Annotated in this window: 38 protein-coding genes and 2 pseudogenes; 15 read left to right on the top strand and 25 right to left on the bottom strand. The window is 67.4% G+C overall.

Annotation, left to right across the window (positions count from 1 at the left end; translation table 11 throughout):
• Positions 1 to 414 precede the first annotated feature (414 nt).
• Both groL and NM2_RS41470 read right to left on the bottom strand, forming a co-directional pair.
• Positions 415 to 2,040 (bottom strand): chaperonin GroEL, encoded by a 1,626-nt coding sequence (gene groL, locus NM2_RS41475; protein ID WP_067681762.1) that lies wholly within the window; start codon positions 2,038 to 2,040, stop codon positions 415 to 417.
• Between the two features lie 188 nt (positions 2,041 to 2,228).
• Complete coding sequence (locus NM2_RS41470) at positions 2,229 to 2,519, bottom strand: hypothetical protein (protein ID WP_067681759.1); 291 nt, start codon at positions 2,517 to 2,519, stop codon at positions 2,229 to 2,231.
• Positions 2,520 to 2,632: 113 nt separating this feature from the next.
• On the opposite strand from NM2_RS41470, the gene NM2_RS41465 reads away from it, so the two are divergent.
• Positions 2,633 to 3,400: a trans-aconitate 2-methyltransferase gene (locus NM2_RS41465; RefSeq protein ID WP_067681756.1), complete on the top strand. Its 768-nt coding sequence runs from the start codon at positions 2,633 to 2,635 to the stop codon at positions 3,398 to 3,400.
• Between the two features lie 526 nt (positions 3,401 to 3,926).
• Here NM2_RS41465 and NM2_RS41455 read toward each other — a convergent pair.
• Positions 3,927 to 4,619: pseudogene (locus tag NM2_RS41455) on the bottom strand (Clp protease N-terminal domain-containing protein); the annotation flags it as partial.
• A gap of 150 nt (positions 4,620 to 4,769) precedes the next feature.
• Here NM2_RS41455 and NM2_RS41450 point away from each other — a divergent pair.
• Positions 4,770 to 5,585, top strand: coding sequence for a serine hydrolase (locus tag NM2_RS41450; RefSeq protein WP_067681777.1), 816 nt, complete (start codon positions 4,770 to 4,772; stop codon positions 5,583 to 5,585).
• A gap of 99 nt (positions 5,586 to 5,684) precedes the next feature.
• Here NM2_RS41450 and NM2_RS41445 read toward each other — a convergent pair whose 3' ends face one another.
• The 5 genes from NM2_RS41445 to NM2_RS41425 form a co-directional block, all read right to left on the bottom strand.
• Positions 5,685 to 6,125: a hypothetical protein gene (locus tag NM2_RS41445; protein WP_067681745.1), complete on the bottom strand. Its 441-nt coding sequence runs from the start codon at positions 6,123 to 6,125 to the stop codon at positions 5,685 to 5,687.
• A gap of 408 nt (positions 6,126 to 6,533) precedes the next feature.
• Positions 6,534 to 6,887 (bottom strand): UBP-type zinc finger domain-containing protein, encoded by a 354-nt coding sequence (locus NM2_RS41440; protein WP_067681742.1) that lies wholly within the window; start codon positions 6,885 to 6,887, stop codon positions 6,534 to 6,536.
• A complete protein-coding gene (locus NM2_RS41435) occupies positions 6,887 to 8,269 on the bottom strand; it encodes an ATP-binding protein (protein WP_245718490.1) in 1,383 nt (460 codons plus the stop codon). The genes NM2_RS41440 and NM2_RS41435 overlap by 1 nt, the downstream gene beginning before the upstream one ends.
• 131 nt (positions 8,270 to 8,400) lie before the next feature.
• On the bottom strand, positions 8,401 to 10,074 hold the full coding sequence (locus NM2_RS41430) for an NAD(P)/FAD-dependent oxidoreductase (protein ID WP_067681739.1): 1,674 nt from the start codon (positions 10,072 to 10,074) through the stop codon (positions 8,401 to 8,403).
• Positions 10,075 to 10,177: 103 nt separating this feature from the next.
• Entirely contained in the window at positions 10,178 to 10,369 is a 192-nt protein-coding gene (locus NM2_RS41425) for a hypothetical protein (protein ID WP_067681737.1), read from the bottom strand.
• A 235-nt stretch (positions 10,370 to 10,604) separates the two neighbouring features.
• Between NM2_RS41425 and NM2_RS41420 the strand changes: the two genes are divergently transcribed.
• Positions 10,605 to 11,051 carry an SRPBCC family protein gene (locus NM2_RS41420; protein ID WP_067681734.1) on the top strand — a complete coding sequence of 149 codons (447 nt, stop codon included), beginning with the start codon at positions 10,605 to 10,607 and terminating at the stop codon, positions 11,049 to 11,051.
• Positions 11,052 to 11,218: 167 nt separating this feature from the next.
• Positions 11,219 to 11,917 (top strand): SIMPL domain-containing protein, encoded by a 699-nt coding sequence (locus NM2_RS41415; RefSeq protein ID WP_067681731.1) that lies wholly within the window; start codon positions 11,219 to 11,221, stop codon positions 11,915 to 11,917.
• A 108-nt stretch (positions 11,918 to 12,025) separates the two neighbouring features.
• Here NM2_RS41415 and NM2_RS41410 read toward each other — a convergent pair whose 3' ends face one another.
• Complete coding sequence (locus NM2_RS41410) at positions 12,026 to 13,054, bottom strand: beta-ketoacyl-ACP synthase III (RefSeq protein ID WP_067681728.1); 1,029 nt, start codon at positions 13,052 to 13,054, stop codon at positions 12,026 to 12,028.
• A 271-nt stretch (positions 13,055 to 13,325) separates the two neighbouring features.
• Here NM2_RS41410 and NM2_RS41405 point away from each other — a divergent pair, with 271 nt between their 5' ends.
• Positions 13,326 to 14,042 carry a phosphatidylserine decarboxylase gene (locus NM2_RS41405; RefSeq protein ID WP_067681725.1) on the top strand — a complete coding sequence of 239 codons (717 nt, stop codon included), beginning with the start codon at positions 13,326 to 13,328 and terminating at the stop codon, positions 14,040 to 14,042.
• Entirely contained in the window at positions 14,039 to 14,938 is a 900-nt protein-coding gene (locus NM2_RS41400) for a CDP-alcohol phosphatidyltransferase family protein (RefSeq protein WP_067681722.1), read from the top strand. The genes NM2_RS41405 and NM2_RS41400 overlap by 4 nt, the downstream gene beginning before the upstream one ends.
• Before the next feature lie 346 nt (positions 14,939 to 15,284).
• Here NM2_RS41400 and mnhG read toward each other — a convergent pair whose 3' ends face one another.
• The 13 genes from mnhG to napA form a co-directional block, all read right to left on the bottom strand.
• Positions 15,285 to 15,641 carry a monovalent cation/H(+) antiporter subunit G gene (gene mnhG / locus NM2_RS41395; RefSeq protein ID WP_245718488.1) on the bottom strand — a complete coding sequence of 119 codons (357 nt, stop codon included), beginning with the start codon at positions 15,639 to 15,641 and terminating at the stop codon, positions 15,285 to 15,287.
• Positions 15,638 to 15,898: a monovalent cation/H+ antiporter complex subunit F gene (locus NM2_RS41390; protein WP_067681718.1), complete on the bottom strand. Its 261-nt coding sequence runs from the start codon at positions 15,896 to 15,898 to the stop codon at positions 15,638 to 15,640. Before NM2_RS41390 ends, mnhG begins: the two co-directional genes overlap by 4 nt.
• A gap of 40 nt (positions 15,899 to 15,938) precedes the next feature.
• Positions 15,939 to 16,490 (bottom strand): Na+/H+ antiporter subunit E, encoded by a 552-nt coding sequence (locus tag NM2_RS41385; RefSeq protein WP_067681771.1) that lies wholly within the window; start codon positions 16,488 to 16,490, stop codon positions 15,939 to 15,941.
• Positions 16,491 to 16,504: 14 nt separating this feature from the next.
• Positions 16,505 to 18,121 (bottom strand): Na+/H+ antiporter subunit D, encoded by a 1,617-nt coding sequence (locus tag NM2_RS41380; protein WP_067681715.1) that lies wholly within the window; start codon positions 18,119 to 18,121, stop codon positions 16,505 to 16,507.
• 73 nt (positions 18,122 to 18,194) lie between these two features.
• Complete coding sequence (locus tag NM2_RS41375; RefSeq protein WP_067681713.1) at positions 18,195 to 18,578, bottom strand: Na(+)/H(+) antiporter subunit C; 384 nt, start codon at positions 18,576 to 18,578, stop codon at positions 18,195 to 18,197.
• Positions 18,575 to 21,466, bottom strand: a complete 2,892-nt coding sequence (locus NM2_RS41370) for a Na+/H+ antiporter subunit A (protein ID WP_084532076.1) — start codon at positions 21,464 to 21,466, stop codon at positions 18,575 to 18,577. Before NM2_RS41370 ends, NM2_RS41375 begins: the two co-directional genes overlap by 4 nt.
• Before the next feature lie 104 nt (positions 21,467 to 21,570).
• Positions 21,571 to 22,896: a hypothetical protein gene (locus NM2_RS41365; protein ID WP_067681706.1), complete on the bottom strand. Its 1,326-nt coding sequence runs from the start codon at positions 22,894 to 22,896 to the stop codon at positions 21,571 to 21,573.
• A 99-nt stretch (positions 22,897 to 22,995) separates the two neighbouring features.
• Positions 22,996 to 25,203 (bottom strand): AAA family ATPase, encoded by a 2,208-nt coding sequence (locus NM2_RS41360; RefSeq protein WP_067681703.1) that lies wholly within the window; start codon positions 25,201 to 25,203, stop codon positions 22,996 to 22,998.
• A 286-nt stretch (positions 25,204 to 25,489) separates the two neighbouring features.
• Entirely contained in the window at positions 25,490 to 26,866 is a 1,377-nt protein-coding gene (locus tag NM2_RS41355; RefSeq protein WP_067681700.1) for a phosphatase PAP2 family protein, read from the bottom strand.
• Between the two features lie 85 nt (positions 26,867 to 26,951).
• Complete coding sequence (locus NM2_RS41350) at positions 26,952 to 28,097, bottom strand: glutamate--cysteine ligase (RefSeq protein WP_067681698.1); 1,146 nt, start codon at positions 28,095 to 28,097, stop codon at positions 26,952 to 26,954.
• An 11-nt stretch (positions 28,098 to 28,108) separates the two neighbouring features.
• Complete coding sequence (gene sodC, locus NM2_RS41345) at positions 28,109 to 28,777, bottom strand: superoxide dismutase[Cu-Zn] (RefSeq protein ID WP_067681696.1); 669 nt, start codon at positions 28,775 to 28,777, stop codon at positions 28,109 to 28,111.
• Between the two features lie 143 nt (positions 28,778 to 28,920).
• Positions 28,921 to 29,475 carry a LytR C-terminal domain-containing protein gene (locus NM2_RS41340; protein WP_245718487.1) on the bottom strand — a complete coding sequence of 185 codons (555 nt, stop codon included), beginning with the start codon at positions 29,473 to 29,475 and terminating at the stop codon, positions 28,921 to 28,923.
• Positions 29,476 to 29,514: 39 nt separating this feature from the next.
• Positions 29,515 to 29,859, bottom strand: coding sequence for a nucleoid-associated protein NapA (gene napA, locus NM2_RS41335; protein ID WP_067681693.1), 345 nt, complete (start codon positions 29,857 to 29,859; stop codon positions 29,515 to 29,517).
• A 126-nt stretch (positions 29,860 to 29,985) separates the two neighbouring features.
• Between napA and NM2_RS41330 the strand changes: the two genes are divergently transcribed.
• From NM2_RS41330 to NM2_RS41320, 3 genes are read left to right on the top strand one after another with little or no spacing between them, the layout of a single operon-like run.
• A complete protein-coding gene (locus tag NM2_RS41330; RefSeq protein ID WP_067681690.1) occupies positions 29,986 to 30,576 on the top strand; it encodes a peptide deformylase in 591 nt (196 codons plus the stop codon).
• Complete coding sequence (locus NM2_RS41325; RefSeq protein ID WP_067681687.1) at positions 30,566 to 31,528, top strand: N-acetylglutamate synthase, CG3035 family; 963 nt, start codon at positions 30,566 to 30,568, stop codon at positions 31,526 to 31,528. Before NM2_RS41330 ends, NM2_RS41325 begins: the two co-directional genes overlap by 11 nt.
• Positions 31,529 to 31,578: 50 nt before the next feature.
• A complete protein-coding gene (locus tag NM2_RS41320) occupies positions 31,579 to 32,421 on the top strand; it encodes an exodeoxyribonuclease III (RefSeq protein ID WP_067681683.1) in 843 nt (280 codons plus the stop codon).
• 10 nt (positions 32,422 to 32,431) lie between these two features.
• Here the strand turns inward: NM2_RS41320 and NM2_RS41315 are convergent, their stop codons facing one another.
• Positions 32,432 to 33,070: a hypothetical protein gene (locus NM2_RS41315; protein WP_067681681.1), complete on the bottom strand. Its 639-nt coding sequence runs from the start codon at positions 33,068 to 33,070 to the stop codon at positions 32,432 to 32,434.
• Positions 33,071 to 33,233: 163 nt separating this feature from the next.
• Positions 33,234 to 35,060: an acyl-CoA dehydrogenase gene (locus NM2_RS41310; RefSeq protein WP_067681765.1), complete on the bottom strand. Its 1,827-nt coding sequence runs from the start codon at positions 35,058 to 35,060 to the stop codon at positions 33,234 to 33,236.
• A 476-nt stretch (positions 35,061 to 35,536) separates the two neighbouring features.
• On the opposite strand from NM2_RS41310, the gene thiC reads away from it, so the two are divergent.
• From thiC to NM2_RS41290, 4 genes are all read left to right on the top strand, one after another.
• Positions 35,537 to 37,177 carry a phosphomethylpyrimidine synthase ThiC gene (gene thiC / locus NM2_RS41305; RefSeq protein ID WP_067681678.1) on the top strand — a complete coding sequence of 547 codons (1,641 nt, stop codon included), beginning with the start codon at positions 35,537 to 35,539 and terminating at the stop codon, positions 37,175 to 37,177.
• A 427-nt stretch (positions 37,178 to 37,604) separates the two neighbouring features.
• Entirely contained in the window at positions 37,605 to 38,378 is a 774-nt protein-coding gene (locus tag NM2_RS41300; protein WP_245718486.1) for a DUF5995 family protein, read from the top strand.
• A gap of 124 nt (positions 38,379 to 38,502) precedes the next feature.
• Positions 38,503 to 38,718, top strand: coding sequence for a DUF1918 domain-containing protein (locus NM2_RS41295; protein ID WP_369690363.1), 216 nt, complete (start codon positions 38,503 to 38,505; stop codon positions 38,716 to 38,718).
• Positions 38,719 to 38,862: 144 nt separating this feature from the next.
• Positions 38,863 to 39,939, top strand: a complete 1,077-nt coding sequence (locus tag NM2_RS41290) for a lytic polysaccharide monooxygenase auxiliary activity family 9 protein (protein WP_084532075.1) — start codon at positions 38,863 to 38,865, stop codon at positions 39,937 to 39,939.
• 42 nt (positions 39,940 to 39,981) lie between these two features.
• On the opposite strand, the pseudogene NM2_RS41285 reads toward NM2_RS41290, so the two are convergent.
• A pseudogene (locus NM2_RS41285) lies at positions 39,982 to 41,138 on the bottom strand (GTP-binding protein).
• A gap of 73 nt (positions 41,139 to 41,211) precedes the next feature.
• Between NM2_RS41285 and thiD the strand changes: the two are divergent.
• Both thiD and NM2_RS41275 read left to right on the top strand, forming a co-directional pair.
• On the top strand, positions 41,212 to 42,069 hold the full coding sequence (gene thiD / locus NM2_RS41280) for a bifunctional hydroxymethylpyrimidine kinase/phosphomethylpyrimidine kinase (RefSeq protein WP_067681664.1): 858 nt from the start codon (positions 41,212 to 41,214) through the stop codon (positions 42,067 to 42,069).
• A 104-nt stretch (positions 42,070 to 42,173) separates the two neighbouring features.
• The coding region (locus tag NM2_RS41275; RefSeq protein WP_157121740.1) for a glycosyltransferase at positions 42,174 to 42,450 on the top strand (277 nt) is incomplete at its 3' end.

Here is a 42,450-nt window from a genome sequence, read left to right as displayed (position 1 = left end):
ACACCATCTTGCGGAAGTTAATCCGGTTGATCGGTGAGGCAACTTTTCAAGCTTAGCTCAGACGTAGATCCCGAACCAAATCGGGGTCTCGGTCTTGCTAGTGTGAGCGTCAGGCGCTCCTCGTCCAACCTCGTGTCCCGGGCCTTTCGGCTCCGGGTCGGTGTCCGTGTCGCTCTGACCTGGATTAAGTTACGCGGCAGCGAGTTTCAATGTCAAATCGCCTGGTCATACGGCCAAACCGCACATGGCGTCCAAGTGAATACTCCGGCGGACCACATCCGCGACGAGCCTGCGGAACCGCGAGACTCGGCCGTCCCCGGGCAGCACAGTCGAATCGTCTTCGAAACGCCGGTAGCCGGCCCACCCGAAGGCGGACCGGCTACCGGTTCGAAATGTGTTGCCGGGAGGCTGGACTCAGAAGTCCATGCCGCCCATGCCGCCGGTCGGGTCGCCCGCGGGAGCGGCGGCCTTCTCCGGCTTGTCGGCCACGACGGCCTCGGTGGTGAGGAACAGGGCCGCGATCGAGGCCGCGTTCTGCAGCGCCGAACGAGTCACCTTGACCGGGTCGGCAACGCCGGCCGCCAGCAGGTCCTCGTAGACGCCGGAGTCGGCGTTGAGGCCCTGGCCGGTGGGCAGGTTGGAGACCTTCTCGGCCACCACGCCGGGCTCGAGGCCCGCGTTGAACGCGATCTGCTTCAGCGGCGCGGCCAGCGCCACCCGCACGATGTTCGCGCCGGTGGCCTCGTCACCCTCGAGCTTCAGGTCGTCCAGAGCCGGAGCGGACTGCAGCAGGGCCACACCACCACCGGGGACGATGCCCTCCTCGACGGCGGCCTTGGCGTTGCGCACGGCATCTTCGATGCGGTGCTTGCGCTCCTTGAGCTCCACCTCGGTGGCGGCGCCGGCCTTGATCACCGCAACACCGCCGGCCAGCTTGGCCAGACGCTCCTGCAGCTTCTCGCGGTCGTAATCCGAATCCGAGTTCTCGATCTCGGTGCGGATCTGCGCGACGCGGCCCTGGATGGCGTCGGCATCGCCGGCGCCGTCCACGATCGTGGTCTCGTCCTTGGTGATCACGACCTTGCGGGCGGTGCCAAGCAGGTCGACGGTCGCGGTCTCCAGCGAGAGGCCGACCTCTTCGCTGATGACCTCGCCACCGGTCAGGATGGCGATGTCGGCCAGCTGCGCCTTGCGGCGGTCGCCGAAGCCCGGGGCCTTCACGGCGACGGACTTGAAGGTGCCGCGGATCTTGTTCACGACCAGGGTCGACAGGGCCTCGCCCTCGACGTCCTCGGCGATGATCAGCAGCGGCTTACCGGCCTGGATGACCTTCTCCAGCAGCGGCAGCAGGTCCTTGACGGTCGAGATCTTCGAGCCGACCAGCAGGATGTACGGGTCCTCGAGGACCGCTTCCTGACGCTCCGGGTCGGTGACGAAGTAGCCCGAGATGTAGCCCTTGTCGAAGCGCATACCCTCGGTCAGCTCCAGCTGGAGGCCGAAGGTGTTGCTCTCCTCGACGGTGATGACGCCTTCCTTGCCGACCTTGTCCATGGCCTCGGCGATCAGCTCGCCGATGGACGCGTCGCCGGCGGAGATGGCGGCGGTGGCAGCGATCTGCTCCTTGGTCTCGACCTCCTTGGCCGAACCCAGCAGACGGTTGGTGACGGCCTCGACGGCCTTCTCGATGCCGCGCTTCAGACCCAGCGGGTTCGCACCGGCCGCGACGTTGCGCAGGCCCTCGCGCACCAGCGCCTGAGCCAGCACGGTCGCGGTGGTGGTGCCGTCACCCGCGACGTCGTCGGTCTTCTTGGCGACTTCCTTGACCAGCTCGGCGCCGATCTTCTCGTACGGGTCCTCGAGCTCGATCTCCTTGGCGATGGAAACACCATCGTTGGTGATCGTCGGGGCGCCCCACTTCTTCTCCAGGACAACGTTGCGGCCCTTGGGGCCCAGCGTCACCTTGACGGCGTCGGCGAGGCTGTTCAGGCCCCGCTCGAGGCCACGGCGGGCCTCTTCGTCATACGCAATTGTCTTGGCCATGGCGTTGTTGAGATCCTCCAGATCAGGGATTGACACGATCTGGCCAGGTTCGGTGCCCGCGACGGACGACCGAGTTTCTCGGCCTCACCATCCCGACCTGGCACTCGTTGGTTTGGAGTGCCAGATCCCTTTTTAGCACTCGAGGGTACCGAGTGCAAGGTTGCATAGGGCCGCTCGAAGAGGCGGAATCAGGTGTCGGTGACGCGTAGCGCCAGGGCCAGGAAGGCATCGGCGCGACGCTCCTCCGGCGTGCGTGGTTCGCCGTGGTCGACGGTGACCTGCCGGGCGTCGTGCAACAGGAGTTCGGCCTCGATACGCATGATGGCGCGGATGAACGGTGGCGCCACGTCGGGCGGGAGATCTCCGTTGACGATGTAACTGCCGTCCGGGCCCGACTCGGTCTCCACATAGGAGAGCGCTCGCAGCAGGTCAACCCGTAGTTCCCCGGCGATCAGGTCGGAATCGGTCTCATCCGCCATAGCGACATCCTATCCGGAGGCCCGTTGCGCAAGGACACTTCGGCTTATAAAGTACGGACATACGGTTTGGTAAGCGATATCATTCTCGACGAATGCGACGTCAGGAGCCGCCCATGTGGGATCCCCAGCAGTATCTGGCCTTCGACGACCACCGCTCCCGCCCCTTCCACGAACTGCTCGGCCGGATCGGCGCCGACCGGCCCCGGCGTGTCACCGACCTCGGCTGCGGTCCCGGCCATCTGACCTCGGTGTTGTCCCAGCGCTGGCCCGAGGCGATCATCGAGGCGTCGGACGCCTCACCCGAGATGGTCGCCGCGGCCCGTGCCCGCGGAGTGCACGCGACCCTGCTCGACGTCCGCGACTGGACCCCCGAACCCGATACCGACGTGGTGGTCTCCAACGCCGTGCTGCAGTGGGTGCCCGGCCATCCGACCCTGCTGGACGAATGGGCCCGCAAACTGCCGCCCGGCGCATGGCTGGCCATCCAGGTCCCCGGCAACTTCGACGCGCCCTCACATCGGTGCATCCGGGAACTGGCCGGCCGCGAGCAGTGGCAGGACGCACTCGAGCCCGCGGGTCTGCTGCAACCACGCAACGTTCTGGATCCGACCGGGTACGCGACCCTGCTCGCCGACGCCGGATGTGCCGTAGATGCTTGGGAGACAACGTATCTGCAGCGTCTCACCGGTGACGATCCGGTGTTGAAGTGGGTATCGGGCACCGCTCTGCGCCCGGTGCGCGACACCCTCGACGACGTCGGCTGGGATCGTTTCGTCGCCGAACTCGCGCCGATGTTGCGCGAGGCGTACCCCAAGCAGCCCGACGGTACGACCTGGCTGCCGTTCCGCCGGGTGTTCGCCGTCGCCCGCACGCCCAGCTGATCCTCTCCGGACATGAGGAGGGGCCCGTTCGATCGGAACGGGCCCCTCGTCATATTCGTCAGGATCGATCGTTCATCGGAATGCTCGGCGATCCGATGCGCACACTGCCCGAGCGCACATCGGGTCCGTTCCGGATTCCGGCTGCCGTGCCCGGCCGATCCGGTAGGCGATCGTCTCCGGCGTCGCCGACTTGAATCCGACCGCCACCGGATCGTCGCCCGATCCGCCACACCGTTGGGAGTGCCGGCGGCCAAGGAGGTGCGGCCAGGGTTGTTTCGCATGCACCGGGTCGAACCGCGGCGGCATTCACGATGCGAGACGCCCGTCAGAGCTGCGGAGGCGCAGGCGGTTGCGGGGGCACGATCGGCTGCGGGGATCCGGGCGGCTGGGGCGGCATGGGCGGCTGCGGCGGCGCCGGGGGGTGCGGTCCCCGGGGATGCTCGGGGGGCGGGGGCGGCTGGTGACCGGGAGGAGGGAGGTGTCCCGGCGGGACGTGGTGACCGAGCGGGGACGGCGGGGTGAACTCGGCCAGTTGGGTGGCGATGTCCTTCTCCACCCCGGCCTTGGCCAGGCCCAGGCCCGAGAGCAGGCCGGTGCCGTCCTCGTTTTCCAGCAGGGCCAGCAGAATGTGTTCGGTGCCGATGTAGTTGTGCCCCAGGCGCAGCGCTTCCCGGTAGGTCAGCTCGAGCGCCTTGCGGGCCTGGGCGTTGAACGGAATGAGCGCGGGGACATCCTCGGGCCTTCCCTCCGCCAGCGCGGCCGTGGCCACCCGGCGCACCGCGTCCAGACTGATCCCATTCGCGATGATCGCATGTGCGGCAAGGGAATCAGGCTGACTCACCAGCCCGAGAACCAGATGCTCCGGCTGGATCTCGGTATTGTCGGCCCGCCGCGCCTCTTCCTGCGAGGCGACCACGACCTTGCGCGCTTTCGGCGTGAACCGGGCGAAACCGGCGTTGGGGTCCATCGCGGCCGCATCGCCCTTGGGCACGAACCGCTTCTGGGCGGCCTGTTTGGTGACGCCCATGCTCTGACCGATATCGGTCCACGACGCGCCCGCGCGGCGAGCCTGATCCACGAAATGCCCGATCAGGTGATCGGCCACCTCGCTCATATGTCCGGCGGTCACGACCGCGTCGGAGAGTTGTTCCAGAACGTTGTCCGGACGTGCGCGCTTTATGCCCTCGATCAGATCGTCGAGGCGTATTCTTTCCGTCATGCGTCAACTCTAGGTTGACCAATACGTTTTCGTCAACCACAAGTTGACGATGGCGCACAGGTGACCCGCGGCCCCTGATGGATGCAATTCCCGGGCCCGGCCAATACCCTGCAGAAGGCAGAAGCAACTACAACCCGTCGACAGGTGGATATGTCCGCATTCCGACGCTCGGCCGCCGTAGCCGCGGCCGTGGTGGCAACTTTCGCGCTGCACATGCCGACGGCACCGGCCAAGGCGCCGGCCCTCGATCCGGGCCTGGTGACCCGGGCGACCGCGGCCGACGCCTACGCCAAGTCCCGGCCGGGCAGCACCGGAATCGTCGTCTACGACCGCCAGACGGGCGCGATCTGGCAGAACGGCAATGCGAACAACCAGGTGTGGGCCGAGTCCACCGAAAAGCTGGAGATGGTCGTGAGCCTGTTGCTGCGCAACGAATCCCACGCCATCACCCTGTCCGCGTCGGACCGCGACCTGATGCACCGCATGCTCAACGTCAGCGACGACAATGCGGCCGATGCGCTGTGGAAGCGTTACGGCGGTGCGAGTTTCGCCCGGGACCTGGGCCGTTTCGGCATGACCACGTCGAAATTCCGTGACCCGCAACCATATTGGGGCTGGATGCGAACCACCGCCGCCGACCTCGATCGCCTGATGAATTCCGCGCTGGCCCAGCTCAACCCGGCGGACCGCACCTACCTGGTGAACGAGATGCGGTCGGTGGGACCGGTTCAGCAGTGGGGCGTCTGGGGCGCGGGACCGGCCGCGCAACCCGGCAACAAGGACGGCTGGTCACCCGACAATCCGGACGGCTCCTGGCTGGACAACTCCGTCGGCTTCGTCGGCCCGAACGAGCGCTATACCGTGGCCATCACCGGCAACACCATGACGGTCAAGAACGGCGACCAGGTCGGGCGGGAGACCGCGACGCATGTCGCGAGCATCCTGTTCCAGGGCTATTTCCACTGATCCGGGGCAGCGACGCCGGAACGCCGCTGCTCCCGCGATCACGGTGCGGCGCAGCGCTTGTCGGACCCTGATCGATCGGTAGACGCGGGAGAGCGGCTACTACTGGGCGACACCGATGGCGACGGCGATCGGCTTGCTCTGCTCACTGGAGGCCAGGCAGACCAGTTTGGCCGTGCCCAGCGCGACGTTGGGGCTGCCGTCGAGCCGCGAACCGGGGTTCTCCGCGAGCACCTTCTTCACCAGCGACGTCTCGTCGTCGATGGTCATATTCTTGAAGGTGGCGCACGTCGTGCGCGAAGCCGGGCCGAGCTTCGAGTTCACCGGCGCGCTCGACGCGGCCGCGCTGCTGGTCGCGGCGCTGCTCGGAGCAGCCGCGGCGCTGCTCGCGACCGCCGACGCGGATGCGCTCGTCGCCTGCGCGCCTGGGGCCGAACCAGCCGAATCGTCCTCGTGCCCACCGCATGCGGCGAGCCCCGTCGTCATCACGCCGAGGGCCGCGATCGTCGCCCCACGAGCGACGATCACCGAAAGTCGTTTCATCTACACGTATTCCCAGATGGTCGGTAACGCCGGGTCCCCCGGCGCGCTCGCAACTGTATCTGCTCTGTCCGACTGCCTCCGCTTCGCTCCGGCGGGGCTGTATTTTTGGCCTCCGCTTCGCTCCGGCGGGGCCGCGGCCCCTGAGGGCCGCGGCCTTTGGGGTTGGCGTTACCCGAGGTGGGCGGAACTGGGTTATCCCTGGACTCCTCCGCTACAGCTCAGTGGCCGCGCTTGGCCGGCTCTATCAGCCGAAATCGACCCGGGCCACGGCCTTTGGCGTTATCAGCGGCTGGCGGAAAACCGGTGAGCTTGTTTCGTTGCCACTGATTCGGTTGGTGCAGAATCGCTTCCGGGCCGCGGAGTCGGCGTAGCCAAGGTGGGCAGGAATCGGATGACCTGGGGTGCGGATCAGTGGACGTGATCCTGCCAATCGCGCGGGACTCGTTCGCGCGGTCCGGGCACGGTCTGGCTGGTGGGATGGTGGTCCGGGGGCGCGAGAGCGGGTCCCTCGGAGAACATTTCGCTACTGCGGAAATCCCAGAACCAGTCCTCGCCGGGCTCGAAACTCTGGATGTACGGATGTCCGGTCTCGGCGAAGTGTTTACTGGCGTGCTGCGACGGAGAGCTGTCGCAGCAGCCGACGTGCCCGCACGCGGCACAGCGGCGCAGATGCACCCACCAGCCTTGTGCCGCTTCACATTCCGCGCATCCCGTACCGCTGGGCGGTGCACTGGGATCGATACCCTCGATGGGTTCCGCCATCACTCACCTCCGAGATTCGATTGCACGACAGCCTCACCGACCGCATCGGCGGAACGGCTCGGCGGATCCAGCGGCAGCCGGACGATGAACCGGGTGTCGCCCGGCACCGACTCCACCCGGATGTCGCCGCCGTGTTTCTTGGCGACGATGCGGAACGAAATGTCAAGCCCCAGACCAGTTCCCTCGCCTACCGGTTTGGTGGTGAAGAACGGTTCGAAGATCCGGTGCCGGAGTTCAGCGGGCACACCCGGGCCGGTGTCGCCGATTTCCACTACGGCACAGTCGTTCTCGCGATAGGTGCGGACGGTGAGGGTGCCGCGGCCCTGCATCGCGCCGACCGCGTTGTCGATCAGATTCGTCCACACCTGATTCAATTCCGCCGCGTAACAAGGCACTTGCGGCAGGGTTCGGTCGAAGTCCTTGACCACGGTGATGTCGTCGCCGATCTTGCGGGCCAGCATCACCAGCGTGCTCTTGAGCAGCTCGTGGATGTCGACCACCTGGAAGGGCGCGCGATCCATCTGCGAATACTGTTTGGCCGCGTTCACCAGCGAGGACACCCGCGTGGTCGAATCGGTGATCTCGTTCATCAGCAATTCGGTCTCGACCGTGTAGTTCAGCCAGCGGATCGCGCCCTCGAACACATTGCTGCCGCAACCCTCCAGCGTCCCGGCCACCCGCTCGAGCCAGTCGACGTCGAATCCGGCCTGCACGAACGTCGGGGCGATATCCCAGCCGTTGGTGATGCCGTGCTCGTCGAGCCAGTCGCCGAGTTCGTCCTCGCGGTCGGCGGTTTCCAGCGGGGTGAGCGTCGGAGCCTTGGCGACCTGCGTCGCGGCCTCCTCCTGCAGCTGGACCAGGGCCTCCAAGCTGTGCGGAGTGAATCTGCCGCCCGCCATCATCTTCAGCTTGTGCCGCATACCCGCGACGCGGTCGCGCAGCGCCGAGGTGGCCCGCACGGCCGCGGAGGCGGGATTGTTCAGCTCGTGGGTCAGGCCCGCCGACAGCGAACCCAGCGCGAGCAGACGCTCGCGTTGGCCGATGATCTCGTTGCTGTTGCGGTTGCCGAAGAACACGCCCTCGAGCAGGTGCAGGGCCATCGGGAACCATTCCTGCATCATCTGCGCGAATATCGCCGCGTCGAGCACGTAGAAACGCGACGGCTCGGTGACGTAGAACGACCCGGAGTAACTCTGATCCACCTTGTCCTGCATATAGGCGGTCCACGCACCGGCATACGATCCGCGATGGCTGGTGCGCACCAGCTCGATCTCCTCGCCACCGGACTGCTTGGTCAGCACGACCTCGCCCTCCATCAGCACATAGAAGCAGGTCGCCGGCTCGCCCTCACGGAAGACCAGTCCGGGTTCGAAGGTTTCCATCCGGCCGTCGCGGCACAGCCAGGCCAGCTGTTCGTCGTCGAGCTTCTCGAACAGGAACAGCGTGCGCAATTCGCTGGGATCGCAGACCAAATCGGCGCTCTCGGCATTGTCGGTCACGAAGCACACCTTCCTTACTGCTTGGCGATGTATCGGTGGACGAGCATGACCGCCATCGCGCCCTCGCCCACGGCCGACGCGACCCGCTTGGCCGATTCGGAACGCACGTCACCGGCGACGAAGACACCGGGAACGCTGGTCTCGAGATGATGCGGCGGCCGCGGCAGCTCCCAGCCGGACGGGCGGTTGCCGTCCACCATCAGGTCCGGACCGGCGAGCACGTATCCGGCGGCGTCCCGGGTGACGATCTCGTCGAGCCAGTCGGTCTCCGGTGCGGCCCCGATGAACAGGAACAACCGCTCGGCCTCCACTTTTTCTTCCGTGCCGGTGGCATTGTTGCGCAGCACGAGCAGTTCCAGATGGCCGTCGCCGTCGGCCGCGACCACCTCGGTGCAGGGGTGCACGACGATATTGCCGATCTGCTCGATCTGCTGAATCAGATAGTGCGACATGGATTTCTCCAGCGAGTCCGCACGAATCAGGATGTGCACGGTGCAGGCGTGCCGGGACAGGAATACCGCGGCCTGCCCCGCCGAATTCGCGCCGCCCACGATGTAGACGTCGCGATCGGCGCAGTCGGCGGCCTCGGTCATCGCCGAACCGTAATAGACTCCGCGCCCGGTGAATTCGTCCACGCCCGGCGCGGGATGATGCCGGTAGTTGACCCCGGTGGCGATCAGGACCGAATGCGCCGAAATCGAACTGCCGTCGTCGAAACGCACCACCCGGGCCGAACCGCACACCTCGAGCCCGACCACTTCGCGCGCGGTGATCAGCTCCGCCCCGAATTTGACGGCTTGCCGCCGCGCGCGGTCGGCCAATTGCGCGCCCGACAGACCGTCCGGGAATCCGAGGTAGTTCTCGATCCGCGAGCTCTGCCCCGCCTGACCGCCGGTCGCGGTGCGCTCGACCAGGACCGTGCGCAAACCCTCGGACGCCCCGTAGACGGCCGCGCCGAGTCCGGCCGGCCCGCCGCCGATGACGATCAGATCGTAGAACTCGCCGGTCGGATCGGTATTGAGCCCGACGCTCGCGGCCAGTTCACTGTCCGAGGGGGCCAGCAGCGCCTTTCCCGCGGCATCGATGACCACCGGGCAGCTGTCCATGGACGCGCCCGCCGCCTGCAGCAGTCGCGAGCCTTCCGGTTCGTCGGCCAGATACCAGCGGTACGGCAACTGATTGCGGGCCAGGAATTCGCGCACCTGCGAACTGCGCGCGGACCAGCGGTGACCGATCACCTTGGTCTCGTGCACCGGGCGATGCTCATCGCCGCGCCACGCCTCGAGCAACGCGTCGACCACCGGATACAGCTTCTCCTCCGGCGGATCCCACGGCTTGAGCAGATAGTGGTCCAGATCCACGACATTGATCGCCTCGATGGCGGCATTGGTGTCGGCGTAGGCGGTCAACAGCACGCGCCGGGCGTACGGATGCAGGTCCATGGCCTGCTCGAGGAATTCGATGCCGTCCATTCCCGGCATCCGATAATCGGCGATCAGCACGGCGACCGGCTGACCGCGCAGCTTCAGCTCACGAAGCGCGTCGAGGGCCGAGGCGCCTGATTCCGCGCGCAGAATCCGGTAGTCCCCGCCGTACCGTCGCCGCAGATCACGCACGACCGCGCGGGAGACGCCCGGATCGTCGTCGACGCTGAGGATTGCCGGTTTGGCGGCAGCTGGTGATGTCACCTCAAAAGTATGGATGGTGTGCGCAAGTGCCGTATATCGCTTTCGCTGTCAGCAGGACCACGCCCGCTGCCTGCCACTCCGCTGCACCCGGACATGCGCGGAATCACGATCCGCCCGGCGGGCGATGTTCGACGATATCGCGCTCGGTCGGGGTGAGCAGTCGTTCGAGTCGTTCTTCCAGATCTGCCCGCGCTCGTTTGCCGTGCTTGCGGGGGAGATGGATGTGCTCGGTCTCGGAAACCGGTAGCAGGGGAAGTGAATCCGCCTGCCGGTGCAGGAGCGTACGCAAATTCACGGCCGATCACCTCACATGGGACGGGACATACTCCAGTCGGTTGCTTCGTTGCCTGCCGTTATCTCTATCTGCCATTGTGCGTCGTTTATTACCGACTGGGACACCCTTCACATCGGAATGTGACCTAGTTGATCTTCATTCGACGAGTGACCCGGCTCACCGATTGCGAGGGACGCCGCTCCCAGTACGATTTCCTGGTACCGACAGTCACACCGTCACACGCCCGGAGGCGACGTTGCCGAAACCCCTGGAAGCCACCATCGAGATCGCCGCGTCGCCGGAGCGGGTCTGGGCGGTGCTGACCGATCTGAAGCGGATGCCGGAGTTCAGCCCGAACACCGTCCGGATGATCCCGCTCGGCACCGTGCGCGCCGGTACCTGGACGGTCAACCTCAATCACGACACGTACTACTACCCCACCACGTCCCGGATCGTGCGCTTCGAACCCGACCGCGCCTTCGCGTTCCGGATGAACGAGAACAGCACGATCTGGAGCTACACCCTCGAGCCCACCGATTCGGGCACCCGCGTCACCGAGCGCCGCGACGTCCCGAACGGCGTCCGCAAACCGGTCCGGATCATGATCGACGCCCTCCTCGGCGGCGAGGAGAAGTTCGAAACCCGCCTGATCTCCGGCATGAACGAAACCCTGAACAAGATCAAAACCGCGGTGGAGCGCTGAACCGCCCGGACCAGCAACGAAGGCCGGAGACAACCACCTCGCAACGCGCCCAGCGGCGAAAAGTCCCCGTGTACCGGAACAGTCCGGCAAAATACGCCAACCACAAAGTTTTCGGCGCGGCTCGGGCGCCGAAAACACGCCGGAGCGAAGCGGAGGCCAAAGATACTGTGCGACGATTTTGTGGCTCTGTTGCCGCTCTCGCCGGGACCGTTGCCCTGCTGTCCGGGTGCGGGAGTTCGGATTCCACTCCCGCACCCGGCCGGGACGTCACCGTGATCGGCTCGGGCGAGGTGCAGGGGACCCCGGACACGCTGAACTCCGATCTCGGTGTCGAGGTGACCGCGCCGGACGTGTCCACGGCCATCTCGACGGCGAGCGCCAAGGCCCGGGCGGTCGTCGATGCCATGGTCGCCGCGGGAGCCAAGCGGGAGGACATCCGCACCACCGACGTCTCGGTGCAGCCGCAGTACGGCCCCGACCAGACGGTCACCGGTTATCGGTCCGGCAACACCGTGCACGTCGCGGTCCGCGATCTGACCAAGGCCTCGGCCATCCTCGGTGCGGCGACGCAGGCCGGCGGTAACGACACCCGGGTCGACTCGGTCTCGTTCGCGCTGGACGACAATTCCAAACTGCTCGCCGACGCCCGCGCCCGCGCCTTCGCCGACGCGAAATCACGGGCCGAGCAGTACGCGGTGCTGTCCGGGCTGAAGCTGGGGACGGTGAAGACCATCAACGAGACCAGCAGCGGTGACACGTCCCCCTCCCCGTCGCTGCACAAGCAGGCGGCGGTGCCGGACATTCCGCTGGAGCCGGGCACGCAGACGGTGACGTTCACCGTCACCGTGACCTGGAACCTCGACTGATAGCCGAAAGCCCCACCGACAGCACGCTGTTCCACCCACCCCTGGCAACGTCAACACCAAAGGCCGCGGCCCGGGTCGATTCTGGACTGACCGGAGCGGAGGCCAAAATTACTGCCAGTTGGGGAGTTTCACGACCTGCGCGGCATAGGAGAGCCCGGCGCCGAATGCGACCAGCAGTGCGTCCGCGCCGGGTTTGGTCTCCCCCGACCGCAGCAGCGCCTCCATGGCCAGCGGAATCGAGGCGGCCGAGGTGTTCCCGGTGTGCTCGATGTCGTTCGCCAGCGCGGTGTCCTGGGACAGCTTCAGCTCGCGGGCCATGATCTCGATGATGCGGCCGTTGGCCTGATGCGGAACCATCGCGTCGATATCGGTGGGGGTGAGCCCGGCGCGCTCGATGGCGTCCAGGCAGACCGCCTTCAAAGAGTGTGCGGCCCAGCGGAATACCGCCGTGCCCTCCATCGCCAGATACGGCCGCACCGCATCGGGCCCCTTCTCGTCGATCTCGGTGAAGAACTCCATCCAGTCCTTGTCCTGCCGGATCGCGCGATGCTGGGTGCCGTCCGAACCCCAGACCGTCGGGCCGATGCCCGGCTCGTCGGACGGGCCGATCACTACCGCGCCCGCGCCGTCGGCGAACAGGAAGGCCGTGCCGCGATCGGCCGGATTCACCGCATCGGTCAGCCGCTCCACCCCGATCACCAGCGCATGCCGGGCGGTACCCCCCTTGACCAGGTCGGAGGCAACCGCGATGGCGTGACAGAACCCGGCGCATCCGGCGGAGATGTCGAAGGCGGCGGGGTGGTTCATGCCCAGTTCGGTGGCGATCTGCGGGGCGGCGGCGGGAGTCAGCAGCAGCCACGTCGAGGTGGCCACGATGACGCAGTCGACCTGCTCGGGCGAGATCCCGGCGGCGCCGAGCGCATCGCGGCCGGCCGCGGCGCTCATGCCGACTATGGTCTCCGCATCCGAGGCGAACCGCCTGGTCCGGATGCCCGAACGGCTGTAGATCCATTCGTCGCTGGAATCGATCGGCCCGGCGACCTCGTCATTGGTGACGACCCGGGCTGGGCGGTACACGCCGAGCCCGAGCATCGCGGTGTGCTCTGCCCCTTCGACCTGGGCGAGTCGAGCAGCCATCGTGCTTCTCCTCTTGTGTACCTACGCTGGCATCCTTCATCGGGCCTCGAACGACCGGTTGCAAAACGGTAGACATGAGGCCCCCTCATATTATCCCGAACTGTAGCGTCAGGTTGAGGAAAGTCACAATCGATTCCACTATGTCCCGTTCGCCGCCTGTTCGCGGCCCTGCCCCGGGACGGTCTTGTTCCCGTAAGGTGTGAGCGCGGTCCGAGACCGAATGCGTCACGGATACCCGCGATACCCCTGTCCATGCACGAAAGAGGAGCCCGTGGCCCGCCGCCCCACCCCGCCCGGCACGCCCGAACAATCCGGACTCGGCCATCTCGCCGACCTGGTTCGCGCCGCGATTCCGCCGCTGCACCCCGCCGGTCTGCCGTTCGTGGCGACGCCGCTGGCGGTGGCGCTGGTGGCGCGGCGGCGCAAATGGGTACGCCGCGCGGGGATCACCGTGGCCGCGGCCTCGGCCGCCTTCTTCCGGCATCCGCACCGCGTCCCGCCGAACCGGCCCGGCGTCGTGGTCGCACCGGCCGACGGTGAGGTCGCCCTGGTCGACACGGCCGCGCCGCCCGCCGAACTGCACCTGGGCGAGGGCGAGGTGCCGCGGGTGAGCATCTTCCTTTCGGTGCTGGACGTGCATGTGCAGCGCATGCCGGTCTCCGGCATCGTGCGCGAGATCGCTTATCGGCGTGGACAATTCCGCTCGGCGGACCTGCCCGAGGCGAGTTCGGTGAACGAGCGCAACACGGTGGTCGTCGAGACCGCGGCCGGGCAACTGATCACGGTCGTGCAGATCGCCGGACTGCTGGCCCGCCGGATCGTGTGCGACGCCAAGGCCGGTGACAAGCTCACCATCGGCGAGACCTACGGGCTGATCCGCTTCGGTTCCCGCGTCGACACCTACTTCCCGGCCGGAACCCGGCTGCTCGTCGAACCCGGGCAGCGCACGATCGGCGGGGAGACGGTGCTGGCAGAACTGGTCTCATGATCGAGAAGGCTGTGATCGTCCAGGGACGGCGCCGCACGGTTCGGCTGCTGCCCAGCATCGTCACGATCCTGGCGCTGTGCGCCGGACTGTCCGCGGTGAAATTCGCCCTGGACGGCTCTCGCGGGGTCGCGCTGGCGATGATCGGCGCGGCCGCGGTCCTGGACGCGCTCGACGGGCGGCTCGCGCGGCTGCTCGACGCCACCACGCGGATAGGCGCGGAACTCGACTCGCTGGCCGACGCGATCTCCTTCGGCGTCGCGCCCGCGCTGGTGCTGTACGTGTCGTTCCTGCAGAAGAACAGCGTCGGGTGGATCATCGCGCTGATCTACACGGTCAGCCTGGTGCTGCGGCTGGCCAGGTTCAACACCCTGCTGGACGACGACACCCGCCCGGACTGGCAGCGCGAATACTTCACCGGCGTGCCCGCGCCCGCGGCCGCGCTGACCGCGCTGCTGCCGGTCGCGGTGCACGAACAGTTCGGCAGCGGCTGGTGGAATTCGCTCCCGGCCATCGCGGTCTGGACCGTCTTCACCGCGCTGCTGGCCGTGAGCACCATCCCGACGCTGGCGATGAAGTCGGTGTCGGTCGCACCGCAGGCCGCGGCAATGCTGCTGGTCCTGGTCGCGCTGATCGCCGCCGCGCTGGTCACCTATCCGCTGATCCTGCTGATGGTGCTGGTCGTGGTGTACCTCGGGCACATCCCGTTCGCCTGGCGTTCGGCCCGCTGGGTCGCCGCCCGCCCGGAGACCTGGCACCACAAACCGGCCGAACGCCGCGCTCAGCGCCGCGCCACCCGACGTCGCCCGGCTCTGCCGCCGCTGCGCGGTTCGACCGCGCGCCTGCGCCTGCGCCGACCGGGCGGCCGGAACTTCCCGGAGGACACCCCACCTCGCTGAGCGAGCGGTTCGCATCGTCCGGTCCGCGCGGACTCGCGGCGGGCCGCTCGATGCGACATCGCCGCGTGATCGCGGCCGCCATGTTCCGGACTACCCCATCGGTCCGGGCAGGTCGATGTGTGCGGAGGGCCTTGACCGAAACATCCTGCGTGACTGCGTGATCGGGCCCAGCTGCCCGGTCACCGCCATCCGTCGCGCCCGGACCACTCGGTCTCGGCCCGTCGATGTGGGCCCGTGACCTGACCGAAACGCCCTGTGCCACTGCGTGCTTGTGACCGTGCCCTACCGAAGCCGCTCCGGCACAAACGATTCCGGGCACGTCACGGCGACCGATCCGGACGTCTTCTCAGGCCGGCGAGTCCGTGTCGTCGTCGCCGAGTTCGTTGATCAGCAGGAGTCCGTCGCGGCCGCGTTGTTCGCGGTAGGCGGTGCGGCCGATCAGGTGGGCGATGGCGGGGGCGGTGAGCAGGGTGAACAGGCCGACCAGGACGAGCATCCAGACGTTGCCGTGCCCGCGCAACTGGATGAACGCGCCGATCAGGATCAGAATCAGGCCGACGACCTGCGGTTTCGTCGCCGCGTGCATGCGAGACAGGGTGTCCGGGAAACGCACGATCGCGACGGCCGCGGTCAGGGCGAAGGCCGAACCGAGCAGGATCAGCACGCAGGAGAACCAGCGCAGGGCCGTGTCGAACCACATCATCGGTCGTCCCGGACACGGAAGCGAGAGACCGCGGCGGAGCCCAGGAAGCCGACCAGGGCCAGTGCCACGATGCCGGGCAGGACGGTGGCGTCGTTGCTGTAGGCCGCCCAGACCGCCAGGCCCGACGCGGTGATGGCGACCAGCGAGTCGACCCCGACCACCCGGTCCAGCGTGCTCGGTCCGCACAGGACGCGATATCCGGTGAGCACGGCCGCACCCGCCAGCAATACACCCGCGATGATCGCGACGATCGTCATGAGTCCTCCTGTCTCGTGCGCTGCCCGGTTCGCGCGCCCATCAGCGCTCCTCGGGCGGCAGGGGTTCGGGGCGCAGGGTTTCGTGCCATTCCCCGGGACGTTCGAAGGAACGGATCAGCAACTGTTCAAGTCGCCGGGTGGTGAAGTAGAACCGCTCCACGGCCTCGTCGCTGCCCACGTCGAGCACATGCACCCAAATGGTGTGCGAGGTCCGGTCGATCTCCAGGACCATGGTGCCGGGAATCAGATTCAGCAGGTCGGCGCACAGCACCATCACCAGCGGTGAGCGAATCGCCATCCGCAGCCGCAGCACACCCGAGACCGGCGCACCGGACGGCCGCACCGCGAACCAGGCGATCTGCAAACTGGATTCGAGCGCGTAATACACACTCATGACGACCAGTTCGAGCAGCGACAGCGGATGCAACCGCCCCGAAACCGGGACCCGCGGCAACGGCAGCAGCAGCATGATCAGCGAGCCGATCACCAATCCGGCCACGATATTGCCGACACTGAAATCTCCCCACAGCGCGGTGTAGACGATCGCCAGCCAGATCAGCCCGCCCAGGCGGACCAGCCGTTCGCGGCTCAGCAAACTCGACAGGCTCATCGCGCACCACCCGCCCGCGCCGGCTCCGGAGAATGCAGAACCGTTGTGAGATAGGTGTTCCGGTCCATCAGATCACCGGCGGTGCGCGTCGCGATGTTCAGGATCGGCCCGGCGAACACGGTCAGCGCGAGGCCGACGGCGATCAGCGCGACCGTCGGCATCAGCATCAGCCGCGGCATCCGGCCCGGATCGGGACGTTCGTCGAACAGCATGTCGACCGATTCATCGATCAGGGCCGAGGGCGCGGCGTCGGCGAGTTCGCCCTCGGGGGCCTGCGCGCGCGGCCGCCAGAACGCCTTACTCCACACCCGCGCCATGGCGTACAACGTCAACAGGCTGGTCAGCACGGATCCGGCGACCAGAACCCAGGACAGCGAACTGCCGTCCGCGGCGCCTGCCTGGAGCAACGTCACCTTGCCCAGGAAACCCGAAAATGGCGGAATACCACCGAGATTCATCGCCGGAATGCCGAACAGCACGGCGAGGGCCGGACTCGCCGCGAGCAGCCCGCCCAGGCGCTCGAGCGACGCGGATCCGGCCTGACGCTCGATCAGTCCGACCACCAGGAACAACGTGGTCTGCACCAGAATGTGGTGCGCCACATAGTAAACCGTCCCGGCCAGACCCAGCGACGTGTTCAACCCGATCCCGAACATCAGATAGCCGATATGGCTGACGAGCGTGAACGACAACAATCGTTTGATATCGCTCTGCGCGATCGCACCGAGAATGCCCAGCACCATGGTCAGCAGACCGCAGATCAGCAGAATCCGGTCGAAATGCGCGGCCGGGAACAACAGCGTGTGCAGCCGAATGATCGCGTAGACACCGACTTTCGTCAGCAAACCGGCGAAGACCGCGGTCACCGGCGCGGGCGCGGTCGGATAGGAATCGGGCAGCCAGTTCGACAGCGGGAACACCGCGGCCTTGATGCCGAACGCGACCAGCAGCACCGCGTAGATCGCACTGCGCACCCCGCCGGGCACCGACCCCATCCGCTCGGCCATCTGCGCCAGATTCAAGGTTCCGGTCGCGGCGTAGGCCAGGGCGATACCGGTCAGGAAGATCAGCGAGGAGACCATCGAGACCATCACGTACGACACACCGGCCCGCACGCGTTCCGCACTGGCCCCGAGGGTCAGCAGCACGAACGACGCGGCCAGCAGCACCTCGAATCCGACGAACAGATTGAACAGATCCCCCGCCAGGAAGGCGATCGAAACCCCCGCGCTCAGGATGAGGTACGTCGGCTGGAAGATCGAGGTGGGCTGGCGTTCGTTGCCGTCGCTGATACCCTGCCCGACCGCGAAGACGAGCACCGCGAGCAGCACGATCGAGGACACCAGCAGCATCGCCGCGGACAATCGGTCCACCACCAGGGTGATGCCGATCGGGGTGTGCCAGTCGCCGACCTGCAGCGCGGCCATTCCGTTCCGGTCCGCCAGATACAGCAGCATCGCCGCCACGGCCACCACCGCGCTCAACGCGATCACCGAGACGGCCTGCTGCACCCGGGGGCGTCGGCCGGTGATGAGCGTCACGGCCGCGGTGAGCATCGGAATCAGCACGGGCAGCGGGGCCAACCGCAGGATCAGATCGTGAGGCAGGGTCACGACCGCACCTCGCCGGCGCTCAGCACGGCCGTACCCCCGGGGGGCCGCTTCATCGGTTCGCTCGCAAGCTCGCTCACTGTTCCGGATCCTCCCCCTCGCGACGCTTGGCGACCTTCACGTCCTCGGGGTCGTCCGGGACCTGTTCGGTGGTGGTCAGGGCGTAGGAGCGGTAGGCCAGCGCGAGCACGAAGGCGGCCAGGCCCATGGTGATCACGATCGAGGTCAGCACCATCGCCTGGGCCAGCGGATCGGAGGTGCCGTGATGCACCCGATCGGTCTCGCCGAGGATCGGCGGCCGGCCGTCCCGGCCGCCGACGGTCAGGATCAGCAGATTCACCGCGTTGCCGAACAGGATCATCCCGAGCAGCATCTTCGACACCGCGCGTTCGAGCACCATGTACACCGCGCAGGCGACGGTGACGCCGATCAGGACGAGCATGGTGATGTTCGCGGTCACCGGACCTCCTGTGCCGGGTCGGGCGAGCGCACCGCGGCGGTGTCGTCGACGTGTGGCGCGACGGACGGGACGGCGGGTTCCTCGGTGTCCAGCCGCGCGCCGAGGCTGCGCAGCACGTCCAGCACGAGACCGACGACGATCAGATAGACGCCCAGGTCGAACAGCATCGCGGTGACCAATTTGACGTGTCCGAAGAACGGCACGGTCACCTGGATGATCGCCGAGGACAGCGGCGGCGCGCCCAGCAGCAGCGACCCGGTCGCGGTCCCGGCGGCCAGCGCCAGGCCCGCGCCGAGCAGATGTCCGGCGTCCACCGGCAGCGCCTCGGCCAATTCGTACCGCCCGCCCGCGAGATAACGCAGTACCAGGGCCAATCCGGCGGTGAGCCCACCGGCGAACCCGCCGCCGGGCGCGTTGTGACCGGAGAAGAAGAAGTACGCCGACAGGACCATGATCGTCGGGAACAGCAGGCGGGTAGTCATCGCCAGCACCATCGAGCGATGCCGCCGCGCGACCAGCGGTGAGGCGGTCAGCCAGTAGCTGCGGCTGGGGTCGGGGGTGTAACCGGGGGCATCGGCGACTCGCGGCAGCGTGCCGAAACGGCGGCTGCGGAACATCAGCGAGGCGACGCCCGTAGCGGCGACCAGCAGGACCGAGATCTCGCCGAGGGTGTCCCAGGCGCGGATATCCACCAGCAGGACGTTCACCGCGTTCTTCCCGCCGCCGAATTCGTATGCGGCCGAAGGGATCTGATGCCAGATCGGATCGGTGTCGCGGGCGGCGATCGCGAAGGCGGCCAGACCCGCGACCGTCGCGCCGACCAGCGCCGCCAGAATCGCGCGCCGCACCTTGAACTTCGCGATACTGTCCGGCTGCACCTCCGCGGGGAATTTGCGCAGCACCAGCACGAAGATCACCAATGTCAGTGTCTCGACCAGGAATTGGGTCAGCGCGAGGTCGGGCGCGCCGTGCAGGGCGAAGATACCGCCGCAGCCGTATCCGGTCACCCCGACCAGCAGCACCGCGGCCAGGCGATTGCGCATCACCGTCGCGCCCAGCGCCATCATGACCACGATCACGCCGATCACCAGCTGCCACGGTGAATCCCACAGGCGCAGTGCGACTTTCGAGCGGGCACCGGCCAGGAGCATCGCGACGGGCAGGATGATCAGGGTGATCAGGATCAGCGCCTGGTTGAGCGGGAGCGAACCGCGCTGTGTCGCACCGGTCATGCGCAGCGAGAGCTGATCCATCGCGCGCAGGGTCGCGTCGTAGACGCGGTCGGCGTTGCCCAGCCGCGGCGTCGCGGATTCGCCGATGTGGTCGCGGATCTCGAACAGCAGCAGACCGCAGGCGATGGCGATCATGGACAGCGTGAGCGGTTGCCCCCAGCCGTGCCACAGCGCCAGATGGGTGGGCTCGGGCCCCGGCAGGGTCCGCGCGTAGGGGCGCAGCAGCCGGTCCAGCCAGGATGCGCCCAGGGCGGCGGCCAGGCCGCCCAGCGCCAACAGGCTCGCCGGGGCGACGAACGCGAAACTCGGTCGGTGCCAGGCGATTTCGGGCTCGGGAACGTCCTGCGACGCAGGTGAGCCGGACTTGGACCCGAACGCGCCCCACAGGAATCGGATGCTGTAACCGACGGTGAACATCGACCCGACGACCACGCCGAAAGTCTCCGCGATCTTCACCGGCCCGGACAGATCGCTCGCGCCCATGATCGCGGCCAGCGCGCTCTCCTTGCCGACGAATCCGAACAGCGGCGGAATGCCCGCCATGCTCAACGCCGCCAGGATCGCGGTACCGCACAGCAGCGGCGCGCGTCGGCCGAGCCCGGACAGCCTGCGCATATCGCGGGTTCCGGCACTGTGATCGATGACGCCCACGACCATGAACAGGCATGCCTTGAACATCGCGTGCGCCACGATCATCGCCGCACCGGCCAGGGCGGCGTCCGGCGTGCCGATGCCGACCAGCACGATCATGAAACCCAGCTGGCTGACCGTGCCGAAGGCGAGCACCAGTTTCAGGTCGTACACCTGAAGTGATCGCAGACCGGCCAGGATCATCGACAGCAGGCCGAGGGTGAGCAGGATCGGGTGCCAGGGCGCGGCGACCGCGAACACCGGCGCCAGGCGCGCGACCAGGTACACACCGGCCTTCACCATGGCCGCGGCGTGCAGGTAGGCGCTGACCGGCGTCGGCGCGGCCATCGCACCGGGCAGCCAGAAGTGCAGCGGCACGATCGCCGATTTGCTCAGCGCGCCGATCAGGATCAGCACCACCGCGACACCGGTCGACCAGGAGTGCGGATCCGCGCGGTGCACCACCTCCGAGAGGCGGTAGCTGCCGCAACCCTCGCCGACCATGATGATGCCGACCAGCATCGTCAGCCCGCCCGCACCGGTCACCAGCAGCGCCTGCAGGGCCGCGCGACGGCCCGCGGTCTGTTCGGCGTGATGGCCGACCAGCAGGAAGGACAGGACCGTCGTCACCTCCCAGAAGGTGAACATCAGGATCATGTTGTCGCTGGTCACCAGGCCGAACATGGCCCCGGAGAAAGCGACCATGTACCCGGCGAAGATGCCGAGGCGCTGGCGGTCGGCATCGTCGAAATAGCTCGCGCAATAAGCCAGGATCAATGTCCCGATGCCCAGCACCAGCACCGACATGATGCAGGCGAGCGAATCCAGGCGCAGGTCCAGATCCATGTGGATGTCGGGCGCCCATTCGATGCGCACGGCCTGTCCGTCGTTCCAGTGCGCGAGTACCCAGACCAGGCCGCCCAGCGGGGCCAGGGCCAGCGCGTAGAAGCCGCGTCTGCCGAACATCCGAACGCACGGCGGCGCGAGGAGAGCCGCGGCCGCGTGTGCGAGCAGGATGGCGAGCAAACATCACTCCGTCGGTCGGGGGCGGGGTGGAGTGAGGTCGAGCTTACTTGGCGTCACAGACACCGCTTCGCCACGACCGGCGGAAACCCAACCTTATATGCCGTTTAGCTATCTCCAGGCAATTCTTCGGATTCGACGGGTTGCCGTGGCAGCCCGGTGACTTTGCGCCAATGTCGCAGCGCCAGCAACGACAGCGCACAGCAGACCGTGATGGCCAGGGCCACCCAGTACGCGCCGGCCGACTGAGCCATCGGCGCGGGAGCCGAACTCCAGTGGGCGCCCCCGATGACCGCGGTGCCGAACTCACCGCGACCGCGGGTCGCCAGCACAACCGAGGAGCCCAGGACGATCGCGACGCCCAGCACGCGGGTCGGGTTGTACCGCGGCGCCGCGCACCCGAAGCTGAATCCGGCGATGAGCGCCAGGGCCGCGCCGATCGCCGCGACGTGCAGGCGCCCGTGATCACCGGAGCTCAACGCGCCCGCCACCGCGAGCACAGCCAGCGCGGCCATCGCCAGCAAGGGCGCTGGATACCGGAACCCCAGCAGGATCCCCAACGCCAGCAGAGCCACCAGGATCCACGCCGACCAGCCCGGCACCTGCGTCGGGACGATCGCGCTGCCGACCGAGGAGAGTGCGACCGCGAGCAGAACCAGGGTGCCGTCCCGACGCGGCAGCAACATCGCCGCTATCGTCGCGGTGACGGCCGTTATCGCCACGGCCAGCACGATATCGGTCCCGTTCACGTTCTGCCCGGCCAGCCATTGCGAGCCGAGCAGGGCCGCGCCGATGTAGAGCACGCCCGCCACGATCGGGGCCATCGGCAGTTCGAACGCGCGTCGCTCGATACCGCTGCGCCGACGGTTGACCAACGTGCCGATCGCGACCAGCACGAGCGTCACCTCGATCAGCCACAGCGGCGGATAGTCCACCGACGACCAGTGCGCGGGAACGGGCTCGTACGGATTCGCCGAATGCGCCGCCGGCAGCGCCGCGGCGATGACGAAGCTGGTCAGCGCGCCGAGCGTCCAGCCGAACACCTGCATCCGCCCACGCAGCACCGCGGCCGCGATCCCGCCGAGCAGCATGCCGCCCGCGATCGAATCCACGAAGTTCAGGGTGGACAGCGGCGCGACCGGACTCGCGCCGTGGCCCGCTAGATGGTTGATCAGCATGATCACCACGCCGGCCAGGGCCGTCCCCCAGGCCGCCAGCGCATGGTTGACCGTCGTGGCGAACACCGCGACCAGCACCGCGATGATGGCGCCCATCGCGATCGCCCGCGGCACGCTGAACGCGAGCATATCCAGCTGCAGCGGGGTCGATTCCGACGACCACGCGAAGTCGATCGGCAGCAACAGCGACATCCCGGCAACCAACGTGGACACGAAGGCCGTGACCATCTCCACCGCGGCATGAGGAGTGCGCACCAGGCAAAACTACCTGTGAGACGAAACACTCCATCGGGGACGTGCCGGTTACGCGCAATTCGCGCCGTCCGGGCCGGATGTCGGCTGTGTGAGCAGTGGTCAGATGTCGGCGGCGCGGTGTTCGGCGTAAGCGCGCAAGGATTCGACCTGGGCCGCGTCGAGGGAGGGGCGGACGGTCGCGCGGGCGGCGGCCACGTCGGCGGCGGTGACGTCGGCGGCATCGACGTCGCGGCGCATGGCCGCCAGGGCCGCTTCGCGCAGGAGGGCCGAGCAGTCGGCGGCGGAGTAGCCGTCGAGGGTCGCGGCCAGGTCGGTGAGGTTCACGTCGGCGGCGAGGGGGACCGAGCGGCCGGCGGTGCGCAGGATGTCGGCGCGACCGGCGGCGTCGGGCGGCGGGACGAACACCAGGCGCTCGAGGCGGCCGGGGCGCATGAGTGCGGGATCGATCAGTTCGGGGCGATTGGTCGCGCCGACCACGACGACCTCGCGCAGCGGTTCCACGCCGTCCAGTTCGGTGAGCAGTGCGGCGACGACGCGGTCACCGACGCCGGAGTCGCCGCTCTGGCCGCGGCGCGGCGCGAGGGCGTCCACCTCGTCCAGGAAGATCAGCGAGGGCGCGGAATCGCGTGCGCGCTGGAACAATTCGCGAACCGCGCGCTCGGAGGAGCCGACCCATTTGTCCATCAGCTCCGCACCCTTGACCGCGTGCACGCTGAGCTGACCGCTGCCGGCGAGCGCGCGGACCAGGAATGTCTTGCCGCACCCGGGCGGGCCGTAGAGCAGCACACCGCGCGGCGGATCGATGCCGAGACGGGCGAAGGAGTCCGGATGCCGCAGCGGCCACAGCACCGATTCGGTCAGGGCCTGTTTGGTCTCCGTCATATCGCCGACGTCGTTCAGGCTGAGACTGCCGATCGCCAATTCTTCCGTGCCCGAACGCGACAGCGGGCGAATCACCTCGAGCGCGCCGACCAGGTCCGGCTGGGTCAGCACCGGATCGGAATGTTCCCGGCTGGCCCGCGAGGCCGCCCGCAACGCCGCCTCCCGACACAGTGCCGCCAGATCGGAAGCCACGAAACCTGGTGTGCGCGAGGCGATCTCATCGAACACCAGATCATCGGTGGGCACCTTGCGCAACAGTAGCGCCAGCAGGTCCTTGCGCACGGCCGCGGTCGGCAGGGTCAGCGCGACCTCACGATCGCACAGTTCCGGTGCGCGCAAACGGGAGTCGATGCCCGCCGGATGAGAAGTCGTGGCCACGAAGGCGACTCCGGGTGTCGCGACCGCGGCGCGCAGCTGATCCAGGATCAATGTCGCCACCGGTTCGCGATCGGCCGGGAGCAGCGCGTCGATATCGGTGATCAACAGCACACCGCCCGCGCCGGAACCGATCTCGGACACCGCGAGGGCGACCTCCCGCAGCCGGGTGCCGCTCTCGGTCGCGCCGACGGCCGGTCCGTCGAGTTCCACGATGCGACGCGGCGTGGACACCGCGCGGGCCAGCGTCGCCTTCCCCACGCCGGCCGGACCGGTGATCAGGACGCCGAGATGCGGTGGCGCACCGAGGGTTTTCAGCAGTTCGGGCTCGTCCAGGGCGAGGCTGAGCCATTCGGTCAGTTTCGCGGCCTGCGCGCGCACGCCCGCGAGTTCGGCGACCGGGACCGCGGAAGGGCGCTCCCGCACCGTAATTCGCGCCCCCGGCTCGGCGAGTGATTCCGGCGCGCCACCCGGATCGTGCGACGCCTCCGCCGACGGAACGCCCGGGCCCCAGACGACGGCACTGTTGGGCTGCACACTCACCGGCCCGGGCCCCGGATCGATCGCGGTGACGGTGAGCAGCTCCGAGGTCCACGCGATGCCGAAGGTCCGCGAGAGCGCCTGCGAGGCCGCCGCGTTGCTGGTCCCCGGCCCCAGGTCGCGCGGCAGCAGCGACACGGTATCGCCCACCGTGACGACCTTCCCCAGCAGCGCCTGCCGCAACGTCGCCTCCGCAACCGATCGCATCGCCTGCGCCGATCCGGTCACCGAGATCCGCCGCGCCCCGAAAACCGTTGCCGGAGAGACCGCCACGGTCGCGTCCTCCCGCACCCCCGCATTGGACAACGTCACGTCGTCGAGCAGCACGACCCCCGCCGGAGTCCCCGCCGGGGCGACCCCCGCCACCGCCGCGGTCCGCCGCGACCCGATCACGGTGATCCCGTCCCACTCCCGCAGCCCCAGCGCCGCCAGCGCCTCCGGATGTACCCGCACCACCCCCCGCCGCGCATCCGCAGCCGAACGGTTCAGTCGGGTAGTCAACGACAGCACAGTATTATTTTGCCTCCGCTTCGCTCCGGCGGGCCGCGGCCCCCCAAGGGCCGATTCTTCCCTCCCTCCGCTCAGTCCAGAATCGACCCGGGCCACGGCCTTGGAGTTGGCTTAAGCCGGTGACCTGCGGTGTTGTTCCATTCGACTATCGGTCGATCCATGAGCGGGCAAGTACGGGCCGGCGATTCGGCTTCCCGCTCGAACTGAAGCCTCGGTGAAACCTGCCGTGGTCCCGGGCCAGGAGCAAGCGCTGTGGTGTGCCACCTGCGGGTGGCACACCGCCGGTCTACCGAGTGAGGGCGTCATCCATGCTGGCGGTCCTGCTGTCGATCGCTGTATGGGCGAACCAGGTGTTGTGGAAGGCGCGGGCGTAGGCGGCTACGAGCAGCAGGAGGATCAGGCCCGCGGGGACGGGGTGCTGGGCCATCCACAGGGGCAGATAGCGGAAGGCCAGCAGGAGGGCGGTGAACAAGACAGCGCCCGCGACAACGATCTGGACGCGAGTGCGGTTCCAGCCGCGTTCGGGGTCACGCAGGGCCGATTCGACGGTGAGGCACAGGACCGCGCCCGCGATCAGGTCCGAGCCGTAGTGATAACCGAAGCCCAGGGTGGCCACGAGCGTCGCCAGCACCCAGAACGCTCCGCCCCAGCGCAGCCAGCGGGGTGCGGGCGAGCCGTCGACGTCGCGGCGGGAGTGCAGGAATATCGACGTCGACCAGGCCGCGTGCATCGAGGGCACGCAGTTGCGCGGGGTGAACGCGTCGAACCGCATCGCGGCGGGCCGGTGATCGAACGGCGGCAGGTGATGCGGCCAGAAATTGCCGATCTGCATCCCGTGCCCGTCGGCGGCGAAGGCGAACATCGGCCCCACCACGGGGAACAGCACATAGATGAGCGGCCCGACCAGACCGAGCACCAGGAAGGTCCGCACCAGATAGTGATTCGGCCACGCGCCCGTGCGATTCGACGCCGAGGCCACGTGCCGCAGCTGCCACACCGCGATCACCATCGCCGCGACGGGCAGTTCGATATAGACCCAGTGCAGCACCGCGGGCGGCACGGGACCGAGCGAATCGAGTATCCGCGCCACGGCCCAGGACGGCTCGCCGAGCGCGCGATCGGCCAGCGCCACATACCGATCCAGCACATTCGGCCCGGCCATCACAGTGACGTGCAGCCAGACGTCACCGACCTTGGTGGCCAGGATCAGCAGCGCACCCAGCGCGGCCGCGTGCAGTGCGTTGCGTTTGTCGCGGCCCTCCCAGCCCAGCCAGGCCACCAGCGCCAGACCGGTCAGCGTGATCACCGCGCCGTTGCCGAAGGTGAACGGACCGCCCAGTGCCGCACGGATACCGGCGATCACCGCATCCAGCACGATCGCGATTCCCAGCGTGATGAACCGCCGCCGCCAGGACAACCCGACCAGCGCCAGCGCGAGCCCCGCCCACGGCATCGACATCGATTTGGGCGTCCCGAAGTAGTCGTGCCAAACACTCTGCAGCGGACCCTCGAAACCGTTGCGCGAGGCCACGATCTGCAACACGGTCAGCAGCAGCGGCACCGCCGCAACCGCGACGGCGGTCCGGGCCCGGCTCGACGGCCTTCGAAACCAGCCGCGGCGCGAATCGCCGTCGTAACCGGCGCGAGGATCGTCGAGAAGCACGGACCCATAGTAAACACGTGGTGAACGCCACCCCCCTGAGTAACTGAATCAACGGCGTCTGGTAGGGGATTGGCCCGGACCGGGATCAGCGCTCGAGTTCCCTGACCAACGCGTCCACCACCGCAACCAGATCCCCCTGGGCAGCGGCCGCGACACGACGCTGCCGCTGGTAGGACGCGCCCCGCTCGGGAATGTCGGCGACCGTGGCGAGTTCGCGCTCGCAGCCGAGCTGTTTGGCCGTCGGCTCGAGCCGATTCAGCATCTCGGACAGGTCCTCGGTCACCAGACGCTCATTGCTGTCCGCATCGGTGATGATGATCGCGTCGAGCCCGTAACGCGCTGCGCGCCACTTGTTCTCCTGCACATGCCAGGGCGGCAGCGTGGGCAATGTCTCACCGGCCTCGACCCGGCGATCGATATCCACGATCAGGCAGTGGATGAGCGCGACGAGCGCGGAAAGCTCTGCGCGACTGGGGACTCCGTCACAGACCCGGACCTCGATGGTGCCCCACTTCGGAGCGGGCCGGATATCCCAGTGCATACCGCCGAGCTGTTCGAACACGCCCGTCTTGGTCTCGTCGCGCACGAAAGCCTCGAACTGCGACCAGTTCTCGAACTGGAACGGCAGTCCGGCGGTCGGCAGCTGCTGGAACATCATCGCCCGATTGCTGGCATAGCCGGTGTCCACACCCGTCCACATCGGCGAGGAGGCCGACAACGCCAGCAGATGCGGATAGGCCAGCAGCAGCGTGTTCAGGATCGGAAAGACCTTCTCCGGATGGGAAACTCCCACGTGCACATGCACGCCCCAGATCAGCATCTGCCGCCCCCACCACTGGGTGCGATCGATCAGCTCGTCGTAATGCTCTGTGCGAGTGAGTAATTGAGCCGACCACTGGGCGAACGGATGGGTTCCGGCGCAGAACAGATCCACGCCGATCCGATCCGCGGCGCGGCGCACGGCATCCATGGTGCCGCGCAGGTCGTCGACGACCTCGCCGACGGTGTCGTGCACTCCGCTGATGATCTCGACGGTGTTGCGCAGCAGCTCCTTGGTGAGCTGCGGCCTGCCGTCATGGGCGCGCAGATCCCCGACCGCGTCGAATACGGCCGCGGCGGTATTGGACAGATTGCGGGTCTGCTTGTCGACGAGTGCGATCTCCCACTCGACGCCGAGCGTCGGGCGGGGCGAGCTGTTCCAGGAAACCTGACTGATGCTTGCCCCGCCCATCACCTACTCGCTTACCCGATGACACCGCAGGCGACACGCCCGCCCGCGTCGCCGGTCGCCTGGGTCTCGGCGTCCGGGCCGGGCGTGCCGTTGGCCTGGGTGTATCGATTCGGAATGTTGCCGAAGTTGTCCGCGCCCGCGTGGATGATCAGGGCCTTGCCCTTGATCTGGTCCAGCGTGACGGCGCCGGTCGTGGTGACCAGGTGGGTCGTGCCATCCTGGCGAACCTGAAGCGAGGTCAGATCACCGCTGGCGGGCATCGCGTGCGCATCCCCGACCTGCAGGTGTCCGCCCGCGGACAGGAAGTTGCCGGGCGCGCCGCCCGCGGGGGCGACCGAATTCGCCTCGCACTTGCCGACCTGGTGGATGTGCAGGCCGTGGAATCCCGGCTGCAGGCCGTGCGCGTCGACGGTCAACTCCAGATGATCACCGGATTTGACGAAGGTGGCCGTGCCGAGAGTGGCGCGGAAGGGGTCCCTCAGCTGCACCGACACCGAATCGCCCGATGCGGGCTTCTCAGCACCGGACGGACCCGCCGTGCCTGTCCACACCGGCGGCGTTGTTCCCTTGACATTGCTCGACTCTTGACTGTTGGTGCAGGCTGCGAGACCGAAGACCGCTACCGCCAGCACCGGGGTCACAATCCGCCACGATGGGCGGCGTGTCGTGAACGGGGCCATCGGAGAACTCCTTTACGAGTACCGAGTTTACGAGTAAAGCCGGGAGGACAGATTCGTTACCCGACAAGATGATGCCAGAGCCGTTATGCGGTGCAGGCGCGGGGCTACTACGCAGTGTAGGCGCGTGGCTTCGTGCCACCGGCTCAGCCGTCGGTGACGATGACGATGATGCCCGGGGCCGACCCGGAGAGCGCGGAGGTGCGGGGCTGCGCGATCCCGCCGAGCTGACTCGCGATCGCCTGGGCGGTCGCCTGCTGATGTGGCGAATTCTCGTAGAACACAGTGGTTTTCGACAACACGCCGCTGGCGTAGTTGCCCGTCCCGGTGACGTTCCAGCCGTTCGCGGTGAGCTTGGTCTTGGTCTTCGCGGCCAGTCCCGCGACGGTGCTGTTGTTGAGCACCCGCACCGGAATCGATTTGTCGACCGCCCCGGCGGCGGTCGTGGTCGTCGTGGTCGTGGTCGTGGCGGCCGCCGAGGACGACGCGCTGTGCGAGGTCGAGGCGGCAGCCGCCTGCGCCGAGGTGGTCGCGGCCTGCGCGCTCGTGGTGGTGGCCGAATCCGAGGACGCCGAGCTGTCGGCCTGCGATTGCGTCAGGGACATCGCACCCAGGCCCGCGAAGACGATGGCCACCGCGATCAACACCATGGCGAGCGCACGCAGCGGCAGTCCACCCGGGGCCGGATTCTGGTTGCTCACGGTTGCAACCCTAACGGTCCGTGCATCCGAACGCGCGGATCACACCTGAAAGCCCAGTCGCCGTGCCGCCCTGGCCTTCTGACGACTCGCCCGCAACCGGCGCAGACGCTTGACCAGCATCGGGTCCGCGACCAGCGCCTCGGGCTTGTCGACGACGGCGTTGAGCACCTGGTAGTAGCGGGTGGCGGACATGCCGAACAGTTCGCGGATGGCCTCTTCCTTGGCTCCCGCGTACTTCCACCATTTGCGCTCGAAGTCGAGGATCTCGAGCTCGCGACGACCGAGGCCGTCGACGAGCTGTTCCACATCCGGTGTGCCGAGGACCTCGCCCGCGGAAGAGCTGTCCTCGCTTGCGGAAAGATTCCGGGCCGCTGCGCTGTCCATAATGCTCCCTCGCCGAGTAACCACCAGACGATACGTCGTGGCTCATTGAACCACGGATACCGGAGATACAAGATGTGTCACACGGCGTGTCGGGGCCCGCCACGGCGCCGCGTAAAGTATGCCACCATGGCGATTCTCCCCATTCGCATCGTCGGCGATCCGGTGCTGCACAATCCGACCGAACCGGTCACCCAGTCACCGGACGAGCTCGCCGAGCTGATCGCGGACATGTACGAGACGCTCGATGCGGCCAATGGTGTTGGCCTGGCGGCGAATCAGGTCGGTGTGGCGTTGCGCCTGTTCGTCTACGACTGCCCCGACGTCGACGCGGACGGCACGGTGAACCGCCGTCGCGGCGCGGTGGTGAATCCGGTGCTGGAGACCTCGGCGATTCCCGAGACCATGCCCGATCCCGATGACGACGAGGAGGGCTGCCTGTCGGTGCCCGGTGAGCAGTTCCCCACCGGCCGGGCCGACTGGGCGCGGGTGACCGGCACCGACGAGAAGGGCGCTCCGGTCGAAATCGAGGGCAACGGTTTCTTCGCCCGCATGTTGCAGCACGAGGTGGGGCATCTGGACGGATTCCTCTACGTCGACGTGCTGATCGGGCGCAACGCCCGCGCGGCGAAGAAGGCGATCAAGCGAAACGGTTGGGGCGCACCGGGTTCGAGTTGGCTGCCCGGATCGGTACCGGATCCGTTCGGACATGACGACTGAGCCCGACGACCTGGTTCCGGGGCGGCGCGTGGTGGTCCGCTATCGCCTGCCCGCCGATGATTCGCATCAGTTCACCGATGTCATCGGCGAACTGGTGACGCTCGATCCGCTCACCGTGCGGACCCCGGACGGCGGCACGGTGACCGTTCCGGCCGAACGGGTCGTCGCGGCGAGGACGTTGGCGCCCAGGCCGATTCGCACGCGCGAGATCCGGGCGCTGGAGTCCGCGGCGGCGGACGGGTGGCCGGGCACGGAACGGGCCTGGATCGACGGCTGGCTGGTGCGCGCCGGGAACGGCTATACGCGACGGGCGAATTCGGCTCTGCCGCTGGGGACCGCGGGCGGCCCGGTGCAGTTGACGCCGGGCGCGCTGACCCGGATCGCCGAGTGGTACGCCGAGCGCGATCTGCCGATGCAACTGGCGCTGCCCGACCGGCTGGCCCCGGAACTGCCCGGATTCCACACCTGGGGCGAGGTGGTGGTTCTCGGTATCGATATCGACAATTTCGTTCTGCCGCAAGGCCCTTCGATGGTGCGCATCGATTCCGAACCGAATGCGGCCTGGCTGGATCTGCATCGTTTCAAGGGGGAGGACACCACGCCGGTCGCCCCCGTGGAAGCGGATCGGGACGTGCTGACCGCCGTCCATCAGGGTGAGGTGGGTTTCGCCGCACTGGGTATCCCCAGCACGCTGGCGATCGGGCGGGGCGCGGTCACCGTCGCGCCGGACGGCCGTCACTGGGTCGGGTTGAGCAGTGTCGCGGTCGCCGCGCCGCACCGCCGCCACGGACTGGGCACGCTGGTCTGCGCGGAGCTGATCCGCTGGGGTCACCGGCGCGGCGCCACCCACGCCTATCTCCAAGTGGAGGTGGAGAATACGGGGGCGTTGGCGCTGTATCGGGAGATGGGCTTCGTCGAACACCATCGGTACCGGTACGCCGCGCCCGACTGAGGTGTCCGCACGGCCGCGCCCGGCCGGGAAGCGAAAGAGGTGAGCCGGCAGTGCGTCTGGCGACATGGAACGTGAATTCGATTCGGTCCCGGGTGGATCGGGTGATCGCCTGGCTCGACCGCGCCGACATCGACGTGCTGGCGATCCAGGAGACCAAGTGCCGCGACGACCAATTCCCTTCCGAACGTTTCGAAGACGCCGGTTACGAGGTCGCGCACGTCGGATTCAGCCAGTGGAACGGGGTGGCGATCGCCTCGCGCATCGGCCTGGACGACGTGGAGATCGCCTTCCCCGGACAACCCGGCTTCGACAAGGACGCCGAGACATCGCTGCTGCCCGCGCCGGTGGTCGAGGCCCGCGCGATCGGCGCGACCTGCGGCGGGGTCCGCGTGTGGAGCCTGTACGTCCCCAACGGCCGCGCCCTGAACGATCCGCACTACACGTACAAGCTGCAATGGCTTGCCGCCCTGCGTGATTCGGGCGCGCACTGGCTGACCGAAAGCCCGGACGCGCAGATCGCACTGGTCGGCGACTGGAATATCGCGCCCACCGACGACGACGTGTGGTCGATGGACGTCTTCGAGGGCAAAACCCATGTGTCCCAACCGGAACGCGCGGCCTTCGAGGCCATGACCGAAACCGGTTTCACCGACGTCATGCGTCCCTTCGCCCCCGGCCCCGGCGTCTACACCTACTGGGACTACACCCAATTGCGCTTCCCCCGCAAGGAGGGCATGCGCATCGACTTCATCCTCGCCTCCCCCGCCCTGTCCGCTCGCGTCACCGACGCCGGAGTCGACCGCGAGGAGCGCAAGGGCAAGGGCGCGTCCGATCACGCCCCGGTCGTCGCGGAACTCCGGGACCTCGACACGGACCCGGCGGACCCGGAATGACCCGTGTCGCTCAGGCCGGACGGGTCTTGATGGCGTCCTGGGAGATGTAGACGTCGTAGCTGCCGGTGGTGGCTATCACGGCGTTGCCGTAGGCGGAGCGGACGAACGGGTTGGTGTACCAGGTGTGGTTCTGCATGTCGGCGAAGAAGTCCCGGTCGCTGCCGCCCAGGAAGATCTGGTTCTGTTTCACCGCGACGCCGTCCTGGCGTTCGCCGAACAGGCGGGTGAGTTTGTAACCGGAGTGGAAGCCCAGGGCGTTGATCCAGGGTTCGAGTTCGACGATATCGGCCTGCAGTGCCCACATGTCGCCCTCGACGAGGTAGCTGGCGTGGGTGTCGGCGTGGTCGCGGTCGCCGTAGACGGTCACCTCGACGTCGAGGGTATGTGGGCTGTTGGCAATGGTTTTCGCGACCACGTGCGCCGCCTTCACCTCACCGGTCAGACCCAGATAGGCCTGCAGCAGCGTGGTCACCCACAGGATCAGCACCGCGATCAGCACCAATACCAGTGCGCCGCTTCCCCTTCGGGCCAGGACTCGCCATCCGGCCCGGCGCGCCTTGAACAGCGCCGTGACCAGCAGAACGAGCGCGACCGCGAACAGCAGTCCCAGCAGCACTTGAATCCAGCCGAACTCCACCGGGAACACCATGTGCTAGTTGTACCCCGTAGCGGGCGTGACCATCCGGTCTGTACGCGAAGTTCGTCCGTATTTCCCGGCGCGTCTCCCGACACACCTGCCGCGAACGCGATCGCGCCCCTCGGCCGAAGCGACCGAGGGGCACGGTCATTCGTTTCCAGCGGACCGCATCGTCCTAGAACGCGGCCTCTTCCAGCTCCATGATGTCGTTGTCGAGGTTCTCGATCACCGTGCGCACGCTGCTGAGCAGCGGCAACTGATTCTTCGCGAACCACGAAGCGACAGCGGCCTTTCCGGTGTAGAAGAGCCGGTCCTTCTCGGTCGGGCTGCCCTCGAGCGCGACCAGCGAGATCTTCGCCCCCTCCAGCAACCGCCACCCGATCACCAGATCGCCGACCGCGTGCAGGAAGCGCACCGAGCCCAGGCCAACCTTGTAGATCTCCTCCGGCTTCTCTTGGGACGCCATCAGATAGTCGGTGAGCGCCGCCGCCATCGCCTGCACATCGGCCAGTGCCGCACCGAGCAGTTCCCGCTCGGCCTTCAGTGCGGATTCGTCGGCCGCGACGAACTTGCCGATCAGCCCGGCCACATGTCCCAGCGCGACGCCCTTGTCCCGAATGATCTTGCGGAAGAAGAAGTCCTGCGCCTGGATCGCGGTGGTGCCCTCGTACAGCGAGTCGATCTTGACATCGCGGATGTACTGCTCGATCGGGTAGTCCTGCAGATATCCCGAGCCGCCCAGGGTCTGCAGCGATTCGGTGAGCGTCTCGTACGCGCGCTCGGATCCGACGCCCTTGACCACCGGCAGCAGCAGATCGTTCACCCGCGCGGCCACATCGGCGTCCGCGCCGAAATTCGCCTGCGCCACATCGAGGTCCTGATACGCCGAGCAGTACAGGTACAGCGCGCGCAGCCCCTCCGAATACGCCTTCTGCAATGCCAGGCTGCGGCGCACGTCCGGGTGGTGGGTGATGGTGACGCGCGGCGCGGCCTTGTCGGAGTTGCGCGTCAGATCCGCGCCCTGGACGCGAGTCTTGGCGTACTCCAGCGCATTCAGATATCCGGTCGAGAGCGTGCCCGCGGACAGCACGCCCACCATCATCCGGGCGTGCTCGATCACCTTGAACATCTGCGCGATGCCGTTGTGCACATCGCCCACCAGATAGCCGATCGCGGGATGGTCCGCGCCGAAGGTCAATTCGCAGGTGGGCGAGGACTTGATGCCCATCTTGTGCTCGAGGTTGGTGACGTACACCCCGTTGCGCTCGCCCAATTGCATGGTCTGCGGATCGAACAGGAATTTCGGCACCACGAACAGCGACAGGCCCTTGGTGCCCGGGCCCGCGCCCTCGGGGCGGGCCAGGGTCAAGTGGATGATGTTGTCCGCGGTGTCGCCGACGTCGCCGCCGGAGATGAATCGCTTGACGCCCTCGATGTGCCAGGTGCCGTCCGGCTGCTGGGTCGCCTTGGTACGGCCCATGCCCACATCGGATCCGGCGTCGGGCTCGGTGAGCACCATCGTTCCGCCCCAGCGATTCTCCCACGCGTGCGTGGCCCAGCGCTGCTGCTCAGGCGTGCCCTCGCGGAACAGCACCTCGTGCATCAGCGGGCCCATATTGAAGAAGCTCGCCGAATTGTGCGCTGCCACAAGCATTTCCTGCGTCGCCCAGATCAGCGGGGACGGCGCGGGGACACCGCCGATCCCCTCCGGCATGCCCAGCCCCGACCAACCCGCCTCGTTCACCGCGGCCACGGTCTTGCGCAGGGAATCGGGCACGATGGCGGAGTGGGTGGCGGGATCGAAGGTGACGGGGTTGCGGTCGGCGTCGACGAACGACTCGGCGACCGGGCCCTCCGCCAGGCGCAGCACCTCGCCCAGCATGCCCCGCGCGGTGTCGGCGTCCAGGTCGCCGTAGGCGCCGCCGTCCAGCAGCTCCCCGATTCCCAGCACCTCGAACAAGTTGAACTCGATGTCACGAACGTTCGCCTTGTAGTGCGACACGGACCTGCCTCCTCGGCGCAATTGCAGCGTGCGAGGACGAAACTCCATCCGCGAATCCGGCCGCGCACACTGGTCGACAGTTACAACTGGAGGTTGCCGTACAACTGTCAGGCTACGCAACCGTAAGGTCACGGTATCCCGAATCGTTAACAGACCTACCTGCCCAGCAGGCTGTTGCCGTCCGCTCACAGGCGTACCGGTCTTCACATCCGATAATTTGCCAGAAGTTATCCATAGGCGGCCGAGGGTTCATCCCCCGGATGCCGCACGACAGGACCTGCGCCCCGCGCCCCGAAATTTCCGCCCGGGTCCGCTGACGCATCCCGACGCGGACATGTACGCTCGGCCGGGAACCACAACCGAACATGCGGGGGCTCGCACCAGCGGGCTGAGAGGACGGCTAGCCCATTCGGGCGAATCAGGGCCGTCGACCGTTCGAACCTGACCGGGTAATGCCGGCGTAGGGAGGCTTCAACATGTCACCGAATCATGCCCAGGGCACCGTCGAGACTGTCACCACCGGCCCCATCCAGGGCAGCGTCAAGCACTATCAGCAGGTCGATGACCTGCGCATTCCGGTGCGGCGAGTCAATCTCACCAACGGTGAGCACTTCGATGTCTACGACACCTCGGGCCCGTACACCGACGATGCGGCCGTGATCGATCTCGACGCCGGTCTGCCCAAGCTGCGTGACGGCTGGGCCAAGCCCGACGTCGCCGGTCCGCCCACCCAGCTGGCCTGGGCGCGGCAGGGCATCGTCACCAGTGAGATGCGGTATATCGCTGCGCGCGAAGGGGTTTCACCCGAATTGGTGCGCGACGAGGTGGCCGCGGGACGCGCGGTGATTCCGGCCAATCACAATCATCCCGAATCCGAGCCGATGATCATCGGCAAGAGGTTCGCGGTGAAAATCAATGCGAACATCGGTAATTCGGCCGTGAGCTCCTCGATCGCCGAGGAGGTCGAGAAGATGGTGTGGGCCACGCGCTGGGGCGCGGACACCATCATGGATCTGTCCACCGGGAAGAACATCCACGAGACCCGGGAGTGGATCCTGCGCAATTCGCCCGTCCCGGTCGGCACCGTGCCGATCTATCAGGCATTGGAGAAGACCAACGGCGATCCGACCGAGTTGACCTGGGAACTCTACCGCGACACCGTGATCGAGCAGGCCGAGCAGGGTGTGGACTACATGACCGTGCACGCCGGGGTGCTGCTGCGCTACGTGCCGCTGACGGCCAAGCGGGTCACCGGGATCGTCTCGCGCGGCGGTTCGATCATGGCCGCGTGGTGCCTGGCGCATCATCAGGAATCGTTCCTGTACACGCACTTCGAGGAATTGTGCGAGATCCTGGCGAAGTACGACATCACCTTCTCCCTGGGTGACGGCCTGCGTCCCGGCTCGATCGCCGACGCCAACGACGAGGCCCAGTTCGCCGAGCTGCGCACCCTGGGCGAGCTGACGAAGATCGCGAAATCCCATGGCGTGCAGGTGATGATCGAGGGTCCCGGTCACGTGCCGATGCACAAGATCGTGGAGAACGTGCGGCTCGAGGAGGAGCTGTGCGAGGAGGCCCCGTTCTACACGCTCGGCCCGCTGGCCACCGATATCGCGCCCGCGTACGACCACATCACCTCCGGGATCGGCGCGGCGATCATCGCCCAGGCCGGTACCGCGATGCTGTGCTACGTCACGCCGAAGGAACATCTGGGCCTGCCCAACCGCGACGACGTGAAGACCGGCGTGATCACCTACAAGATCGCCGCGCACGCGGCCGACCTCGCCAAGGGTCTGCCGCACGCCCAGGACCGTGACGACGCATTGTCCAAGGCGCGCTTCGAATTCCGCTGGCACGACCAGTTCGCCCTGTCCCTGGATCCGGACACCGCCAGGGAATTCCACGACGAGACCCTCCCCGCCGAACCCGCCAAGACCGCGCACTTCTGCTCCATGTGCGGCCCGAAGTTCTGCTCCATGCGCATCTCCGCCGACGTCCGCGAATACGCCGAGAGCCACGGCCTCACCGATATCGACGCGATCGAAGCGGGCATGGCCGAGAAGTCCGCCGAATTCGCCGACACGGGCAACCGGGTCTACCTCCCGGTCGTCTCGTAACCCCTTCTCCCACAACCGATCCCGGTTCCGGCCTCCCCGCGGAGGTCGGGGTCCCGCCTGACCCCGACCTCCTCCGGGACGACGGACCCGGGATTCGGTGATTCCCGGCGCCGCTCAGCCGGACTCAGCCGACCGGGCGCTCGCACGTCTGCCGAGCTCATGTGCCAATTCCATCGCGGTGCCGTGTGGCACGGCCAGTTCGCCTCGTATGACGCTAGAGTGCGTGGGGCTTGTCGTGATGATCTCATTGCCCCGACTGCGGTGGGGGTCTGCAATCGCACACGAGAGCGAGGAGAGGACCGGGATGGTCCGGGTTGGGGTTGTGAGGTCGGCGCTGGCCGGGATGGCTTGTGCCGCTGTAGCTTTCGGCGTCGCTCCGGCGGCGGCCGAGGTGCCGTCGGTCGCTACCGCGGGCTGTGGGAGCCCATTGTCCGACCGCGAGGTCCGCGCGATTGCCGCGCTGTCGGACACGAGCACCTTGTCGGGCACCCCGATGCGGCGGTTGACCGATGTCATGGATCGGCATCACCGCATCACCGACATTCTGGTGAAGCATCGGGACCGGCGAGGACTGTTTCTGATCGGGCTCGATCTGTCCGAGCAGCAGGCCGTGATGCCGTTGCAGCGTGACCCGGCGGCATTCGTCCACCCCGCCTACGCGCACGCGGTCAGCTCGGAGCTCGCGCGGCGGCTGCTGGTCGACTTCCATCGCGAATTCACCGGCGGGACCGTGGAACCGCATTGGGCACAGTATTTTTCGCTGGCGGCGGACTGTGGCATCTCCGGCGCCCGGGTGGCGATGGCCGGTTACAACGCCCACCTCACGGTCGATCTGGCGTATTCGGTCGCGGCGGTGGGCGGGCGGGCGGAGGATGCGGACGACCACTTCGCAATCGTCGACGCGATCGCCGGGCAGGGGCTCTCGATCGTCGATCGCACCAAGACGGCCTACGGCGTCGACATCGGGCCGCTGTGGCGGTTCTACTTCCTCGGCGAAGGTCTGGATTCGCTTGTCGGGCAAGGCGTTGCGACGGGACCCATGCTCCGGGCGGCGGACGACGGCTACAACGTGATCGTGTTCGGCAACGGGCTGGCACTACAGAACCCGGCTGTCCACGACGCGACCGTGGGCGAGATCGGGACGTTGCACCGGTCCGCCGAAACCGCGTTCGACGTGCTCGCGCGACTCGGCGGATTATGAGTCCTGCCTGTGCCGACGGGATAGCCGTTGCCGCATACCCGCGGTCGATTGGGGGCGGGCCCGATTCCGCTCATGAGATCGTGTTCGTGCTTCATACTGTTTGACGCAAGTGCCTGCTCGACTGATGCACGACGACTGCTCAGAGGGAGGTTGCACTATGCGCGCCAACGTCGGAGACCAGATCACGGTCCCGGGCCGAAGTGTCGGGATGGCAGACCACAGCGCCGAGATCCTCGAGATCCGAGGGGACGATGGTGCCCCGCCGTATGTGGTGCGGTTCGACGACGGTCAGGAAGGCCTGATCTACCCCGGACCGGATTCCGTAGTCCGGCCACGCTGAATTCCGCCACCACGTCCGGGCAGCGGGTCACACCACTGTCCGGACCCGGGGCTCAATGTTCGTCCGAGGCATCACCGTTGCGACGTACCCGCCCCCGCCGGGGGCGGCCTACAAGGGTGGATTCCATCGACAGAGGAGACACTTATGAGCGGCTCCCAGGGCACTACCCCCTCTGATCTTCGCGCCGAAGGCATGTACCGCGATGACGGTAAGCACACGATGTACGGTCTCAGCCTGCGGTGGCGGATCGGAGAGAACTCACCCGACCAGGGGGCCTGGCCGCCTCCGGCGGACTGGAACAACGGCGACGCGCCCTATCCACAGCTCTACGAGGTGTGGATCAACGGCGAGGTGCGCCAGACGGTCTTCCTCTACTGGCCCGCCTGGGACTGGGCGCCGTCCAATTCCCACTGGGTGGACCTGGGCGAGGACCCGGACGTCGAATACCGTGTGAAGATCCGCGCCCGGTCCGATGGCCAGTTCACCGACTTCTCCAACGAGGTGACTGCCGGTTTGGGAGGCGCTCGTCCGTGGTCGGCTCCGCCACAGCCCCGAGAGCGTTCTGCGGGCCCGGATGCGTCGCCGCGCCACGGCACGGTCGATCACCCGCGCAGCCGTGCGGCCGTTGCCATCCGGGACTCGGACCCTTCGCCGATCTGTGCCGAGGCGCGCCGCCTGAACACCAGCACGGTCTGGCAGGAGGTGGTGCCGGGAGCCGAGCGGATGCTGGCGGATTACCCGTGGAACTACGCGGGAAAGTATCTCGAATACCGCAAGTTCTTCGAGAACAGCGCCGTGCCGTCGACAGGTAATCCGGCCTTCCGCGGGCTGGATCTGGCACCGGACGCCACGCTGGGAGACTGGCCCCTGACCGAGCTGGACACCTCCGCCGCCACTCAGACCTTCACCTATGACTACACCGCGTATCACACGAACGAGTCCTGGTCCCACCGGTGGTTCATCACCCGTGCGGGCTGGGATCCGGCCAACGGCCTGAGCTGGAACGACTTGGAGCCGATCCCGTTCCTGGTCGAGGTACAGGGCTCGCACCGGGAAGAGGACTCCAGCAAGTGGGAGTTCGCGTCGTTCCCGCGGCGGACCGGGCGAGCGGCGATCGTGCAGATCTGGGGCGGCCACGGCGGGCCGGACACTCCGGACGGTGGAAACGGCGGCAAGACGGGCGAGTTCTTCGCCTCCACGTGTGATGTGATGCTGCGGTAATCGACCCTCGAGCAAGCCGGCCGAGCTGCACGAACGCGCCCCTCATGCGTGTTCGTGCAGCTCGCCCCACGCCGGAAACGGATCCGGATACTGTTGCCAGACAACAGATCCGGCTGCCATTTCGGCGTCGGTCAGCAAGGCGGCGGTCAGCAGATCCCGGATGTGCGGGCGGTTCAGGCGGACGCCGATGAAGACGAGTTCCTGGCCGGGCGGCATCTCCAGCGAGGTCCAGTACGCGGCCGCCTCGAAGGTCAGGTTGGGGCCCGCCTGGGACCAGAGCGCCGCGACGTCGGGACGGCTCGCCAGCCAGCAGAAGCCCTTGCTGCGCAGCAGCCGATGTAGTTGCGCCAGAGCCGATTCCAGGCGTTCGGGATGGAAGGGGCGATCGGCGGTGAAGGTCAGGCCGCTGATGCCGTATTCCTCGGTTTCCGGGGTGTGCCCACCGGTGATTTCGTCTTCCCAGCCGTCGGATCGGGCAGCGATGTCGGGGTCGTAAAGGCCGGTGTCGAGCACCTCGGCCAGTTCGACGACGCCGTGTGCGGAGCGCACGATGCGCGCGGCCGGATTCAGCCGCTTGATCGTCGCCTCCACGGTGCCCGCGGCATTCGCGCTCACCAGATCGATCTTGTTGAGTACCAGCACATTCGCGAATTCGACCTGATCGATCAGCAGATCGGCGATGCTGCGCTCGTCGCCCTGCGCGGCCTGCATATCCCGGTCGGCGAGGGCTTGGCCCCCCACCACTTCGGCCAGGAAGGTGGAGGCGTCCACGACGGTCACCATGGTGTCCAGCCGCGCGATATCGCCGCGATATCGCCGAGCCGGAACCCGTCCTCGAATTCCCATTCGAAGGTGGCCGCGACCGGCATCGGTTCGGAGATGCCGGTCGATTCGATCACCAGCTGATCGAAACGGCCCTCGCGGGCCAGCGCGCCGACCGATTCGACCAGATCCTCGCGCAGCGTGCAGCAGATGCAGCCGTTGGTGAGCTCGACCAGTCTCTCCTCGGTCCGGTCCAGGCTCGCCTGGCCCGCGACCAGGGCCGCATCGATGTTCACCTCGCTCATATCGTTCACGATCACCGCGACGCGGCGGCCCTCGCGGTTGGCCAGGAGGTGGTTGAGCAGGGTCGTCTTGCCCGCGCCGAGGAATCCGGACAGGACGGTCACGGGCAGTGGAGCGTTCGTCGATGCGGTCACAGGCAAATGATAATCGTTTTCATTAGATAGCGTTGCGGCGGGTCCCAATCGGCGGGACGTAATGTCTGAGGGTGTGAGACTCCTGCCGCTGACCCCCGACGGCCGCACCCCGGTTCGCGCACTGACCATCGCCGGAACCGATTCCGGTGGCGGCGCGGGCATCCAGGCCGATTCGCGCACGATGGCCATGCTCGGCGTGCACGCCTGCGTCGCGGTGGCGGCGGTGACCGTGCAGAACTCGGTGGGCGTCAGCGGATTTCACGAGATCCCGCCCGAGGTGGTCGCCGATCAGGTGCGCGTGGTGGTGAGCGATATCGGCATCGGCGCGGCCAAGACCGGCATGCTCGCCTCGACCGCCATCATCGAGGCGGTCGCGGACGTGTGCCTGGAACTGGGCATCGGCCGCGACGGGCACATCCCGCTGGTCGTCGATCCCGTCGCGGCCTCGATGCACGGCGATCCGCTGCTGCACGCCGAGGCGCTGGATGCGTTGCGGCACACGCTGATTCCGTGCGCCACCCTGATCACCCCGAATCTGGACGAGGTGCGGCTGCTCACCGGAATCGACGTCGTGGACGACCGCACGGCGCGCAAGGCGGCCGAGGCGCTGCACGGGCTGGGACCGCGCTGGGCGATCGTCAAGGGCGGGCATCTGCGTTCGTCGACGTCCAGCACCGATCTGCTCTACGACGGGGAGACGTTCGTCGAACTGTCCGCCCCGCGCATCGACACCGGCAACGACCACGGCGGCGGCGACACCCTGGCCGCGGCCACCGCCTGCGCGCTCGCGCACGGCTACACCGTCCCCGAGGCGGTGGAATTCGGTAAGGAGTGGACCACGCGCTGCCTGGCCGCGTCGTATGATCTTGGTGCCGGACACGGCCCCGTCTCACCGCTGTGGCGGTTACATTCGGATGATCGCGGCAAATAGTCTTTGATCGAAACCGGGATTTCGCAACCCCTGCGGCGAGTCTCCCAGCGATTTCCCAGCTCAGCCGCAGCCACGCCCAAGAATGTTGTAACACGGTGGACACCATGACCGACACCGCGACGGCCGCTCACGAGTGCGATCCGGACGATGCCGTAGTGACGCCCGTGCTGGACATCGTGATCCCGGTCTACAACGAGGAGTGCGACCTTGGCATGTGCGTGCGTCGCCTGCACGCATTCCTCGGCGACGGATTCCCGTTCAGCGCGCGGATCACCATCGCCGACAACGCCTCCACCGACGCCACCCTGGTCGTCGCCAAGGTGTTGTGCGAAGAGTTGGACAACGTGCGCGTGGTGCATCTGGACCGCAAGGGCCGCGGGC

The organism is Nocardia miyunensis NBRC 108239 (assembly GCF_001613065.1).
Lineage (GTDB): Bacteria > Actinomycetota > Actinomycetes > Mycobacteriales > Mycobacteriaceae > Nocardia > Nocardia miyunensis.
Note: the sequence above shows the minus strand (reverse complement) of the source record. Positions and strands in the feature narration are given on the sequence as shown.

Coding starts and splice junctions, on each gene's coding strand:
- groL (WP_067681762.1), bottom strand. CDS start 2,040: ATGGCCAAGACAATTGCGTATGACGAAGAGGCCCGCCGTGGCCTCGAG.
- NM2_RS41470 (WP_067681759.1), bottom strand. CDS start 2,519: ATGGCGGATGAGACCGATTCCGACCTGATCGCCGGGGAACTACGGGTT.
- NM2_RS41465 (WP_067681756.1), top strand. CDS start 2,633: ATGTGGGATCCCCAGCAGTATCTGGCCTTCGACGACCACCGCTCCCGC.
- NM2_RS41450 (WP_067681777.1), top strand. CDS start 4,770: ATGTCCGCATTCCGACGCTCGGCCGCCGTAGCCGCGGCCGTGGTGGCA.
- NM2_RS41445 (WP_067681745.1), bottom strand. CDS start 6,125: ATGAAACGACTTTCGGTGATCGTCGCTCGTGGGGCGACGATCGCGGCC.
- NM2_RS41440 (WP_067681742.1), bottom strand. CDS start 6,887: ATGGCGGAACCCATCGAGGGTATCGATCCCAGTGCACCGCCCAGCGGT.
- NM2_RS41435 (WP_245718490.1), bottom strand. CDS start 8,269: ATGGAAACCTTCGAACCCGGACTGGTCTTCCGTGAGGGCGAGCCGGCG.
- NM2_RS41410 (WP_067681728.1), bottom strand. CDS start 13,054: ATGGCTGCTCGACTCGCCCAGGTCGAAGGGGCAGAGCACACCGCGATG.
- NM2_RS41400 (WP_067681722.1), top strand. CDS start 14,039: ATGATCGAGAAGGCTGTGATCGTCCAGGGACGGCGCCGCACGGTTCGG.
- mnhG (WP_245718488.1), bottom strand. CDS start 15,641: ATGATGTGGTTCGACACGGCCCTGCGCTGGTTCTCCTGCGTGCTGATC.
- NM2_RS41390 (WP_067681718.1), bottom strand. CDS start 15,898: ATGACGATCGTCGCGATCATCGCGGGTGTATTGCTGGCGGGTGCGGCC.
- NM2_RS41350 (WP_067681698.1), bottom strand. CDS start 28,097: ATGGGCGGGGCAAGCATCAGTCAGGTTTCCTGGAACAGCTCGCCCCGC.
- sodC (WP_067681696.1), bottom strand. CDS start 28,777: ATGGCCCCGTTCACGACACGCCGCCCATCGTGGCGGATTGTGACCCCG.
- napA (WP_067681693.1), bottom strand. CDS start 29,859: ATGGACAGCGCAGCGGCCCGGAATCTTTCCGCAAGCGAGGACAGCTCT.
- NM2_RS41330 (WP_067681690.1), top strand. CDS start 29,986: ATGGCGATTCTCCCCATTCGCATCGTCGGCGATCCGGTGCTGCACAAT.
- NM2_RS41325 (WP_067681687.1), top strand. CDS start 30,566: ATGACGACTGAGCCCGACGACCTGGTTCCGGGGCGGCGCGTGGTGGTC.
- NM2_RS41315 (WP_067681681.1), bottom strand. CDS start 33,070: ATGGTGTTCCCGGTGGAGTTCGGCTGGATTCAAGTGCTGCTGGGACTG.
- thiC (WP_067681678.1), top strand. CDS start 35,537: ATGTCACCGAATCATGCCCAGGGCACCGTCGAGACTGTCACCACCGGC.
- NM2_RS41295 (WP_369690363.1), top strand. CDS start 38,503: ATGCACGACGACTGCTCAGAGGGAGGTTGCACTATGCGCGCCAACGTC.
- NM2_RS41290 (WP_084532075.1), top strand. CDS start 38,863: ATGAGCGGCTCCCAGGGCACTACCCCCTCTGATCTTCGCGCCGAAGGC.